The 56,616-nt window shown below is 73.8% G+C and carries 53 protein-coding genes, 1 tRNA gene and 1 rRNA gene; 15 read left to right on the top strand and 40 right to left on the bottom strand.

Features of this window, described 5'->3' with window-relative positions; all coding sequences use genetic code 11:
- Positions 1 to 15 precede the first annotated feature (15 nt).
- From AC07VC_RS03980 to AC07VC_RS03945, 8 genes are all read left to right on the top strand, one after another.
- The gene (locus tag AC07VC_RS03980) at positions 16 to 675 is read left to right on the top strand and encodes a VOC family protein (protein WP_494676083.1); all 660 of its coding nucleotides are present in this window, start codon (positions 16 to 18) and stop codon (positions 673 to 675) included.
- Positions 676 to 892: 217 nt separating this feature from the next.
- Positions 893 to 1,816, top strand: a complete 924-nt coding sequence (locus AC07VC_RS03975; RefSeq protein ID WP_317231115.1) for a dienelactone hydrolase family protein — start codon at positions 893 to 895, stop codon at positions 1,814 to 1,816.
- Positions 1,817 to 2,066: 250 nt separating this feature from the next.
- Positions 2,067 to 3,554 carry a threonine/serine exporter family protein gene (locus tag AC07VC_RS03970; RefSeq protein ID WP_494676084.1) on the top strand — a complete coding sequence of 496 codons (1,488 nt, stop codon included), beginning with the start codon at positions 2,067 to 2,069 and terminating at the stop codon, positions 3,552 to 3,554.
- Between the two features lie 76 nt (positions 3,555 to 3,630).
- Positions 3,631 to 4,308 carry a response regulator transcription factor gene (locus AC07VC_RS03965; RefSeq protein ID WP_317231186.1) on the top strand — a complete coding sequence of 226 codons (678 nt, stop codon included), beginning with the start codon at positions 3,631 to 3,633 and terminating at the stop codon, positions 4,306 to 4,308.
- Positions 4,301 to 5,644: an ATP-binding protein gene (locus tag AC07VC_RS03960; protein WP_494676085.1), complete on the top strand. Its 1,344-nt coding sequence runs from the start codon at positions 4,301 to 4,303 to the stop codon at positions 5,642 to 5,644. Before AC07VC_RS03965 ends, AC07VC_RS03960 begins: the two co-directional genes overlap by 8 nt.
- A 94-nt stretch (positions 5,645 to 5,738) precedes the next feature.
- The gene (locus AC07VC_RS03955) at positions 5,739 to 6,380 is read left to right on the top strand and encodes a PepSY domain-containing protein (RefSeq protein ID WP_494676086.1); all 642 of its coding nucleotides are present in this window, start codon (positions 5,739 to 5,741) and stop codon (positions 6,378 to 6,380) included.
- Positions 6,381 to 6,458: 78 nt separating this feature from the next.
- Entirely contained in the window at positions 6,459 to 7,694 is a 1,236-nt protein-coding gene (locus AC07VC_RS03950) for an amidohydrolase (protein ID WP_494676087.1), read from the top strand.
- 31 nt (positions 7,695 to 7,725) lie between these two features.
- On the top strand, positions 7,726 to 7,965 hold the full coding sequence (locus tag AC07VC_RS03945) for a PLDc N-terminal domain-containing protein (RefSeq protein WP_494676088.1): 240 nt from the start codon (positions 7,726 to 7,728) through the stop codon (positions 7,963 to 7,965).
- A gap of 46 nt (positions 7,966 to 8,011) precedes the next feature.
- Here AC07VC_RS03945 and AC07VC_RS03940 read toward each other — a convergent pair whose 3' ends face one another.
- Entirely contained in the window at positions 8,012 to 8,497 is a 486-nt protein-coding gene (locus tag AC07VC_RS03940) for a DoxX family protein (protein ID WP_494676089.1), read from the bottom strand.
- Between the two features lie 98 nt (positions 8,498 to 8,595).
- Here AC07VC_RS03940 and AC07VC_RS03935 point away from each other — a divergent pair, with 98 nt between their 5' ends.
- Complete coding sequence (locus tag AC07VC_RS03935) at positions 8,596 to 9,123, top strand: DinB family protein (RefSeq protein ID WP_494676090.1); 528 nt, start codon at positions 8,596 to 8,598, stop codon at positions 9,121 to 9,123.
- Positions 9,124 to 9,129: 6 nt separating this feature from the next.
- Here AC07VC_RS03935 and AC07VC_RS03930 read toward each other — a convergent pair whose 3' ends face one another.
- From AC07VC_RS03930 to AC07VC_RS03915, 4 genes are all read right to left on the bottom strand, one after another.
- Entirely contained in the window at positions 9,130 to 10,230 is a 1,101-nt protein-coding gene (locus tag AC07VC_RS03930) for a hypothetical protein (protein ID WP_494676091.1), read from the bottom strand.
- Positions 10,227 to 11,390 carry a hypothetical protein gene (locus tag AC07VC_RS03925; protein WP_494676092.1) on the bottom strand — a complete coding sequence of 388 codons (1,164 nt, stop codon included), beginning with the start codon at positions 11,388 to 11,390 and terminating at the stop codon, positions 10,227 to 10,229. The genes AC07VC_RS03930 and AC07VC_RS03925 overlap by 4 nt, the downstream gene beginning before the upstream one ends.
- 109 nt (positions 11,391 to 11,499) lie before the next feature.
- Entirely contained in the window at positions 11,500 to 12,732 is a 1,233-nt protein-coding gene (locus AC07VC_RS03920) for an acyl-CoA dehydrogenase family protein (RefSeq protein WP_494676093.1), read from the bottom strand.
- On the bottom strand, positions 12,729 to 14,099 hold the full coding sequence (locus AC07VC_RS03915; RefSeq protein WP_494676094.1) for an LLM class flavin-dependent oxidoreductase: 1,371 nt from the start codon (positions 14,097 to 14,099) through the stop codon (positions 12,729 to 12,731). Before AC07VC_RS03915 ends, AC07VC_RS03920 begins: the two co-directional genes overlap by 4 nt.
- 307 nt (positions 14,100 to 14,406) lie before the next feature.
- On the opposite strand from AC07VC_RS03915, the gene AC07VC_RS03910 reads away from it, so the two are divergent.
- The 3 genes from AC07VC_RS03910 (at position 14,407) to AC07VC_RS03900 (ending at position 18,175) form a co-directional block, all read left to right on the top strand.
- On the top strand, positions 14,407 to 15,387 hold the full coding sequence (locus AC07VC_RS03910) for a trypsin-like serine peptidase (RefSeq protein ID WP_494676095.1): 981 nt from the start codon (positions 14,407 to 14,409) through the stop codon (positions 15,385 to 15,387).
- A 145-nt stretch (positions 15,388 to 15,532) separates the two neighbouring features.
- Positions 15,533 to 16,921 carry an MFS transporter gene (locus AC07VC_RS03905; protein WP_494676096.1) on the top strand — a complete coding sequence of 463 codons (1,389 nt, stop codon included), beginning with the start codon at positions 15,533 to 15,535 and terminating at the stop codon, positions 16,919 to 16,921.
- A 240-nt stretch (positions 16,922 to 17,161) separates the two neighbouring features.
- On the top strand, positions 17,162 to 18,175 hold the full coding sequence (locus AC07VC_RS03900; protein WP_494676097.1) for a trypsin-like serine peptidase: 1,014 nt from the start codon (positions 17,162 to 17,164) through the stop codon (positions 18,173 to 18,175).
- 9 nt (positions 18,176 to 18,184) lie between these two features.
- Here the strand turns inward: AC07VC_RS03900 and AC07VC_RS03895 are convergent, their stop codons facing one another.
- From AC07VC_RS03895 to AC07VC_RS03840, 12 genes are all read right to left on the bottom strand, one after another.
- Positions 18,185 to 18,931, bottom strand: coding sequence for a VOC family protein (locus AC07VC_RS03895; protein ID WP_494676098.1), 747 nt, complete (start codon positions 18,929 to 18,931; stop codon positions 18,185 to 18,187).
- A complete protein-coding gene (locus tag AC07VC_RS03890; protein ID WP_494676099.1) occupies positions 18,928 to 19,572 on the bottom strand; it encodes an alkylhydroperoxidase domain protein in 645 nt (214 codons plus the stop codon). The genes AC07VC_RS03895 and AC07VC_RS03890 overlap by 4 nt, the downstream gene beginning before the upstream one ends.
- Entirely contained in the window at positions 19,569 to 20,264 is a 696-nt protein-coding gene (locus tag AC07VC_RS03885) for a CMD domain protein (protein WP_494676100.1), read from the bottom strand. The genes AC07VC_RS03890 and AC07VC_RS03885 overlap by 4 nt, the downstream gene beginning before the upstream one ends.
- Positions 20,261 to 21,388, bottom strand: a complete 1,128-nt coding sequence (locus AC07VC_RS03880; RefSeq protein ID WP_494676101.1) for a putative FMN-dependent luciferase-like monooxygenase — start codon at positions 21,386 to 21,388, stop codon at positions 20,261 to 20,263. Before AC07VC_RS03880 ends, AC07VC_RS03885 begins: the two co-directional genes overlap by 4 nt.
- Positions 21,385 to 23,106 (bottom strand): dipeptide ABC transporter ATP-binding protein, encoded by a 1,722-nt coding sequence (locus tag AC07VC_RS03875; RefSeq protein WP_494676102.1) that lies wholly within the window; start codon positions 23,104 to 23,106, stop codon positions 21,385 to 21,387. Before AC07VC_RS03875 ends, AC07VC_RS03880 begins: the two co-directional genes overlap by 4 nt.
- Positions 23,103 to 23,954 carry an ABC transporter permease gene (locus tag AC07VC_RS03870; RefSeq protein WP_494676103.1) on the bottom strand — a complete coding sequence of 284 codons (852 nt, stop codon included), beginning with the start codon at positions 23,952 to 23,954 and terminating at the stop codon, positions 23,103 to 23,105. The genes AC07VC_RS03875 and AC07VC_RS03870 overlap by 4 nt, the downstream gene beginning before the upstream one ends.
- Positions 23,951 to 24,886 (bottom strand): ABC transporter permease, encoded by a 936-nt coding sequence (locus AC07VC_RS03865; RefSeq protein WP_494676104.1) that lies wholly within the window; start codon positions 24,884 to 24,886, stop codon positions 23,951 to 23,953. Before AC07VC_RS03865 ends, AC07VC_RS03870 begins: the two co-directional genes overlap by 4 nt.
- 55 nt (positions 24,887 to 24,941) lie before the next feature.
- On the bottom strand, positions 24,942 to 26,600 hold the full coding sequence (locus tag AC07VC_RS03860) for a TIGR04028 family ABC transporter substrate-binding protein (protein WP_494676105.1): 1,659 nt from the start codon (positions 26,598 to 26,600) through the stop codon (positions 24,942 to 24,944).
- Positions 26,601 to 26,851: 251 nt separating this feature from the next.
- Positions 26,852 to 27,127: a hypothetical protein gene (locus AC07VC_RS03855; RefSeq protein WP_494676106.1), complete on the bottom strand. Its 276-nt coding sequence runs from the start codon at positions 27,125 to 27,127 to the stop codon at positions 26,852 to 26,854.
- Entirely contained in the window at positions 27,124 to 27,696 is a 573-nt protein-coding gene (locus AC07VC_RS03850; protein ID WP_494676107.1) for a hypothetical protein, read from the bottom strand. The genes AC07VC_RS03855 and AC07VC_RS03850 overlap by 4 nt, the downstream gene beginning before the upstream one ends.
- Before the next feature lie 225 nt (positions 27,697 to 27,921).
- A complete protein-coding gene (locus tag AC07VC_RS03845) occupies positions 27,922 to 29,145 on the bottom strand; it encodes an McrC family protein (RefSeq protein WP_494676108.1) in 1,224 nt (407 codons plus the stop codon).
- A complete protein-coding gene (locus tag AC07VC_RS03840) occupies positions 29,142 to 31,505 on the bottom strand; it encodes an AAA family ATPase (protein ID WP_494676109.1) in 2,364 nt (787 codons plus the stop codon). The genes AC07VC_RS03845 and AC07VC_RS03840 overlap by 4 nt, the downstream gene beginning before the upstream one ends.
- A 77-nt stretch (positions 31,506 to 31,582) precedes the next feature.
- On the opposite strand from AC07VC_RS03840, the gene AC07VC_RS03835 reads away from it, so the two are divergent.
- Positions 31,583 to 32,575, top strand: a complete 993-nt coding sequence (locus AC07VC_RS03835; RefSeq protein ID WP_494676110.1) for a GIY-YIG nuclease family protein — start codon at positions 31,583 to 31,585, stop codon at positions 32,573 to 32,575.
- A gap of 240 nt (positions 32,576 to 32,815) precedes the next feature.
- Here AC07VC_RS03835 and AC07VC_RS03830 read toward each other — a convergent pair whose 3' ends face one another.
- The 6 genes from AC07VC_RS03830 to AC07VC_RS03805 form a co-directional block, all read right to left on the bottom strand.
- Positions 32,816 to 34,150 carry a PASTA domain-containing protein gene (locus AC07VC_RS03830; RefSeq protein ID WP_494676111.1) on the bottom strand — a complete coding sequence of 445 codons (1,335 nt, stop codon included), beginning with the start codon at positions 34,148 to 34,150 and terminating at the stop codon, positions 32,816 to 32,818.
- Between the two features lie 197 nt (positions 34,151 to 34,347).
- A complete protein-coding gene (locus AC07VC_RS03825) occupies positions 34,348 to 34,623 on the bottom strand; it encodes a hypothetical protein (protein WP_494676112.1) in 276 nt (91 codons plus the stop codon).
- Between the two features lie 143 nt (positions 34,624 to 34,766).
- A complete protein-coding gene (locus AC07VC_RS03820; protein WP_494676113.1) occupies positions 34,767 to 35,183 on the bottom strand; it encodes a very short patch repair endonuclease in 417 nt (138 codons plus the stop codon).
- A gap of 86 nt (positions 35,184 to 35,269) precedes the next feature.
- Positions 35,270 to 35,343, bottom strand: a tRNA-Pro gene (locus AC07VC_RS03815).
- Positions 35,344 to 35,426: 83 nt separating this feature from the next.
- Entirely contained in the window at positions 35,427 to 35,963 is a 537-nt protein-coding gene (locus tag AC07VC_RS03810; protein ID WP_494676114.1) for a hypothetical protein, read from the bottom strand.
- Between the two features lie 138 nt (positions 35,964 to 36,101).
- Positions 36,102 to 37,019 (bottom strand): YDG/SRA domain-containing protein, encoded by a 918-nt coding sequence (locus AC07VC_RS03805; protein ID WP_494676115.1) that lies wholly within the window; start codon positions 37,017 to 37,019, stop codon positions 36,102 to 36,104.
- A gap of 383 nt (positions 37,020 to 37,402) precedes the next feature.
- Between AC07VC_RS03805 and AC07VC_RS03800 the strand changes: the two genes are divergently transcribed.
- A complete protein-coding gene (locus AC07VC_RS03800) occupies positions 37,403 to 37,888 on the top strand; it encodes a hypothetical protein (protein WP_494676116.1) in 486 nt (161 codons plus the stop codon).
- Between the two features lie 149 nt (positions 37,889 to 38,037).
- Positions 38,038 to 39,363, top strand: a complete 1,326-nt coding sequence (locus AC07VC_RS03795; RefSeq protein WP_494676117.1) for an acyl-CoA dehydrogenase family protein — start codon at positions 38,038 to 38,040, stop codon at positions 39,361 to 39,363.
- Between the two features lie 91 nt (positions 39,364 to 39,454).
- Here AC07VC_RS03795 and der read toward each other — a convergent pair whose 3' ends face one another.
- The 17 genes from der to rrf form a co-directional block, all read right to left on the bottom strand.
- A complete protein-coding gene (gene der, locus AC07VC_RS03790) occupies positions 39,455 to 40,963 on the bottom strand; it encodes a ribosome biogenesis GTPase Der (RefSeq protein WP_094116150.1) in 1,509 nt (502 codons plus the stop codon).
- Between the two features lie 42 nt (positions 40,964 to 41,005).
- On the bottom strand, positions 41,006 to 41,749 hold the full coding sequence (cmk, locus tag AC07VC_RS03785) for a (d)CMP kinase (protein WP_258070382.1): 744 nt from the start codon (positions 41,747 to 41,749) through the stop codon (positions 41,006 to 41,008).
- Complete coding sequence (locus AC07VC_RS03780; RefSeq protein ID WP_494676118.1) at positions 41,746 to 42,864, bottom strand: prephenate dehydrogenase; 1,119 nt, start codon at positions 42,862 to 42,864, stop codon at positions 41,746 to 41,748. Before AC07VC_RS03780 ends, cmk begins: the two co-directional genes overlap by 4 nt.
- Positions 42,861 to 43,721, bottom strand: coding sequence for a pseudouridine synthase (locus AC07VC_RS03775; RefSeq protein ID WP_494676119.1), 861 nt, complete (start codon positions 43,719 to 43,721; stop codon positions 42,861 to 42,863). Before AC07VC_RS03775 ends, AC07VC_RS03780 begins: the two co-directional genes overlap by 4 nt.
- On the bottom strand, positions 43,705 to 44,325 hold the full coding sequence (scpB, locus tag AC07VC_RS03770; RefSeq protein ID WP_494676120.1) for an SMC-Scp complex subunit ScpB: 621 nt from the start codon (positions 44,323 to 44,325) through the stop codon (positions 43,705 to 43,707). Before scpB ends, AC07VC_RS03775 begins: the two co-directional genes overlap by 17 nt.
- Entirely contained in the window at positions 44,315 to 45,124 is an 810-nt protein-coding gene (locus tag AC07VC_RS03765) for a segregation and condensation protein A (protein WP_494724448.1), read from the bottom strand. Before AC07VC_RS03765 ends, scpB begins: the two co-directional genes overlap by 11 nt.
- Before the next feature lie 31 nt (positions 45,125 to 45,155).
- Positions 45,156 to 46,004 (bottom strand): ParA family protein, encoded by an 849-nt coding sequence (locus AC07VC_RS03760; protein ID WP_396335499.1) that lies wholly within the window; start codon positions 46,002 to 46,004, stop codon positions 45,156 to 45,158.
- Positions 46,005 to 46,109: 105 nt separating this feature from the next.
- Positions 46,110 to 47,036 carry a site-specific tyrosine recombinase XerD gene (gene xerD / locus AC07VC_RS03755; protein ID WP_494676575.1) on the bottom strand — a complete coding sequence of 309 codons (927 nt, stop codon included), beginning with the start codon at positions 47,034 to 47,036 and terminating at the stop codon, positions 46,110 to 46,112.
- A 29-nt stretch (positions 47,037 to 47,065) separates the two neighbouring features.
- Positions 47,066 to 47,737 carry an NUDIX domain-containing protein gene (locus tag AC07VC_RS03750; RefSeq protein ID WP_494676122.1) on the bottom strand — a complete coding sequence of 224 codons (672 nt, stop codon included), beginning with the start codon at positions 47,735 to 47,737 and terminating at the stop codon, positions 47,066 to 47,068.
- The gene (pyrG, locus tag AC07VC_RS03745; protein ID WP_317228887.1) at positions 47,734 to 49,476 is read right to left on the bottom strand and encodes a CTP synthase; all 1,743 of its coding nucleotides are present in this window, start codon (positions 49,474 to 49,476) and stop codon (positions 47,734 to 47,736) included. The genes AC07VC_RS03750 and pyrG overlap by 4 nt, the downstream gene beginning before the upstream one ends.
- A 95-nt stretch (positions 49,477 to 49,571) precedes the next feature.
- Positions 49,572 to 51,287: a DNA repair protein RecN gene (gene recN / locus AC07VC_RS03740; RefSeq protein ID WP_494676123.1), complete on the bottom strand. Its 1,716-nt coding sequence runs from the start codon at positions 51,285 to 51,287 to the stop codon at positions 49,572 to 49,574.
- Positions 51,280 to 52,197, bottom strand: a complete 918-nt coding sequence (locus AC07VC_RS03735; protein WP_396335500.1) for an NAD kinase — start codon at positions 52,195 to 52,197, stop codon at positions 51,280 to 51,282. Before AC07VC_RS03735 ends, recN begins: the two co-directional genes overlap by 8 nt.
- 5 nt (positions 52,198 to 52,202) lie before the next feature.
- Complete coding sequence (locus AC07VC_RS03730) at positions 52,203 to 53,006, bottom strand: TlyA family RNA methyltransferase (RefSeq protein WP_494676576.1); 804 nt, start codon at positions 53,004 to 53,006, stop codon at positions 52,203 to 52,205.
- 46 nt (positions 53,007 to 53,052) lie between these two features.
- A complete protein-coding gene (locus tag AC07VC_RS03725; RefSeq protein WP_494676124.1) occupies positions 53,053 to 53,268 on the bottom strand; it encodes a hypothetical protein in 216 nt (71 codons plus the stop codon).
- Between the two features lie 9 nt (positions 53,269 to 53,277).
- Positions 53,278 to 54,318 carry an HAD-IIA family hydrolase gene (locus AC07VC_RS03720; RefSeq protein WP_494676125.1) on the bottom strand — a complete coding sequence of 347 codons (1,041 nt, stop codon included), beginning with the start codon at positions 54,316 to 54,318 and terminating at the stop codon, positions 53,278 to 53,280.
- On the bottom strand, positions 54,308 to 55,330 hold the full coding sequence (locus tag AC07VC_RS03715; RefSeq protein WP_494676126.1) for a tetratricopeptide repeat protein: 1,023 nt from the start codon (positions 55,328 to 55,330) through the stop codon (positions 54,308 to 54,310). Before AC07VC_RS03715 ends, AC07VC_RS03720 begins: the two co-directional genes overlap by 11 nt.
- 1,073 nt (positions 55,331 to 56,403) lie before the next feature.
- Positions 56,404 to 56,520 (bottom strand): 5S ribosomal RNA (gene rrf / locus AC07VC_RS03710).
- Between the last annotated feature and the right edge of the window lie 96 nt (positions 56,521 to 56,616).

Below are 56,616 nucleotides of genomic sequence, written 5' to 3'. Positions count from 1 at the left end.
TGATGGGATCGCCGCATGCGCATCCACCACGTGACCCTGCCCACCCGCGACGCCGCCGCGGTCGCCGACGCCTACTCGGCGCTCGGCTTCCCGACCCGCACCTCATCCGAGGGGGTGGAGGTCGAGGTCGGCGCGACGCGCCTGGCGTTCACCGACGGTCCGGGCTACCGCGGCGCCCACCACCTCGCCGTCACGATCCCGACGGGCGCGTTCCGGGCGGCGCGCGAGTGGCTCGGCGAGCGTGCGGACGTGATCGCCGTCGACGGACGGGACGAGTTCGCGGGACCCGGCACCTGGGACTCGCGATCCGTGTACTTCCGTGGGCCCGACGAGCAGGTGCTCGAGCTCATCGAACGGCGCGCGCTCCCGGCCGTCGACCGGCCGGACGCGCCGTTCCGCGCCGCCGAGGTCGTGGGCGTCAGCGAGGTCGGCGTCGTGGTCGACGTCGTGGACGCGGCCGTCCGCGCGCTGGGGGACGCGGGCCTGCACCCCTACGGGGGCTTCGCCGCCCCGGGCTTCGCGGCCGTGGGCGACGTGCACGGCCTCGTGATCCTCGTGACGCCCGGCCGCGCCTGGGTGCCCGAGGGCACCCAGTCCGCCGCCGCGACGCCCGTGGTGGTCGACGCCGGCCTCGGACGGGAGGTCGTGCTCGCGCCGGGCGCGCGGATCCGCTGACGGCGTCCCCGGCCGACGGGCAGGCCCTGCATCCATAGGCGGCCCGCGCACGGCGGACCCGGTGCGCGCCGCAGGATCCCCCGGCGCGCGCCCGCCGGGGTCGACCCTGCCGCCTTGAGGGCTGGGGAGGAACGGACGACCGCCGGCGGCACGCCCCCTAGCGTCTCCGTACCGCGGCGCTCGCCGCACCCTCCCCACGTCGAACAGGAGCATCCCCATGCCCGTCCTCACCTCCGCGCCGCGCCTGCGGCCCGCCGCCCTCACCGCGCTGGCGCTCGTCGCGCTGCTGGCCGTGCCCACCGCGGCCCAGGCCGCCCCTGCGCACCATCCCGCCCACGCCCGCACGGCGTCCGCCCCGGCGCAGCACCACGTCACGCACCCGATCACCACCACCACGGTCCCGGCCAGCCCGTCCCTGGGCTTCGGCGGCGGCACGATCTTCGCCCCGTCCGACACCGGCCGCGCCGTCCTCGGCAGCGTCATCGTCACCCCCGGCTTCACCGACACGCAGGCCGGCATGCGCTGGTACGGCACCGACCTCGCGGCGGAGGGCTTCGTCGTCCTCACCATCGACACCCTCGACCCCGACCGCTACGACACCCCCGACGCGCGCGCCACGCAGATGCTCGCCGCCGCCGACTACCTCACCGGCAAGAGCGCGGTGAAGTCGGTGGTCTCGAAGGACCGCGTCGGCCTCCTCGGCTTCTCCATGGGCGGGGGCGGCGTGCTCCAGGCCGCGCAGTCCCGCCCCTCCATCAAGGCGGCGGTCGCGCTCATGCCGTTCGACTTCTCCTCCGACCCCGACGGCGGCGCCCCCGGCTACCCGCGCCTGACGACCCCGGCTCTGGTGGTGTCGGCCCAGAAGGACGACCTCGCCGACCCGACGGCCATGGTGAAGCCCATGTACGACTCCATCCCGAAGGGCACCCCCAAGCAGTACCTGCAGCTGCGGGGCGCCGGTCACCAGGCCGGCCAGAACACGCCGAACGGGACCATCCGCGTCGCGGCGACCGCGTTCCTCAAGCGCTACCTGGACGGGAACGGCGCCTACGGCAAGTTCATCTGCCCGGCCCCCGCGGTGACGCCGACGGGTCCCATCAGCGAGTCGACCAGCACCTGCGACGGCCCGCGCCGGCGCTGACCCGCACGGCAGCAGCCGACCGTCCGCGGCGTCCGACCTCCGGGTCGGGCGCCGCGCGCGCGTGCGGGGTCCGGGACCTAGGGTGGAGGGGATCCACCATCCGCCCCCGCACACCGCGGGCCGGCCACCGAACGGAGCGCTGATCGCGCTGAGCACCACCCCGCCCCCCGCGGACCCGCGTCGCCCCCGCAGGGATCCGGGTGCCGCGCGCCCGCCGCGCCAGCGCCGCCGCCGCGTCAACCCGCAGGAGATGCGCGACGTCCGCGCCCGCCTCCGCGGCACCATCTACGAGGGCACCGAGCCCGCGCACGGCCGCCTCGGCGACCTCTACTCCCCGAGCCAGATCGTCGACTTCTGCCTCGACCTCGGCGAGGTGATGCTCGCCTCCGGCGCCGACGTGCGCGCCGTGGAGATCGCGATCGTGGCGGTCAGCACCAAGTGGAACCTGGCGCCGCTGGAGCTCGACATCACGGGCACGGCCATCACCATCCAGTACGCGCCCCTCGAGGGGCCGCCGCTCGTGAAGCTGCGCGTGGTCACCGCGGAGGGCAGCGACCTGCACCGGCTGTCGCTCGTCTACCAGATCGTCGACGAGCTGCTCCACGACGACCGCGACATGACGAGCGCCGTGGACGGCCTCGTCGACGTGCTGCGGTCGCCGCCGCGGTGGCCGTCGTGGATCACCGACGCGGCCATGGGCCTCTTCGGAGTCTCCGTCTCGCTGCAGGCCGGCGGCACCGTGCCCGGCGCGCTCGGCGCCTTCCTGCTCATGGTCGGCGTGATGGTCCTCGGCCGGCAGCTGTCGCGCCGCGGCATCCCGCCCTTCTTCGTGGTCGCCCTGCAGTCGGCGGGGGTGGCCGCGCTCGGCACCCTCGCGATCTGGTGGGGGCTGCTGCCCGCGGGGAGTGCCGCCGCGATGGTCGCCGCCGTGGTGGTGCTGATCCTCCCCCACGTCACCATCGTCACCTGGGCCCAGGACGCCATCTCGGGCTTCCGGGCCATGGCGGTGTCGCGGGCGATGATCATCGTGCTCATCGTCGCGGGCATCGCCGTCGGCATCCCGGGCGGGCTCGCGGTCACCGCCGGCGTCGCCATCGAGGTCGACCCGACCGACATCACGCTGCGGGCGCTCCCGCTGTGGATGCTGCTCATCACCACGTTCTTCGCCGCGGGCGCGACCGGAATCACGCAGGGCGCCAACGCGCGCGTGATGCCCGTCGCCATCGCCGTCGCGCTCGTCGGCACGGTCTCGCTGTGGACGCTGAAGCTCCTCGGGGTGCCGCTGCTGGCGGGCACGTTCCTGGTCGCGACCCTGCTCGGGGCCCTCGGGACGGTGGTGGCGGCGCGCCTCCGGGTGTCGGCCACGGCGATCGCGGTCCCCGCCTTCTGCGGGTCCCTGCTGCCCTCCCTCGCGGTCGCGTCGGCGCTCCTCAACTCGATGGCGGGCACGTCCGGGGCGACGGGCGCCTTCGTCGGCGCGATGGCGACGACGCTCGCCATCGGCGCGGGCCTCGTGCTCGGGAGCCTGCTGGCCACGCCGCAGGCCCGGCGCCACCTCCGCCGCCGCTCCAAGCGGGTGGTCGTCCGCTCCGTCCGGCTGGACACGACCCCGATCGGCGTCGTCCGCGACCCGGCGCTCGCGCACCCGTCGCTCGGCGACCCGTCCCGCGGCGATGCGGCGCCCGGCCAGCCGGCGCCCGCCGATCCCAGCGCGGGCCGCGCGCCCGACGGGAGCTGACGGCCGGGTCCGCGGACCCGGCCGACCGCCGCCCGACGTGCACCGGGCTCCCCGGCGCGTCTGCCACGGTGGTCCGATGAGGATCCTCGTGGTGGACGACGAGCGGCGCCTCGCGGACGGCATCCGCCGCGGGCTGCAGGCCGAGGGCTTCGCGGTGGACGTCGCGCACGACGGCGTCGACGGCCTGTGGTGGGCGCGCGAGAACGCCTACGACGCGATCCTCCTCGACCTGATGATGCCGGGCCTCAGCGGCTGGGCCGTCTGCCGGACGCTCCGCGAGGAGGGCATCTGGACGCCCGTGCTCATCCTCACCGCGAAGGACGGCGACTGGGACGAGGTGGAGGCGCTGGAGGCCGGCGCCGACGACTTCGTCACGAAGCCGTTCTCCTTCCCCGTGCTGGTCGCCCGGATCCGCGCGCTCGTGCGGCGCGGCGCCCCGGCCCGCCCGGTCGCCCACCGCATCGGCGACCTCGTCGTCGACCCCGGCCCCCGCCGCGCGACGCGCGCCGGCGAGGAGATCGACCTCACCAGCCGCGAGTTCGCGGTCCTCGAGTTCCTCGCCCGCAACGCCGGCCGCGTGGTCTCCAAGCGCGAGGTGGTGCAGAACGTGTGGGACGACGACTTCGAGGGCGACCCGTCCATCGTCGAGGTGTACGTCGCCCACCTCCGCCGGAAGCTCGACCGGCCCTACGGCACCACCACCATCGAGACCGTGCGGGGCGCGGGCTACCGGCTGGGCGGATCCGATGCGTGACCCGCACCGGCCGTCCCGGCACCGGCGCTCCCTCCGCGTCCGCGCCACGACCGCGGTCGCCCTCATCGCGCTCGTCCTCGGGGCGCTCGGGGCCGTCGCCTTCGCGCTGGTGCTCCGCGCGTCGCTCGAGGACGGCGTGCGGCAGGCCACGGAGCGGACCCTCGAGACGATCACCGACACGGTCGCCGCGCGCGGGCCCGACGCGGTGACGGGGCTCGGCGACGACGACCTCGTGCAGGTGCTCGACGCCGACGGGCGCGTGCTCGCCCACGGCGAGGACGCCGGCGGGACCGCGCTCACCGCGGCGGGATCGTCCGGGGTCGTCGTGCGCGACGGCGAGCGGCGGCTCGTGGTGTCCGACGAGGTGGACGACGCGGACGGGGTGACCGTCGCCGTCGCCGCGCCGCTCGAGGACGCCGACGACGCGCTCGCGGCGGTCGTCCGCCTGCTGCTCGTGGCCGTGCCCGTCGTGGTCGCCCTCGTCGCCCTGCTGGCGTGGATCGTCGTCGGGCGGGCGCTCCGCCCGGTGGAGCGGATCCGCCGGGACGCCGAGGCCATCGGCTCCGCCCGGGGCGACGGCCGCATCGACGAGCCCGGGACGGGCGACGAGGTCGACCGGCTCGCGCGCACCCTGAACGGCATGCTCGCCCGCCTCGACGCGTCCCGCCGCGCGCAGCAGCGCTTCGTCTCCGACGCGTCGCACGAGCTGCGGTCCCCGCTCGCGACCGTGCGGCAGCACGCCGAGCTCGCCCGCCTCCACCCCGACCGCACGAGCCTCGGCGAGCTGGCGGACGTGGTGCTCGCGGAGGGCGGACGGCAGCAGGACCTCGTGGACGCGCTCCTCGTGCTCAGCCGCCTCGACGAGCACGCCGCCCTCGACGCCCGCCCGGTGGACCTCGACGACGTCGCGCTCGACGAGGTCGCGCGGCTCCGGGCCCGGGCGGGCGTGCGCGTCGACGCGTCGGGGATCACCGCGTGCCGGGTCGCCGGCGACGCACGGCTCCTGGCGCTCGCCGTCCGCAACCTCGCCGACAACGCGGCGCGGCACGCCGCGTCGACCGTGTCTGTCGCCACCGCGGCCGGACGCGACGGCGCCGTGCTCACGGTCGACGACGACGGGCGCGGGATCCCGGCGGCCGAGCGGGAGCGGGTCCTCGACCGGTTCGTGCGCCTCGACGAGGGCCGCGACCGCGAGAGCGGCGGATCCGGGCTCGGCCTCGCCATCGTCCGCGCGGTCGCGGAGGCGCACGGCGGATCCGTCGCGGTGGAGGAGGCGCCGAGCGGCGGCGCCCGGGTGGTGCTGCGCCTCCCCGCCGCAGGTCCCGGCGCGCCCTGATCCCGCGGACGTCCGCGGACCCCGCCGCCGAGCCTGCGCGTCCCCTGACAGGGGCTTAGGGTCCGCTTAAGGTGCCCCCGGGCATCGTGGTCGCATGACCACGCACACCGCATCCCCCACCCTCCGCCGCGCCGCCCTGGCGCTCGCCCTCCCCCTCCTCGGCGGCCTCGCGCTCGCCGGCTGCTCGGACGCCGGCACCGCACCCGCGTCCGCGCCCGGCGCCGTGCCGTCGTCCGCGTCCGCCGCGCCGACCGCCGGCACGGACGGATCCGCCCAGGTCCCCGCCGACGGCGCCCTCGCGGCCGCGGTCGAGACCGCCATCGCCGCCGTGCCCGGCAGCGCGCTCCTCTCCGTCGACCAGGAGGCCGGCGGCACCTCGTGGGAGGTCGTCGTCGCCGAGCAGGACGGCCGCGAGCACGAGGTGCACACCGGCGCCGACGGATCCGCCGTGACCGCGGGACCCGTCGCCGACTCCGACGACGCCGACGACCTCGCCGAGAACGCCGCCCTCCTGCAGGCCGCCCGCGTCTCCCCCTCCGACGCCGCCTCCGCCATGACGGGCGCCGTCGCCGGCACGATCACCGAGCTCGGCCTCGACGAGGACCGCGGCACCGTCGTCTGGGAGGGCGACGTCGTCGACGCCCAGGGCGTGACCCATAGCGTCCGCGTCGACGCCGGCTCCGGCGACGTCGTCAGCCAGTCCGTCGACGACCGCACCCCCGACACCGACGACTGAGGCCGGGCCGGGGAGCGGGCATAGCCTGGATCCACCAGTCCCCACGAGGGACGCCACCCACCACGAGGAGGATCCCCGATGGACGTGCACCCCGGTGTCACCCTGCTGGACGACGACGTGCGCGACGCGCACGAGCTGTTCCGCTCGCTGCACGCGCACCCCGAGCTGTCGATGCAGGAGCACGCGACGGCCGCCGCGATCGAGGCCTACCTGGAGGCGGTCGGCGCGGAGACGACCCGCTGCGGCGGCACCGGCGTGGTCGGGATCCTCCGCAACGGCGACGGCCCGGTCGTCGCGTTCCGCGCGGACACCGACGGGCTCCCCATCCTCGAGGAGACCGGGCTCGCGTGGGCCAGCCGCGACACCGGGGTGCAGCGCGACGGCACCGAGGTACCCACCATGCACGGCTGCGGCCACGACTTCCACGTGGCGGCGGCGCTCACCACCGCGCAGGCCCTCGCCGCGAACCGGGACGCCTGGGCCGGCACCGTCGTCTTCGTGTTCCAGCCCGGCGAGGAGACCGGCGAGGGCGCCCGCGCCATGCTGGCCGACGGCCTCTGGGACCGGGCGCCGCGCCCCGAGGTGGTCCTCGGGCAGCACGTGTTCCCGCTCCCCGTCGGCATGGTCGCGACCCGCGAGGGCGCGTTCATGAGCATGTCGGACTCCTGGCGCGTCACCGTGCGCGGCCGGGGCGCGCACGGGTCGCAGCCGCAGAACTCCATCGACCCGATCGTCGCGGCCAGCGCGATCGTGCTCCGGCTGCAGACGGTCGTCGCCCGCGAGACCGACCCGCAGGCCGCGGCCGTCGTGACCGTGGGCACGTTCCAGGCGGGCACGAAGGAGAACATCATCCCCGAGCACGCGGTGCTCGGCCTCAGCATCCGCACCTTCGACGTGGCCGTGCGCGAGCGCGTGCTGGCGTCGGTGCGGCGGATCATCCTGGCCGAGGCCGCCGCGAGCGGGGCGCCGGAGCCGGAGATCGAGGAGATCGTGTCCTTCCCGCTGAACCGCAACGACCCGGAGGCGACGCGCGGCGTCGTCGCGGCCCTCACCGCGCAGCTCGGCGCCGACCGGGTGGTGGAGTCGCCGCCCATCATGGGCAGCGAGGACTTCGGCATCCTCGGCGAGGCCATCGGCGTGCCGACCGTCTACTGGGCCTTCGGCGGCGTCGAGCCCGAGGCGCTCGGCGGCGCGACCCCGCCTCCGGGCAACCACACGCCGCAGTTCGCGCCCACCATGGAGGGCACGATCGAGACGGGCGTGCGGGCCGCGACGGCCGCCATCCTCTCCCGCGTCGGCACCGCCCGGCGCTAGTCCCGTCCGACACCCACCCGGAGGAGATCCCATGACCGATGCCGCGATCGGCGGGGCCGTCGTGCTCCCGCTGCTGCTCGCCTACGTCGCCCTCGTCGGCGCGGCCCTGCTGCAGGTCGTCCGCGACCGGCAGCTCAGCGGGCTGGCGCGGGACCTCTGGATCGTCGCGATCGTCCTGCTCCCGGTGCTCGGCACGATCGCCTGGTTCGGCGTCGGCCACCGGACCGCCGAGGCGGCGCGCACGATCGGGCGCCTCCGACCAGGCGCGTAGCCCGCCCCGTCCGCCCCGCCGGACCGCGCCCGCCGCTCGACCCCGGTCAGCGGCGGGCGCGCCGGTTCCGCCAGGCCGACCACGCGCCCGTGGACCACAGCGCCCAGATCACGAGCAGCGGCTGGAACACGAGGCGGATGGCGCGCGCGGCATCGGTCTCCAGGCCGAAGGCCGGTGTGCGCGTGACGAGCTGGGAGATGTTGCCGGGGAAGATCGCGACGAAGAACAGCGCCACCACGGCCCCGACCCCGACGCGCCAGCGGCCGAGCAGCACGAGCGAGAGGCCCAGCGCGATCTCCACGACGCCGGAGGCGAGCACGACGAAGTCCGGGTCCAGGGGCAGCCACGTCGGCACCTGGGCCTGGAACGACTCGCGCGCGACGGTCAGGTGGCCGGTGCCGGCGAGCACCAGCACGAGGCCGAGCAGGATCCGCGCGAGCGTGCGCGGCAGGGAGCGGCGGCCGCCGTCCGGGGCGACCCGCGGATCGGCGGCGGACTCGGCACGCGGACGGGAGGCGGGGCGGGAGGTCATGCGCCCAGTCTGACCGCGGCGGATGCGCGCGCCCTCCACGCGGATCCCCGCGCCCGCAGCCCTTCCCCGGGTGCCGGAACCGGTCCTAGGCTCCCGCCATGACGAGCGACACCGCCGACGCCCTCGGCCCCGACGACCGCCCCCGCCCGCCCCGGGCCGACGAGCGCGCATGCCTCACCGGCTTCCTCGCCCTGAACCGCGCCACCGTGGTCCGCAAGGCCCGCGGCCTGTCCGACGCCGACGGCGCGCGCCGCGTGCTGCCGAGCGCCACCTCGATCTCGGGCGCGCTCCGCCACCTCGCCGACGTCGAGCGCTCGTGGACCGTCGAGACGATGGAGGCCGGCGACTACGACCGGCGCTTCGGCGGGGACGACGACCCGGACGGCGAGTGGGACGTCGGGCCGACGGACTCCCTCGCGGAGATCCTCGCGGACTACGAGGCGGCGTGCGCCGAGAGCGACGCGGTCATCGCGCGGCACGACCTCGACGACATCGCGGTCGCGGGCCCACCCGAGGAGATGCCGTCGCTCCGCTGGATCGTCGTGCACCTCATCGAGGAGACCGCGCGGCACGCCGGGCACGTCGACGTGATCCGGGAGCTCGTCGACGGCACCACCGGGGAGTGACGCGCCTCACCCCGTGACGACGACCGCGATCCACCAGGCGACGACCAGGAGGACCGGCACGCCGACCGCGATGACGCCGCCGATCGTGGGCGTCATCCGCAGGCGGCGTGCAGGCCGCGGACGCGATGCGCGCCCCGGATCGGGCAGGCCCACGGCCGGGAGCACCGCCGGGTCGGCCCGCCAGCGCTGCCACCGGTCGACCTTCGCCGCGAGCGCGGACACGGCCTCGACCACGTCGCGCCAGCGCTCCGGGTCCCGCGTCACGACGTCGTCGAACGAGGTGAGCAGCAGCCGGTCCCCCACCACCTCGACGTCGAGGCCCCGCACGCGGTCGATGAGCACCGCGAGGACGTCGGGCGTGAAGAGGTACAGGGCGTCGCGCTCGCTGCCGGCCTCGCAGTGGAGGGCGTAGTGGCGGTCGAAGTCGCCCTCGAGCGAGAGGCGCTGCTCCCGGTCGGGCCGCGACGCCATGGTGAGCGCCCGGCGGACGAGGCCGCGGCGGGCGATGACGCGGATGTGCGGCATGTCGGCGCCGAGCCGGATCATGGCGTACCCGCCGAAGCGCGGCGCCCCCTCGCGGCGGCCGGCCGTGACGATCTCGTGGTTGCCGAGCTCGATGCCCGGCGCGCCGGTCGGCCGCATCACGCGCGTGATGTCGAAGTAGCGGCGCGCGGACCCGAAGTGCCCGTCCGACATCGGCCCCGGCAGGTACGTCATCCCGTTCGCCTCCCCGAACCGCACGAGCCGCAGGTGCGCGCGGTAGCCGCCCCGGCGCTCGCGCGACCGGATCACCCAGCTGCCGAAGACGACCAGCAGGATGGCGAAGAGCGCGCCGATGAGCCCCTGGAACAGGGCCTGCTCGCCCGCGTCGGGCGCGCCCTCCTGCAGCGTCTCCGCCATGACCGCGCCCATCAGGGCGAGCGCGAGGACGCTGTCCCACATCAGGAAGTGCATGAGGAAGGAGCGCGCCCGGGGCCCGATGCCCTCCGCCTCCGGATGCGCGCGGCGGAACTCCCGGCGGAACGCGCGGAGCTCGCCGCGGCGGATCCGCCCGGTGAGGGCGGCCGTGTCGAGCCGCGTCCGCGGGAGCGTCCGGACGCGCGTCACGGCAGCGTGGTGATCAGGAAGCCGGCGCCGAGGAAGGCCGCGGCGAGCGCGATGAGGAGGAGGAGCCCCACCGTGGGCCGGTTCCGGAGCCGCCGACCGGCCGCCGCGACCCCGCGCGACCGACGCGCGCGGCGGCGGACCCGGCCCGGCGCGGGCACGGCGAGGGACGGGTCGGCGCCCGTGAGCACCGACTCCTCGACGCCCTCGAGCGACGCCAGCCGGTCGTCGCGCCAGCGCTCCCAGCGGTCGACCTTCGCCATGAGCGCGGCGGTCGCGTCGATCACGTCGTGCCAGCGGTCGGGGTCGAGCGTCACCATGTCGGCGGGCGAGCGGAGCAGCAGGCGGTCGCCGCGGATCTCCACGTCGAAGCCGCGCACCCGGTCGACGAGCACCGCCATGACGTCCGGGGTGAAGAGGTACAGCGCGTCGCGCTCGTACCCCTCCGGGCAGTAGAGCGCCGCATGCCGGTCGAAGTCGCCCTCGAGCTCCAGGCGCTGGGAGCGCGCGACGTCCACGGTCGGCGTCATGGCGCGGCGGAGGCGGGTGCCGTGGGAGAGCACCCGGATGTGCGGCAGCTCGCGCCGCAGCCCGACCATCGCGTAGCCGCCGTACTGCGTGATCCCGGCGGCCTGCGACCCGCGGTCGAGCTCGTGGTTGCCGAACTCGACGGGGCGCGCCGTGCGCGGCCGCATGACGCGCGTCACGTACATGCCCCGGGCCGCCGCCGCGCCCATGTGCGCGTCCGCGAGGGGGCCGGGCGCGTAGCTCAGGCCGTTGACCCGGCCGAAGCGCGCGAGGCGGTAGTGGGCGCGGATCGTGCTCCGGCGGCGGCGGGTGCGGATCAGGCGCCACGCGAAGAACACCCCGGCCCCGAACATGGGCAGGGCGAACACGGACATGCCGAGGGCGTCGCCGCGGTCCTCCGGTTGCCGCGCGAGGAGCGCGCCCCCGAGCCCGGCGAGGAGCAGGAGGCCGCCCAGCGGGATCGTCACCGCGGCGAGGACGCCGGACGCGATGCGGCCGAGCGCGAGGAGCGGCGACACGATCGCCGGGAAGCGGGCCGTGAACTCGCGGCGGAACCGGCGGAGGTCGTCGCGGTCGATGCGGCCGGTCAGCGGGGTCGTGTCCAGCTGGGCTCGGCTGGGCGCGTGCGTCGTCATGGATCCCCTCGTCCCGCGGCATCCCGGCCGCTCCTCCACCGTACCGACGCCCCGGCGCGCCCCGGACCGGAGGGCGCCCCCAGGTCGGGCGGCAGGCGGGCGGCGGCCGTCAGCGCGGGAACGCGGTCGGGCCGACCTTCCCGTAGGCCTCCCACGCGGCGACCGAGCCGCGGCCGGAGACGGCGCGCTCGCCGATGACGCGGGCCTTGTAGATCGCGGGGTTGTGGCTCGCGACCACGCGGGCGTTCCGCCAGTGCCGGTCGAGGGCGCGCGCGCCGGAGGTGGCGGACGCTCCCCCGACCTCGAACAGCAGCGTCGCGGCCGCGGGGACCTGCTCGACCGCGTGCACCTGCGCCTGGTAGACGGCGTTCTCCGCCGAGTCGAGCGGCTCGACCTCCAGCGGCTCGCCGGGCGGCGCGGTCGCGACGGCCTCGTCGAGGCGCGCCGCGGCCGCGAGCGTCGCGGCGCGCACGGTGAAGGCGGTCGTGGAGATCCGCCCGACGACCTCGAGCACCTGCGGGTCGTCCTCCGGGCGGGCGGCGGTGGCGTGGACGTAGGTGCGCGTCCGACCCCGCACGTACGCGGCGGCGTCGCGCTCGACCTCGGCGGCGATGCCCGCCAGCACGGCCACGAGGTGGAGCTGGTAGAACGCCTGGATGTGGGAGAGCGGGGCCTCCCGGTAGGCGGTGACGGTCGCCGGGTCCACCTCGACGCCGTCGAAGGTCGTGGTGCCGCTCGCGGTGAGGGTCTGCCCGAAGGCGTCCCAGTCGTCGACGGCGGTGACGCCGGGGGCGTCGGTGGGGATCGCGAGGGTCACGCGCTCGACGCCGTCGGCCGCCGCGCGCCCGGCGGCGAGGTAGATCCAGTCGGAGTAGAGCGTGCCCGTGGAGTAGTACTTGGTGCCGTCGAGGATCCAGCGGCCGTCGCGCTCGGTGAGCGTGGTGGAGATGTCGGCGAGCGTCGTGCCGGTCTGCTCGCTCGTGGCGTTGCCGACGATCGCGCCGTCGGCGATGCGGCGGATCCACGCGTCGCGCGCGGCGCCGGGCGGCCGGCGGAGCACGAGCTCGACGTAGCCGAAGTGGCCGCGGAGCAGGTGCCCGACGTTCGCGTCGGCGGCGGACAGCTCGATCACGAGCTCGACGAGCTGCGCGAGGGACGCGCCGTGCCCGCCGTCCGCGACGGGGAGCCGGAGCGCGCCGAAGCGGGCCTCGCGGAGGAGCGCCACCGCGTCGAACGCGAGCTCCCGGTCGCGTTCGCGGCCGACGGCGCCCGCCCGGATCCGGTCGAACAGGGGCTGGAACGCGGCCCGCAGCTCGGCGGTGGCCGGCCCGCCGGCGGTCACGAGAACGCGCCGCGGTACGCCGCCGCGGGGTGGCTGTCCGGCAGCCGGTCGCGCCCGGTGAGCTTGTGTCGGAGCGTGCCGGGCTCGTACTCGCGCTGCTGCAGCCCGCGCTCCTGGAGCACCGGCGTGATGTGGTCGACGAAGTCCTCGTAGCTGCCCGGCAGGGTCCAGTTGATGACGTTGATGCCGTCGACGCCCGCCTCCTGCCAGCCCGCGAGCACGTCGGCGATCTGCTCCGGCGTGCCCACGACGCGGCCGCGCAGCTTCGCGGAGAGCCGGGCGAGGTCGGCGATGGTCGGCTCCCGGTCGGGCGACGCCTCCCGCAGCCAGTTCAGGTGGCTCTGCCCGGCCTGCGTCTCGACCTGCGAGAGCGGGGTGGCCGGATCCAGCTGCTCGCCCGTCCTCGGGTCGAAGCCGAGGTTGGAGTGCAGGAGGAAGCCGTCGGCGCTCAGGTACTCGTCGATCTCGGCCTCGTTGCGCTTCGCCTCCTCCTCGGTGCTGCCCGTGATGAAGGAGAGGCCGAGCCAGAAGGAGAGGTCGTCCGCCCGGCGGCCGGCGTCCACGGCGAGCGCCCGGGTGTCCTCGATGAGGGCGCGGGTCTTCTCGGGCGTGGACGACAGGATGAACTGCGCCTCCGCGTTCCGGGCCGCGAAGCGCCGGCCGACGGGCGAGGACCCGGCCTGGAAGAGCACGGGCGTGCGCTGCGGCGACGGCGAGGACAGGTGCGGGCCCGCGACCCGGTAGCGCGGCCCCTCGTGGTCGATCCGGTGGATGCGCGACGCGTCCGAGAACACGCCCCGCTCCTTGTCGCGCTGGAGCGCGTCGTCGTCCCACGAGCCCTCCCAGAGCTTGTAGACGACGTCGAGGTACTCGTCGGCCCAGGCGTAGCGGGCGTCGTGGTCCTCGAGGCCGTCGTGCCCGAAGTTGCGGGCGGCGCCGTCGAGCGCGCTCGTCACGACGTTCCAGGCGATGCGCCCGTTCGAGATGTGGTCGAGCGTCGACACCTTGCGGGCGAAGTCGAACGGGTGCGCCTGCAGCACGGAGCTCGTGAACGCGAAGCCGAGGTGCTCGGTGCTCACGGCGAGCGCGGAGATCAGCACGGAGGGGTCGTTGCTCGGGAACTGCAGGCCCTCGCGCGCGTTCACGTCGTAGGCGCCGTCGCCCGGTCCGTAGAGGCCCACCACGTCGGCGAAGAACATGGCGTCGAAGCGGCCGCGCTCGAGCGTCCTCGCGAGGTCGACCCACAGGCGGACGTCGTCGAACTCGTGCTGGCGCGCCTCGGGGTGCCGCCACAGCCCGTGCTGGATGTGGCTGGCGGTGTTCATCACGAAGGCCGCGAAGCGGAGCGGGGGCCGGGCGTCGGGCATGGAGGTCCTCTCGTCGGGTCTCCAGCGTCGCACGGGTGGGGAGTCCCGGGCCGAGCGGGCGTAGCGCTCCGTCATGTGCCGGCCGAGGGCCCGGGGCGCCGGCCCTCCGCTCCGGGAGCGCCGGCCTCCGCGGGTGCCGACGGCGGTCGGGTGTGCGCCGTCCGCCCGGGCATCCGGGTGCGCGGCTACCGTCGGCCCCGTCGCGACCCCGCCGGGCATCTCCCGGGGCCACGGCGCGCATCCACCGGCTCCGGCATCCGTCCGGGCCGGACTCCGCCACGCTCGTGGCCGTCCTCGAAGGAATCCCATGCCCCCTCGCCCCTCACCCGTCCCGCCGCGACGCGCCGCGCTAGTCGCCGTGGTCGCCCTCGGTGCCGCCCTCCTCGGCTCCGCCCCCGCGGTCGTCGACTCGGAGCCCGCCCGGGCCGCCGCGACCGCGACCGCGACCGCCGACTCCGCCACCGCCACGCCGTCGTCGCGTCTCGTGGTCGCCCCGGGTGCCGCCGCCGCGGCGCTCGCCTACTGGACGCCGGAGCGCCTCGCGGCCGCCATCGAGCGCGGGAACCCGGCCGAGGCGTCCGCCCCGGCGGTCGCTCTCCCCGCGTCGGGATCCGTCGCGACGTCCGCCGCGCAGACCGCGGGGCGCGGCCAGCGCGTCGCCCCCGTGCCGCACATCGGCCGGCTCTTCGGTGTCGACGACGTGGGCGGCTTCTCCTGCTCGGCCAACGTCGTGCGCGCGGGCAACCGGTCGACGATCGCCACGGCCGGCCACTGCGTCAGCGAGCACCGCTACTTCGCGACCCAGCTGGTGTTCTTCCCCGGGTACGACTCCGGCGCGTCCGCGCTCGGCTCCTGGCCCGTCGTCGGCGGGAACGTGCCCACGCGGTGGTACGCGCAGGACGACCAGGACGACGACGCGGCCTTCCTCGCCGTGGGACGCGATGCGGCGGGCCGGGACATCCAGTCCGTGACCGGCGCCTCGCCCGTCGCCTTCGACGCCGCGCGCGTCCAGCGGGCGTCTGGCTACGGCTACCCGTCCCTCCCGCCCTACGACGGCTCGTCCCTCACCCGCTGCCAGGGCACCACGACCGCGGAGGGTCCCGGCAAGGTCGGCTTCCTGTGCGACATGACGCCGGGCGTCTCCGGGGGTCCGCTGTTCCTCGGCGACGGCCCCGAGGGCACGCAGTTCACCGACATGGCCGATGGCGACGCCTTCCACTGCGACGGCCCGGCGTGGCAGGCGCCGGAGCGCTCGGCGTACGACCTGACGGCGGCCATCGCCACCTGAGCGCAGGTCCGCACGGTCACGGCGCGCGTTACGCACCGTGACCGTGCCCCTTCCTCCCGTGCGGGAACACGGGCACGGTGGGCGGCACCCGGGCGGATCCCCGCCCGGCCTCCCCCTGCACCGCAGCCGCACCGCTGGAGACCGCATGACCACCGCACCGCCCGCCGCATCCGCCGCGTCGACCGCCCCGACCGCCCCGACCGGAGGTGCCGATCCCGCCGGATCCGGCCCCGAGGCCCCCGCCGACGTCGCCCGTCGCCGCCGCCGCGTCCTGACCGCGGCGTTCGTCGGCACCACCGTCGAGTACTACGACTTCTACCTCTACGCCACGGCGTCCGCGCTCGTGTTCGGCAGCCAGTTCTTCCCGAACCAGACGCCCGCCGTCGCGCTCCTCTCCTCGTTCGCCGCGTACGGCGTCGGGTTCCTCGCGCGCCCCATCGGCGGCATCGTCGCCGGGCACCTCGGCGACCGCATCGGCCGCAAGCGCATGCTCGTCTACTCGCTCGTGCTGATGGGCGTCGCCTCGACCCTCATCGGGGTGCTGCCGACCTACGCCACCATCGGGCTCGCGAGCGTCGTCGGCCTCGTGCTCCTGCGGCTCGTGCAGGGCATCGCGGCGGGCGCCGAGTGGGGCGGGTCCGCCCTGCTGTCCGTCGAGCACGCCCCCGCCCACCGCCGCGGCCTCTTCGGCGCGTTCACGCAGATGGGATCCGCGGGCGGCATGCTCCTCGCGACCGGCGTCTTCGCCGCGACCCGCTTCACGCTCGGCGAGGAGCAGTTCCTCGCCTGGGGCTGGCGGCTGCCGTTCCTCCTCAGCGCCGTGCTCGTGGGCGTCGGCCTCGTGATCCGCCTCCGCGTGGAGGACGCCGCCGAGTTCGCCGAGATCAAGGCGTCGGGGAAGGTGGAGCGCTTCCCGCTCGGCGTGGTGCTCCGGCAGCACCCGCGGGCCGTGCTCATCACGGCGGGCCTCCGCCTCGTGCAGCCGGCGCTCTACTCGATCCTCACCGTCTACACGCTCTCCTACCTGGCCGCGAAGCGCGGCGACTCGGGCGTCGCCCTCACGTCGGTGCTCATCGTCTCGGCGCTCAGCGTGCTGACCACGCCGCTCTGGGGCTGGATCTCCGACCGGGTCGGCCGCCGCCGCCTGACCATCGCGAGCGCCGCCGGCATCGGGATCCTCATCTGGCCGTTCTTCGCGTTCCTCGACTCCGGCCCGCTGCTGCTCCTGCCGCTCGTCTTCGCCCTCGGCATGAACGTGTTCCACGACTCGATCTACGGGCCCCAGGCCGCGTGGTTCGCCGAGCAGTTCCCGACGGGCGTCCGCTACAGCGGCGTCTCGCTCGGCTACCAGGTGGGCAGCATCTTCTCCGTCGGCCTCACGCCGCTGCTCGCGGTGCTGTTCCTGCAGTGGGGCGGCGGATCGCCGTGGATCCTCTGCGCGTACATCGGGCTCTACGCGGTGCTCACCATCGCGGCCGCGCTCGCGGCGAAGGACCCGGCGCGGGAGGCGATCGCGGCGCGACGCGACGGCTGAGCCGCGGAGCGCCGCGTGGGCGCGGGCGGACGGGGAGCGCGCTCCCGTCCGGCCGCGCCCTCCGCGTCGTGGGTGCCCTCCGCGCCGTTCGGGCCCTCCACGTCGTCCGGGCTGTCCTCGCCGTCCGCGCCGTCCGCGCGTCCGCCGGCTGTGCGTCCGCCGAGCACCGCGTGCCGGATCTCCCTACGGTGGCGTCCACGGCGCTCGCCGTGCCTCCCTCCCCGCGCCGAGAGATCGCCCATGCCCCGCAGCGCCCGCTCCGCTCGCCTCCCCCGCGCCGCCGTGGTGCTGACCGGTGCGGTGCTGACCGCCGCGGTCGCCCTCCTCGGGGGCGCTCCCGGGGCCGGGGCCCCGGCGTCCGGCGGGCCAGCCTCGCTCGCCGTGCCCGTCGCGCTCGGCGGACCGGCCGGGACCGGCGGACCCGTCGCGCCCGTCGCGGATCCCGTCTCCGGCGACGCGGACCGACCGCACGTGGTCGCCCTCGCCGCCGACGAGGTCGCAGCGACCGCCTCCTTCTGGACGCCCGCACGGCTCGCGGCAGCGGACCGCGCGACCGCGGAGACCGTGACCGGGCCGGCCTCCTCCCTCGTGGCCGCCCCGGTCCGCCAGGCCGCTCGCGTCGCCCCGGTCCCCCACGTCGGCCGCATGTACATGGTCAACGCGGACGACACCTACCAGACGTGCTCGGCCAACGCCGTGGAGTCGGCGAACGGCGTCACGGTCGCGACGGCGGCGCACTGCATCGACGACTTCGGCGCCTTCCACGCGCACATCGCCTTCGTCCCCGCCTACGAGGACGGGCGTGCGCCGTTCGGCACGTGGCCGCTCGCCGCGTACGCGCTGCCCGCGGGATGGACCGGCGTCCACTCCCCGGCGTCGGACACCGCGTTCTTCACGGTCTCCAGCCCGACCGGGCGCACGCTGGCCGCGACGGTCGGGGCGTCCCCGGTGCGGTTCGGTGCGGGGCGCGACCTCGCGACGACGGTCTACGGGTACCCGGGGCTGCCCCCGTCCGACGGCCGGCATCCCCTGCTCTGCCGCGGCACCGCGTCGTCGGATGACGCTCCGACCGGACAGGGCGTCGCGTGCTCCATGAACGAGGGCGCGTCGGGCGGGCCGTGGTTCGCGGGCGACGACGCGGACGCCCCGCAGTACAGCGTCAGCACCAACCGCTCGCTCGGATCGACCCGGCTCTTCTCCCCCGCCTGGGGTCCGGTGATCCAGGCGGCGTACCGCGCCGTCGAGGCGCGCTGACCGCGGCCCTCAGATGTCGACCATCCCGCCGTCCGCACGGCGGACCCGCAGCACGTAGCCGGCTGCTGCGCCGGCACCGGCGCCGTCCGTGGCGCCCGTGTCGCTCGCACCGCGCGCTGCGCCCGCGCCGCCCGCACCGAGCGCGGCCAGCGATCCCGGGGGCAGGCCCAGGGCGTCGCGTGCCGCCGAGGTCGCCGCGGCGTCCTCGGCCCGCTGCGTGAAGGAGACCAGCTCGACGGCGGGGCCGATCGTGGTGCCCGGGTTCGGCGTGGATCCCCAGTCGATGAGGAAGGGCACGTCCGGCCGGTCGCCCCGCGGATGCGTGAGGCGCCACCGGAGGAGCGTGCCGTCGGGCGTGCGGCGGGACAGGTCGGCGACGGGCCCCGGGTCCTCCCCGCGGGCCCGGGCGTCGGCGGCGACCCGCTCTATCCCGTCCGGGTGGATGGCGTAGGTGACCACCCGCGGCGCGGTCAGCCGGTGGATGCCGAAGCGGGTCGGCTCCACGCCGGCGTCTCGCGCTGGATCCGGGCCGATGAGCTCCAGGTAGCGCGGGCCGCGGGCGCCGTCGACGGTGAACGCGACGAGGGCGTTGGCGGTCCCCGTCGGGTGCACGCCGCCCGGCTCCGCCGCGACGCCGGTGAGGTCGTGGAACCAGGCGACGAGCGCCGCGAGGTCCGGACCCGCGATGACGACGTGGTCGAGGAGCGCCGGGACCGCGGCGGACGCAGCGGGTGCGGCGGCGGACCCCTCGCTCATGCGCCCGCGCCCCGACGCGTCGCGGGCACCTCGGGCTCGCCGAGGGACAGCATCAGCCGGTTCGCCCAGTTGAAGAACGCGGCGCCGTTCACGACGTCGACCACCGCCGCGTCGTCGAGGCCGGCGGAGCGGAGGCGGGCGACGTCCGCGGGGCCGAAGCCGAGCGGCGTGGCGGTGAGCGCGACGGATGCGGCGACGACGGCGTCCCACCGCTCGTCGCCGAGCGCCGCGTCGGTGCCCTCGTCGAGGAGGCGCTGCACGTCGTCCCCGCGGCCCGAGAAGCGGGTCGCGGCGGCCGCGTGGACGGAGGCGCAGAACACGCAGCCGTTGGCGCGCGAGGTGGCGGCGGCCGCGAGCTCGCGCTCGGCCCGGCCGATGCCGCCGTCGGGGTTGTGGAAGATGTCGAGGTCGGTGAGCGTGCGGGCCTCGAGCGCAGCCGGATCCCGCGCGAGCAGCCGGAAGTACGGCATGCGGGCGCGCGCGGGCTCGATGAGGGCGGCGCGCTGCGCGTCGTCGAGGGCGTCCTCGGCGACGGGCTCCAGCCACGGCACCCAGCCGAGGCCCTGCTGGGTGAACGCGTCGGGACGGGCGAGGTCGACGGGGTCGGTGACGGGATCGGTGACGGGTTCGACGGCGGTCATCGGGTGGCTCCTTCCGGGGCGGGTGCGGATGCGGATCCGTCGGCGGACCCGTCGGCGGGCGTCGCGGCGAGCACCGTGAGCCCCCACGCGACGCGCAGCTGGAAGGCGAGGAACGCGACCAGCTGGGAGAGGCTCACGATCTCGTCCGGGGTCCAGCCGGCGGCGCCGAGCGCGCGGAGCGCCGCGGGGCTCGACTCGCGGGGGCGGATCACGAGCAGGTGCGCGTGGGCGAGCGCGGCGGCGAGGCGGACGCCGAGGGCATCGCGCGTGGCGGCGTCGGGCTGCCACGGATCCGCGGGCACGCTCTCGTCGGCGAGGCCCGGCTCCCGGTAGGCGCCGGTCGGGCCGGCGGTCGCGGAGTCGCGGGCGGCCCGGTCGACGACGGGCGCGAGGTCCGGGTCCGCGTCGCCGAGCAGGTCGGCGTAGAACGCGGCGGCCCGCGCGGATCCGTGCAGCCCGGCCACGAAGGCGGCCACGGCGTACCGCTCGGCGTAGCCGAACGCGCCGGGGTCCGCGGGCTCCAGCAGCGCCTCGAAGCTCCGCTGCGCGTTGGCGCGGGCGTCGGGGCGCAGGTCGCGCACGCGGCTCAGCGGATGGTCGGGCGTGATGCCGGCCAGCAGGTCGATCACGTCGGCGCGGGGCACGTCGGCGGCGGGCGCGTCGGCGGCGCGGGCGGTGTCGGATCCGGTCATGAGGCTCCTCCTCGTGCGGGGGTCGGGGTGCGGTCTGTCGGGGTCCGGTCGGCCGGGGTCCGGTCGGCCGGGATGCGCTCGGCGCCGCCGAGGTGCGCGTGCCGGAGGCCGTCGGCGGCGGCGGATCCGGTGGCGAGCCCGAGGCGCGGGGCGACCCCGGTGGCGAGCAGCTCGAGGCTGCGCAGGGTCAGCGCGTGGGTGGCGGGGATGGAGTGCACCTGGAACGAGACGTCGGTCGCCGCGTCGAGGGTGCGGTCGGCGGCGAGGCCGTCGGCGACCTCGTCGACCGTGCCGAGGTGCGTGTCGGTCACGCGGAGCACGGCGTCGAGGTCGAGGGCGTCGGCCGCGTCGCCCACGATCGTGCGGGCGAAGCGGCGCAGGGCGGGCTCCGCGAGGGCGCGGGCGGCGGCGAGGTCGCCCGGATCCACGACGAGCGCCGTCCGTGAGGCGAGCACCCGCTCGGGCGCCCCGGCGGGCAGCGCCTCCCGGTACGCGTCGACGATGGGCAGCTGCAGCTCGTGCAGCGGCGCGTCGGGCGCGGTGCCGGGGCGCGGCTGAGTGCGGGAGAGCATGAGGCCGTCGCCGCGGGATCCGATGCGCGCGCCGCCCGCGACCGAGAACGTGCCCTGCCAGATGCGGGCCGAGAGCGTCGGCGCGGGCGGGTAGATGCAGGAGCCCGTGCCGCGCACGCCGCGGCCGTCGAGCGCGTCGAGCAGCACCTGGAGGTGGTCCTGGAAGAGCGCGTGCCGCTCCCCGGGGTCGCGTCCGAACGCGGGGAACGACGCGGGCGTGCCGCCGCTCGCGAGGCCGAGCTGCACGCGTCCGCCGCTCAGGAGGTCGAGCACGGCGGCGTCCTCGGCGGCCCGCAGCGGATCCTCGATCGGCAGCGTGAGCACCGCCGTGCCGAGGCCGATGCGCGAGGTGCGCGCGGCGGCCGCCGCGAGGAACACGAACGGGGACGGCAGCCCGCCGCCCTCCTCGCCGAAGTGGTGCTGCGCGAGCCAGACGGAGGCGAAGCCGTGGCGCTCGGCGTGCTGGATCTGCTCCAGCGCGGCCTCGTAGCGCTCCGCCGGCGTGCCCGCGTCGAGCACGCGGCCGAAGAAGCCGAGCCGGGCGCCGGTCATGCCCGGGCCCCCTCGTCCTCGCGGGCGACACGGGTGGTGCCGGGGAGGCCCGGGAGAGCCGGCCCCGCGGTGCCGGGCGCGGTCGCACCGCCGCCGGGGATCGCCCGGATCAGCTCCCTCGTGTACTCGTGCTGCGGGTCGTGGAACACGTCGTCCACCCGTCCTCCCTCGACCTGCCGGCCGCGCCGGAGCACGGAGACCGTGTCGGCGATCTGCCGCACGACCGCGAGGTCGTGCGAGATGAACACGTACGTGAGCCCGAGCTCGGACTGCAGGCGCGCGAGCAGTCGCAGCACCTGCGCCTGCACGGTCACGTCGAGCGCCGAGACGGCCTCGTCGAGCACCACCAGCTCGGGCCGGAGGATGAGCGCCCGGGCGATGGCGACGCGCTGGCGCTGGCCGCCGGACAGCTCCCGCGGGTGCCGCTCGGCGGTCTCGGGCGGGAGGTCGACGAGCCGCAGGTGCTCGGCGACGGCCTCCCGGCGCGATGCGGCGTCGCCGCCGTCGCGGAAGTTGAGCAGCGGCTCGCGGACGATCTGCGCGACGGTCTGCCGCGGATCCAGCGACCCGAACGGGTTCTGGTGCACGAGCTGCACGGTGCGCCGGGACTCCCGCAGCGCGCGCCCGCGGAGCGCGGTGACGTCGACGCCGCCGATCCGCACGGTGCCCGCGGTCGGCCGGTCGAAGCCCGCGATGGCGCGCCCGGTGGTGGTCTTGCCGGAGCCCGACTCCCCCACGATGGCGTGCGTCGTGCCGCGCGGCACCGCGAAGGAGACGTCGTCGACGGCCACGAGCGGCGTGGATCCGCGGCGGCGGAACTCCCGCCGGAGCCCCGCGACCTCCACGAGCGGCGGCGCCGACGCGTCGACGACGACGGGCCGCCGCTCCACCACCTGGCGGAACGACGGCGCGTCCGCGAGGAGCGCGCGCGTGTACGGCGAGGCGGGCGCGGCGAGCACGCGGGCGGCGGGTCCCTGCTCCTGAACACGGCCCCGCTGCAGGACGACCACGTCGTCGGCGCGCTCGGCGGCCACCGCGAGGTCGTGCGTGATCATCAGCACGCCCACCCCGGTCTCCGCGCGGAGGCGGTCGAGCAGGTCGAGCACGCGCCGCTGCACGGTCACGTCGAGGGCGCTGGTGGGCTCGTCGGCGATGATCAGCTCGGGCTCCAGCGCGATCGCCGCGGCGATGAGCACGCGCTGGCGCATGCCGCCGGAGAGCTCGTGCGGGTACTGCCGCGCGCGGGTCTCCGGGTCGTCGATGCCGACGCGCTCGAGCAGGTCGAGCACGCGGGCGCGGTTCCGCCGGCGGTCGCGGGAGCCGTGGATGCGCAAGCCCTCGGCGACGCTCTGCCCGATGGTGGCGACGGGGTCGAGCGAGCTGCCCGGATCCTGCGGCACGAGCCCGATGCGGCGCCCGCGGATGCCGCGCAGCCGCGACTCCCCGATGCCCACCAGCTCCGTGCCGCGGAGCGCGACGGAGCCGCCCGCGATCGTCCCGTTCTGCGCGAGCAGCCCGACGACGGCCTGCGCGATGGACGACTTGCCGGATCCGGACTCGCCGACGAGCGCGGTCACGCGGCCCGCGGCAACCTCGAAGGACACGCCGTCGACGGCGGTGCGCCTTCCCGCCGCCGTGCGGTAGTCGACGCGGAGGCCGCGCACGGCGAGGAGCGGCGACGTGGGTGCCGACGTGGGCGGAGGCGTGGGATCGGTCATGCGAGCTGCCCTCCTCGGATGGACTGGCTGATGCGGTTGGTGGCGAGCACGACGGCGACGACCACGGCGCCCGGCAGCACCGTGAGCCACCACGCGGTGGCCACGTAGTCGCGCCCCTCGGCGACGAGGAGGCCCCACTCGGGCGTGGGCGGTGGGGCGCCGTAGCCGAGGAAGCCGAGGGTGGAGATCTGCAGGATCGCGGAGCCGAACTGCAGCGCCGCCAGCGCGATGACGGGCGTGAGGGAGTTGGGCAGCACGTGCCGACGGAGCACCTGCACGAGCGTGCCGCCGGATCCGTATGCCGCCTCCACGTACTCGCTCACCCGCACCCGCACGACCTCCGCGCGGGAGAGCCGCGCGAACACCGCGATGGAGGTGACGCCCACCGCGATCGCGGCGTTCGTGGTGCCGAAGCCCAGCAGGATCACGATGCTGAGGGAGAGCAGCAGCCCGGGGATCGCGAGCAGCACGTCGACGAGCCGCATGAGGACGTCGTCGACGATGCCGCCGACCGCCCCCGCGACGACGCCGAGCAGCGTCCCGACCACGAGGCCGACGAGCACCGCGACGACCGCGCCCACCACGGACTGCGACGCCCCGAACACGACGCGCGTGTAGAGGTCGCGGCCGGTGGAGTCGGTGCCGAACCAGTGCGCGGCGCTCGGCGCCTGCAGGGACGGCGCGACGGACGCGGTCGGGCTGCCGGAGGCGAAGAGGCCGGGGACGAGCGCCCACAGCAGCATCACGAGCACGACGAGCACGGGGACGACGAGCCTCCACGCGAGGCGGGCCCGGCTGGCGGGACGCGCGCGGGGCGCGTCGAGGGTGGCGAGCGTGGTGGCGCTCATCGCGCACCTCCTCTGCGCAGGCGCGCGTCGAGGACCGGATAGAGGAGGTCGACCACGAGGTTGATGACGACGTAGGCGACGGTGGAGAGCACCACGACGGCGAGCAGCACCGGGCTGTCGCGGCTGGCGACGGCCTGCACGGTGAGCTGGCCGACGCCGGCGCGGCCGAACACGGCCTCGGTGACGACGGCCCCGCCGACGAGCTCGCCGAACAGCAGCCCGGCCATGGTCAGCGTGGGGAGGAGCGCGTTCCGGCCGACCCCGTGGAGGAGCAGCCACGGCGTGCCGGCGCCGCGGGAGCGCACGACCTGCACGAACGGCATCGCGGAGACGTCATCGATGCTGCGGATGAGCACCTGCGCGAGCGGCGCCGCGATCGGCACCGCGATCGTGAGCACCGGGAGGATCAGCGCCTCGCCGGGGCTCGCGCCGATCAGCGGCACGAGCCCCAGGCGGAACGACAGCACCTGGATGAGGATGATCCCGACCCAGAACACCGGCAGCGAGACGAGCAGCGGCGGCAGGTCGCGGAAGACGCGGCGGATCCAGCGGGCGCCGCCGTAGGTGGCGAGGAACGCGATCGGCACGGCCAGCACCACGGCCACGACGAGCCCGAGCACGGCGAGCACGAGCGTCGACGGGATCGCGGTGGCGAGCAGCGTGGACACGGCCGCGCCGCTCTGCACCGAGTACCCGAGCTCGCCTTGCAGGAACCCGCCCGCGGACTCGCCGAGCCGCACGATCAGCGGCCGATCGGCCCCGTACGACTCGCGGATCGCGGCGAGCTGGTCCGGCGACAGGCCGAGCTCCGGGCTGCCGTACCGGGCGAGCACGGCGTCGCCGGGGAGCGCCGCCAGCAGCACGTAGGCCACGACGTAGGCGAGCACCAGCACGACGACGGCCTGGCCGGCGCGGCGGAGGACGTAGCTCATCGCGCTCCCCCTCGCCGTGCCGCCCGCCGCGCCGTCGCGCGCGACGGCCGGCGCATCAGCGGTCCAGCCAGACGCCCGCGAAGGTCGGACGGCCGACCGACTCGGTGGCGAAGCCCTGCACGTCGCCGCGGAGCCCGTAGACCTGCGGCTCCTCGAAGAGCGGCAGCACGTAGGCCTGGTCGGCGATGTGCTGCTGCGCCGCGGCGGACGCGGCCTGGCGCCCCTCGGTCGTGGGCTCCGACGCGATCGCCGTGAGCAGCGCGTCGAGCTCCGGGTCGGCGATGCTGCCGTCGGACGGGTCGCGGTTGAGGAGCACGTTCCGGTTGGTCGAGAAGTACTGCGACTTGAGCACGTCGTAGTCGGCGCGGCCGACCATGGAGTGGTACACCTCGAGCGCGTCCGGATCCTGCGAGGCCTTGGTCTGAGCGGCCTGGTCGCCCGAGAACAGGTCCACCTTCACGCCGAGCTCCGCGAGCTGCGACTGGATGAGCGTCACGACCTCCTTGGAGCGCGGCTGCGGCAGCGCCTCGTTGACCACGAGCTCCAGGTCCTGCCCGTCCTTCTGGCGGACGCCGTCGGATCCGAGCGTCCAACCGGCCTCGTCGAGGAGCGCGGCGGCCTTCTCTGCGTCGTGCGCGTAGTACGCGGAGGTGTCGACGTAGCCGAGCGCGCTCGTGGCGAGCACGCCGGTGGCGAGCGGGTAGCTGTCGCTGAAGAGGGTGTCGAGGATCGCCTGCCGGTCGACGCCGGCGATGATCGCCTGCCGCACCCGCACGTCCTCGAGCTGCGGGGTGCGGAAGCGGAGGTTGAGGCCGTTGTCGACGCCGTTGGTGGCTGCGGCGACGAGCTGCAGGTCGCCGGTGCGGAACTGCGCCTCGTCGGGCGCCTCGATCTGCCGGGCGACGTCGGCCTGCCCGGCGACGACCGTGCCGGTGCGCACGCTGTCCTCGGCGGCGACGATGAGGTCGACCCCGTCGACGAGCGCGCGGCCCTGGTGCTCGGCCGCGGGCGGCGCCCAGTCGTAGTCCTCGCGGGCCGTGAGGGAGATCTGCGTGCCGACGGCCTCGTCGCCGACCACGAACGGGCCGCTGCCGATGACCGTCTTGGCCTGCCCCGGCCCGAAGCCGTCGTCCGCCTTGGCGAGCGTGGAGTCGGAGACGAGCCCCGAGTTGATGGTCGAGGTGGCCTGCGCGAAGCCGGGCGCGGGCGCGGTGAAGTGGAACTTGACGGTGTCGGCGTCGACGACCTCGCCGCGGTCGTAGTTGTTGATCGCCTCGCTGACCGTGAGGGCGCGCGCGGTGTCGCCCTTGCCGTAGAGGTCGAAGTTGGCGACGACGTTCTCCGCGGTCAGCGGGGTGCCGTCGGAGTAGGTGACGTCGTCGCGGATGTCGAAGGTGTACTCGGTCGCGTCGGCATTGACCTCGGGAAGAGCGGTCGCGATCCACGGCTGCAGCTCGAGCGTCTCCGGGTCCTGCCAGAGGAGGCGGTCGGTGATGTTGTTCACGACCGCGCCGTTCGGGTAGAAGCCGGCGGCCGGCGGGTACAGCGTCGTCCACGTCTGCGGCTCGAGGTAGGTGAGCGTGCCGCCGGACTTCGGCTCGCCGCTCCCGGCTCCCCCCGCCCCTCCCCCGCCCCCGGCCGAGCAGCCGGCCATCAGACCGGTCGCCGCGACGAGGGCGGTGAGGGCGAGGGCGGTGCGCGGTGGACGAGGCATGGTTCTGCTCCTGCGTGTCAGGTGTGCGGGTGGGATGACACGACTCCAACACGCATGGAGGGGTTTCGCAGGTCCGCGGAACACGCGGCGTAACGGGGTGAAACGGGGCGTCATGAGGGGAATGGATGCGGTGGGGGCGCGGTTCGTGCGGCCAGCGGGTGGTCCCGCCGTTTGCCCGACGCTCACCGCGACGCTCCTCGCGGGACGACGCCCGTGGCATCCAGCCACGGGCGCCGTCCGTCAACCGGCCCTCATTCCCTCCCCCGCGACGACCCGCGGAGGGCATCGGAGATGGATCCGCCGTGCAGCTGCCGATGCGCCTTCACGTCCGCCGCGGAGACGCCCTCCCGCAGGCGGCCGACGCCGCGAGGATCGCCGAGGATCGCGTGGCCCGTGAGGAACGCCCCGGCGAGGGCCGCCAGGAGGAGGAGAGCTCCCATGTTGCGTTGGCCGGTCGCCACCAGCGCCACTCCCACCGCACCGACGGCGAGGATGCCGACCACCCGGACGGTGTTCCCGATCTTCACGTAAAGCACTCCGTCTGGATCGAGGTGATCCCGAGGAGCTCGCCCGCCAAGGCCAGGGCGGCTCCGCCCACGACCTGCAGCTTCTCGCAGGAGAACGACGCGCCCCAGAGGATCTGGACCGCTCTGGCGACGCCGCCCAACTCGTCGATCAGCCTCTTGACCCGGAGGATCTTCGCCGCGGGGATCGCGGTGGAGGCGATGACCATCGCGATGGCCGCAGCGCAGCCCACGAAGCTCGCCTGCATGGTCTCCCACCCGCGCTCGGCATCTTCCGCTGAACTTGCGTGCTCGCGGAACCAGGCAGCCGTGCCCGCGTCTCCTGTCCGGAGGACGTCATCCGGGATGGAGTCGAGGAGCTCCAATCCCGCCTGGAGTTCCTTCGCGTGCTCCGCGTCATCGATGCGCTGGCTGATCGTCCCACTCGGCGTCACCGGCTCTGGCTGCACCGCGTGAGCTGCCGGTGCGGGCGCCAGGGTCGTCGCGAACAGGGACGCCGCCACCGCGACGCTGAGCAGGAGCCTCGTGCGCCTGCCGCTCGTGACGGTCATGTCGATCGTGCCGTGCTTCATGCGTCCCCCTCTGATGACTCTCGGATGTCGACCCGGCTCTGCCGGTGGGGGCCATCCTGCCCAACCCTTTGCGTCCTGTTCCTCGATCGCGCCGGAGGCTGTGGAGAAGAGGCGGTAGCGGCAGCGAGAGCCGGAGCGCAGGAGGAGCGGTCATCGGTCTGAAGGGGGCCGTCCCTCCGATCCACGACCGTGGGCGGCGCCCAGCGACCCGCGGAATCCGGATGCCTATTGCGACCCCGTCCCGCCCACGATGGGTGAACGTCGCACGCCCGCGTCGCCAGCCACCCGGGCAGCATGGAGGCCCGCTTCCAGCTGCCGGAGCTGGCTCAACATCAGCTCCGGTGAGACGGAGACGTCCAGACGTGCGGTCCTGATCCGCACACCCGCTCTCCGCACGGTGGCGCTCGTCGACCGCGCATCGCCACCATCCGCCACGTAGATGAGCGTGCCCTCGGTCAATCCCAGGACGGTGCAGTACGCCAGCATCTGGTACAGGTCCTCGACGCGGGCTGCCCCGGTCTTGTACTTCGCGTCCACCACGACCTGCGGCGCTCCACTTACGGAGTGGACGAAGTCCGGCCGGATCGGCTGCGCCCGCTCCTCGTCGAGGTGGGTCGCGTACTGCGAGGTGCTGACCCCTCGGGATGCATCGGCGAACGACGCGGCGAGCGCCGTGGTGACGAAGCCCTCGAACGCCTCCGCCATGTTCACGACGAAGGAGGCGATCGGCTGCCCAACACCGGTCGTCGAGGGGCTGAGCCGTCGCAGGACCGACTCCGCGAATAGCAGCGCCGAGTGGTATCGGGCGTTGAGCCGGGAGTGCTGCCAGGCCGGGAGCGCGCCGCCGAGCGCGAGGGCGGACACCTCCGTCAGCCGCGACTCGAGGTGCGCCAGCCGACGACGTGCGTCGTCCGGCACGCGAGGCATCGCGAGCAGGAGACGGGCACCCGCGCGAAGGATCTGGTTCTCCGCGATGTCGGTCGTGTACTCGTCCACCGTCAGCTCGATGGGGAGCATCTGCCCACCGCGACGCGCGATCTGGTCGGAGAAGCGGATCCGCCCCCGCACGGTCAGCGCGGTCTCGTCGAGGCGCAGGTAGCCCTGGAGGACGCCGCGGCCGAGTGCTCGTTCCATCAGCCGGGCGTAGGTCTCCGCGATCGCGGGGAAGAGCGCGGTCCCGCCTCCCGCCACCTCATCAGGGCGGAAGCCGGGGTCCCGGGCGTACCCGAGCATGAAGAGGACGGAGGAGAACGGTGCCTTCGGCCGGACGATCAGCTCGTCGATGCCGATGGCGACCGCCCCGACCCTGTTGAGGACGGGTTTCAGCTGCACGACGCCGTGAACGGATCGTGACTCGAACAGCCCCACCGCGCACGCGGCCTCGATCGTGTCCGACTCGAACGGCGCAGGGGCCCAGTCGCCGTTCTCCGGCACTTCGAGTCGGGTCATCCCCCGATCTCATCGTCCGTCGTGAGGACGGACGCCTCCATCTCGTCGGGCATCAGCGCAGCGAGGCCGAACCTGTCACGGATCTCGGTGCGCGAGTACCGCCCGTAGTAGTGCTCGTCGAGCAGCGGGAGGATGTCGTGCTCCCAGATCCGGGCGAGCCCGGCCTCTGTCCGAGCCGAGGGACCCATGAGGTACGACGGACCGATCTGGAAGTCGCGGTCGACATCGCCGATGCGGTCGTTCAGCAGGCGCAGCAGGGCCCCACGGCTGACCTCGTGGTCGTTCGCCACGGACCAGCGATCGATGAGCCCGCGCACGGGTTCTTCCGCCGGGTGCAGCTCGACGAACGAGAAGCGCCGCCGAATGGCCGCGTCGACGAGTGAGATGGAGCGGTCGGCGGTGTTCATGGTCCCGATGACGAAGAGGTTCGCCGGCAGGTGGAAATCCTCCTCCGGGGAGTACTGCAGCGACACCTTCGCGTCGCGGTATTCGAGCAGCAGGTAGAGCTCACCGAACACCTTCGCGATGTTCGCCCTGTTGATCTCGTCGATGATCAGCACGTGCGGCACGGTGGGATTCTCGGCTGCTGCTTCGGCGAGGAGGCGCACGGGGCCGGGCGCGAGGCGGAACGAGGCCGCGCCGGCGTCGTCGACGGTCGGCCGGAACCCCTCGAAGAAGTCCTCGTAGGAATACGACGGGTGGAACTGGACGATCCGCATCGCACCAGCGGGGGCGATGAACGACGCGAGCGCGCGGGCGAGGTACGTCTTGCCGGTCCCGGGCGGCCCGAAGAGGATCAGCTGGCGTCGCTCCTCGAGCAGGTCGATGACGCCGTCGAGCCACCCGGCGTCGAAGTGCAGCCGCTCGGCCAGCTCCGCGGTGCTGCGCGGGAGGCGGACCGGACCCGGCGGCGCCGGCTCGGGGGTGACGGGTTCCGCCGTCACGGGATCCGGCATCAGGTAGTGGGCCTCCGAGAGGGGCACGTCTCCTGCGAGGAGGTCGAGGACCGCATCCGGGAGGGCGGATCGGTCGACGGTCTGGCCCCACTCGACAGCCCGCAGCAGATCCGAGTCGAGCTCTCCCACGACGCCTAGCGCGACGCCATCGTCCCCAGGGGCGAACACCTGGTCACCGGGGCGCATCGTGACGAGGTAGGAGGTGGCGGTCTGGATCTGACCGAGGACGTCGAGGATCGGCGGGGTGCCGCTCCACGCCCGCAGCGCGTCCTCCCGGATCTGCTGTCGATGGCTGCTGCGCTGGACCTCGAAGCTGACCGGCGGCATCGTCAGCGGTCGCCCCGCGGCTGCGGTGGTGACGACCCACCCGCGCCGTTCCGACTTCGGGGCGGAGCCGCGCCATTCCGACCGCCATGGTTCGTCGTACCAACCGATGTCGAGCTCGTCATCGGGATCCAACCGCCTCCGCATCGCGAGGAGGTCCGCATCCACGTCTCCCGAGGGCGCGGAGAGGACCGGCGCGAGTGCGTCGCGGATCGACTTCTTGTCGGCCGCCGAGACGATGCTCTCGAAGGTCTCGGGGAAGGCGAGCGCGAGCAACGAGTTCTGGATGGCGGGGACCGCCGCGCCGGCATCGAGCACGCGGTCCCGAAACCGCCACGGGTCGTCGATGGCCTCTGTCCGCGCCTCAGCATCGAGACCCTCCCAGTGGCGGATGAACTCGCACAGCCACTGGATGTGCTGCGGGATCTGGGTGTTGAACCCCTGTCCCCCGTGGAAGGTCCCCGGCGTGGCGAGGGCCCTCGTCACGGAGTCCGGCACCTGGGGGCGGTCGGGGAGCAGGTCCATGACTTCCTGCACGAGAGCCTGCTTGGTCGAGGCGAGGACGTTCATCAGGGGCAGGCGTTGGATGAAGCACAGCTCGGCCGCCAGGAGCACGACCGCTCGGCTCCGCCCGGTGAGCTGCTCGACGAGCCGCTCGCGAAACGTCGCGCCCGAGCCCGACGACGCGATCGCGTCCCGCAGCTCCGTCGCGGTCTCCGCCGTCCACGTGACGGTCCTGCCGTCCAGGACGGAGGGCTGACGCCGGAGCGCGCCCCGAAGGACGACGCCCGCTGCCTCGGAGATGGCGACGCGGCGCCCTAGCCGAGTCGGCCCCATGTCAGCTCCGGTGCCGCCGAGCAACTGGAAGCCGAGGGACCGGAGGATGCGCTGGGCACGCGTGGAGTCGAAATCCGTGGTCGACAGACCGGTGGCTGCGGCCAAGACCTGCTTCACCGGGAAGCGGCGTCCATCGACCTCGACGGAGTACGTGTGCACCGTCTCCGGTTCGCGCGTCGCGAGTCCGGCCTCCACACCCGCGCGGGTCAGGTCGTACCGGGTTCCGTCGATCGTGAATTCCACTGAGCCTCCTTGGTCGGCATCCGATTCTCCCGCACCCACCCCATTCCACTGGGACAGTCGTTCCGTAGCCTTGGACGATGTCCGTTCCCTTGAGCCCGCTCGCATTCACCCGATACGACATGAGCGACGCCGGATCCGCGGCCGCGTTGTTCGCCGACTCGAAGGAGGTGTGCGGCATCTACGTCCTCGAATTCGAGGACCGGATGCGCTATGTCGGCCAGACACGGCAGATCGTCTCCCGCTATGCATCACACCGACGCACGCACGGGGACATCGTCGCCTTCAGCTTCGCCCCCTGCTCACCGGCCCACCTCGATGAGCACGAGCGCCAGGAGATCCAGCGACAGGAGACGGCGAAGCACAGCCTCCGGAATCTGAATCTCACCGGGTGGCCCGCCGGAACAGGCGACCTGGACGTGACCGTGGCCGACGGCGAGAGCGTGCTCTTGCCCTGGGATCGCGACCGACGCCTGCGACTGCGAGACGAAGGAGTCGCCACCCTCCAACGGAGGTTCTGGTCGCTCTCGATGCGCGCTGACTACGGGGAGATGGCGGACGCCGTCGCGAAGTACGTCGACGAGTGCCTCCCGGATCCCTTCGGGACGCAACGCATCCTGTGGAACATCGCTGCTCTCCCGAAGACCAGCCAGACCAAGAAGCGCCGGCGCTTGTTCACCCTGAATTGCGGCGGGATGGAGACGCTGTTCGCGCTCGAATACCGGGAGGGTGACGAGACGGAGATCCAGATCCACGTCAACTTCGATGCCGAACGGACCTTGGAGGGGCTCGAGTCACTGGGCATGGGCTCTCAGATGCCGGAGGACTTCTACGACGTACAGGAGACGGCGTACGCCGATGCGTCCGTGATGCAGACCACGTTCGACTCGTGGCAGGACTTCGAGCGAGCCCTGGGCTTCCCGCCGTTCGTCGAGGGCGCCTACAAGCTCAACACCTCGCAGATGCGCAGGCGCTCTTCCCCATACCGCCGTCACCACAATCAGTCGTTCGCCGACGACCTCCTGCGACGCGCAGCCATGCGATCGGGCGAGGTGCATCCAGGGGCAGTCTGAAGCTGCTCGTCCAAGGCTCCGCCATCGGTCAACGCGCCGCCCTCTGTCGCCTCCTCGACGACCGCCGTGAGCAATGCTCCCCCTATCTCTGGGCAACCGACGACGATCCACGAGCGGAGTCCTTCTACCGCAGCAACACCTCCACCCGAGACGGCGCCGTGAGGCGGCAGATGTTCCAGGGCGAGGTCATGGTGCGGATGGTGCGGTGAGGGCGGCCACACTGGGTGACCCCGCAGCCGGTCACATCGGGTACCAGCGGTTGCGCTGTCCGTCGGCGTCAGGGGCGCATCGGTAGCTCGCTCCGGAGGACGATCTCTCGACGCTCCCCACCTCGGTCTTCTTGCAGAACGCGCCCGGCGTGATGACGCGACCAGGTGCTGGTGCGGGAGCAGGTGCCGGCGCCGGCGGCGCGGGTGCCGGCGCGGGGGCGACCGGGGCCGGCGCGGGCGCAGCCGGCTTCGGCGCGGGCGCAGCCGGAGCAGCGGGTGCCGGCGCGGGAGCAGGCGCCACAGTCGGCTCCACGGTCGGCGCGGGGGCGGGCGCGAGCAGCGTGAGCGTCACGGTGGATCCGGCGTCGACGCGCGATCCCGGCGTCGGGCTCTGCGACGTGACGGTCATGCCGTCGGTCGGGCTGGTCCTCTCCCCCGACACGAGCACGAACTGGACGAGGTAGCCCGCCTCACGGAGCAACGTGCGCGCATCTGCGGCGGACTTGGTGCTGACGTCCTCCACGACGTGCACCGCGGGTGTCGGCGTCGCGGACGGCGTCAGCATGGGGCTGGGCGTCGGTGACGTATTCGCGCTGATCGCGGCCACCGGGCGCGGGCCGGGTGCCGAGGCAGCGACCGGGACGGCGGCGCCGATGATCAGGAGCAGGATCGCTCCGGCCGCGGTCGCGCTGTTGCGGAGCCGGGAGGCGAGCGCTGGTACCCAGCTGCGCCGTCCGGTGAAGAGCGGGTACAGCGCGGTCACGAGGGCGACCAGCCCGACGGAGACGAACATGCCCCCGAAGCCGCCGATCGCCGTGGTGATCAGCACCGCCAGCGCGACCGCCGCCCCGATCACCCACGACGTGGCCGGGTGCCGGCTCGGACGTGTGTCGGTGAGGACCGCCATGGGAGTCGCGGGGGCGGTGGCCGCTGCCGGCACGACGGGAGCCTGGTTCCTGCGCGGGGCCGGAGGAGCGGGCACCGCGACCGCCGTGGCAGCCGCGCGCGACGCCTTCAGTCGCGCCGCCTCGACGCGCTCCGCGGCCTTGACCTGCCTGGCCGCCTCCCGCTGAGCGGCCTTCTCGACCCTCTGCTGCTCGGCCGCCGCGGAGCGAGCGGCCTGCGCACGCGACGCCTCGGCGGCGTGCTCGGCCTGTGCCCGCGCGGTGTCGGCGGCACGAGCGGCGCCAGCCTGTGCGGCCTCCGCGGCGGCCAGTGCCGCGACGTCCGCAGCGGGCGCCTGCGGGGCGGCGGGCTGCACCATCGGCGCGACGTGCTGCGTCCACGCGGCGCCGTCCCAGTACCGGAGCTGGCCGGATCCGTCGGGGAACCAGCCGGCGGGTGGGGAGGACGGGACGGCGGGCATGGTGCTCCTCGGGTGCGTGCCGCGACGAAGGGGGTAAGCGGCGGTGGATCCGTCGAATGTCGACGCCTGAGGCTATGAGCGCGCTCTCCTGGCGGGAAGCCCTCACACGGGGGTGAAAGGGAGCCGCGGCCGAGGGAACCGCGCTCCCGGCTGACGCGACGCTCGCGAGAGCGGCCCGCGGGCGTCGCCGCGTTCCTTCAGCCCTCCCGCTGCCGCACAGCGCGAAGGGCGTCGGAGATGGATCCGCCGTGCCGCTTCCGGTGCTCCTTCACGACCGCGGCGGTGACACGGTCCGGCAACCGACCGGCACCGGCGGGATCACCGAGGATGGCCGGCCCCGCCAGGAACGCCCCGCCGAGGGCCGCGAGGAGGAGGAGCATGCCGGGCCCCGCCTGCCCCGAGGCCCAGAAGGCGATGCCCGCCACCGCCGCAGCGACGACCCCGATGCTGCGGAGCACGCTCGACGCGGTCATGAGGAGCGCTCATCCTCGTTCGGGGTGCTCGAGACGGTGCCCGTGCTCATGGGTGTCTGCATGCGCGCCTCCATCTGCTGATCGTGAGCTGAGGGGCCGGGCTACCCGGCCCGTCCCAGGATGCCGAGGAAGGGGTTCGGCGCTCAACCCCCACGATGGAGTTCCACGGCCGCGATGATCTCCATCGCCGCGTCCTCCGCGGGCACGTGCTCCCAGAAGCGGAGGACCGTCCAACCGAGGCTGCGGAGCAGGACGGTGACCTCCGCGTCGCGCTCGACGTTCCGCGCGAGCTTCGCCACCCAGTAGTCCGCGTTCGCCTTCGGGAGGTGCAGGTGATCCGGACAGCTGTGCCAGAAGCACCCGTCGATGAACACGGCGACGCGCTGACGGGTGAAGGCGATGTCGGCACGGGTCCTCGACTCCTGCACCACGCGGAGGTCGACCCGGTATCTCAGGCCTCGAGCGTGCAGGCGGCGCCGGACGAGGAGCTCCGGCAGCGTGTCCCGACGCTTGTTCGCCCGCATGATGCTGCGCGCGGCGTCGGAGGAGGCCCAGGACATGCGGCGAGGGGACCATGGACGACCGACATCACCCGGAGACGACGAATGCCCCGGCCGAACCTATGGGTCCTTCCGAGGCATGTCCGTCGGGCTGACAGGATTTGAACCTGCGACCCCTTGACCCCCAGTCAAGTGCGCTACCAAGCTGCGCCACAGCCCGCTACCCATCGCTGGGCAACTCGTAGAGCCTACCGCATCAGCGGGACTGCTCCGGCACGCGCGAGCCAGGACGGCAGCACCGGATCAGGCAGCCGCGCCACCCGAGGGCCGGGCCGGCGACGACCCGGACGCCGCGCGCCCCGCCCGCCCCGGCTTCGGGAACGCCTCCCGCATGTGGTCGCCCCGCAGGATGTCTCCCACCCCGATGAGCAGCAGCGAGAACACGATCTGCTCCACGACCATCCAGAGCGGGTAGAGGCCCGGGATCGCGGCGATCACGAGGGTGACGACCGGGAAGACCTGGCTGAAGAGCCGCAGGCGCGAGTACGCCCACCAGTAGCCGGCCGAGGCGCGCCAGGCGAAGTAGTAGAGCGTGACGGTCATCGCGAGCACTACGAAGGAACGGAACCAGACTGCCGGCGCGACATCCACGCCGTCCGCCGCGAGGGTCAGCGCGATCGCCACGGCCGCCGCACCCACGAAGGTCTCGGCGACGAGGATCCACCGGATCCAGCGGAACGCCCGAGCCGTCCACGGGTGGTCGCGCATGTCCTCGGCGATCACGTGGCCCGCCTGGCGACCCGCGGCGATGCGGTCGAGACGGCTGAGCAGCTGGTCCACCGGTGCGATCCTCCACGGTCTCGTGCGCAGGCGTCGGGTGCGCCCGGATCAGGGTACGACGCCTTCCCTCGGTCACACCGAGCGTCGTTCTCGTCAGGGCAGAGCGGCCAAGCCGATTCGACCGCGAAGCGGCCCGAGTCAGACTCCCTGTCCCGCACTCCCCGAGAACCAGCCAGGCTCGGTCGCCAGCTCCGCGAAGGTCAGCGACCGACGGAAGTCCACGTCCTCGGCCTGTATTCCGTGCAGGGGATGGACGGTGAGCGCGCCGAGGTCCTCCCCCGTCAGCGTCCGCCGTGCGCGGAGGTCAGCGGTGATCACGAGGTCGCCGAGATCCAGCTGCTTGTGGTGGTTGGGACACAGGCAGAGCATGTTGCGGACGTGGTCGTCTCCCTGGTGCGGGAGCCCGAGCGGCCGTATGTGGGCGCCTTCGGCATACGGCTTGCCTGTGACCGTGACTATCTGGAGGTCGCAGATCTGGCAGCGGTGCGCGTACATGGCCATCACCTGCTCGCGGACCTGACGTTCGCGGACGCGCCGCAAGGCGGAGACCGTTGCGTACCTCGCCTCGGCGGCGACACGTGACCCGATCTCTTCGATGAGCTGCGCGGCGCCCTGGTAGGGCAGCAGTTCGAGCGTGAAGAACACCATCTTGAAACCGGCACGACCCACGCCCATCCACGAGTCCGTGACGCGATAGTCGCCGGAATACGTGTATCCCGAGGCCGGCGCGTATTCCGACCTGCGATCGGGACCGCGCAGCACGCGCACCGGGAGCTCCTCGAGCATGCTCGTCCGCAATGCCGCATTGCCGCCGTCCAGCGGGCTCTGATCCCGTACCTGCTTGCGACCCTGCTGTCCACCATGGCCGGTGTACCGGATCACGTCGCCGTGATCCTCGTCGTCCTCGTACCCGCCGGAGACCACGATCGAATCCGCTCCCGACGCTGCCGTACCGGATATGCCGTGCATGGGCGGGCGATGGACGCCGGCCCTGCTCGCATCCATCCGCGACGCGAACCACGCGCCCCATTCGATTCCCTCGGGCTTGCCGAACACGCGCTCCACTGAATACCTAACGCTCGATTGGTTTTCAATGAGCCTACGTGTGACAGTGCTCGACAGGAGCGGTGGCCGAGGGAGATCGCTACGTCCCGCCACCTCGTGGATCGCCGGACGGGCGCTCGGAACATGCGATGTCGGGAAACCGACTCAAGGCGCATGAATCCGTCGGGATCTCAGTGACCGGGCACTCGTCGACGGGTCTTCGTCAGGAATTCCGACGCACGTCGTCACCGCCGATGGGCCCCCATCAGCACCCTCCCGCCCCACGCACGAAACATGATTCATGTTTCCCGCGACGCCCCGATCGGCACGGGATGAGATGGTTCTCGCCACGACATCCGACGGAACGACGACAGCGAGGAACCCGAATGCGCCTGATGGGACCAGCCACGACCGGCGAGGCGCTCGGCGCCCTGCAGCGCGCGGCCGACGGTACGCAGATCACCTGCGGATGGAGCACCCGAGAGCTCGAGGCGGTGAAGGACCGCGTGCGGGCGCGCGGGTTCGTCACGGCCGCGGACCGCATGGAGGCGCTGGCCATCCGCGACGCCGACAACGCCGCGGGCGCCGCCTCCTACGCGACCCTCCCCACGGACGTCTTCCCATGGGCGCACGTCGAGCACGATAACGACGTGCCCGCGGCCGGCGCGCGCGTCGCCATCACCACCGAGCAGCGGGAGGGGTGGATCGTGCGGCCGAGCGCCACCGCGAGCCCATGGATCCGCCTCAGCGCCCGCGACACGGACCGGTCCGAGCGCGCCTGGCACGTGCTCCTCGACACGGGTGAGATCCGGCTGTACCTCGAGTCCGTGCTCGTGATCGACGACGTCTCCGACGACGCGCAGGACGAGGACGACGACTAGCTCCCCCCTCCATGACCCCCCGTGACGCCCCGCGTCGTCACGCGGGGACACCCGCCGTCACACCCCTCGCGACCCCGCACGGCCCGCCCCTACCGTGGCCCCACCGCGAGGCGCGGCACCGGTCGCGCCCCTTCACGAGAGGACAGGACATGACCCTGATCGACCGCGAGCCACGACCCGCATCCGGCTCCCCCACGCCCGCCCCCGGCACCGCCGACGCGCGGACGGACCGCCCCCGCCCCGCACCCCTCGGCGACGCTCCCGTCGACCGCTGGAAGGGTACCCCGCGCCCCACCACCCCGGCCGGGTGGATCGCCCGCGCCCGCGAGGTGGCCGACATCCTCGCCGTCGACCAGGTCGAGCGCGACCGCGCCGGCGCGAGCCCGCACCAGGAGGTCGCGCTCCTCAAGCACGCCGGTCTCGTCACGCTGCTCGGCCCCGCGGAGCACGGCGGCGGCGGGCAGACGTGGGACACCGCCTACCGGGTGATCCGCGCGGTCGCCCGCGGCGACGGATCCATCGGCCAGCTCCTCGGCTACCACTACCTCTGGGCGTGGGCGGCGCGGCTCGTCGCCACGGATGCGCAGATCGAGGCCGTCGAGAAGCTGGCGACCACCGGGAACCTCCTCTTCGGCGGCGCCGTGAACCCGCGCGACTCCGACCTCGTCATCCGCGAGGACGGCGACGAGCTCGTCTACGCCGGCCGGAAGTCGTTCTCCACGGGCGGCGTCGTCTCCGACCTCACCGTGCTCGAAGGCGTCATCGAGGGCACGGACACCCACGTGTTCGCGATCGTGCCGACGGACCAGCCGGGCATCGTCTTCGGACACGACTGGGACAGCCTCGGGCAGCGGCTCACGGAATCCGGCTCGGTGGAGATCCGCGACGTGCGCGTGCCGTGGTCCGACGCCGCCGGCTTCGTCGACCGGGTGTTCCAGCCGCTCACCTACGGCACGCTCAACGTGCCCACGATCCAGCTCGTGTTCGCGAACTTCTACCAGGGGATCGCCGAGGGCGCGCTCGAGACGGCCGCCGCCTACACGCGGAGCACCACCCGCGCCTGGCCGTTCGGCGGCGACGACAAGGAGCGCGCGACCGACGAGTGGTACGTCCTCGAGGGCTACGGGCAGCTGCAGTCGAAGCTGTGGGCGTCCGAGGCGCTGCTGGATGCGGTGGGCGCCGAGATCAGCGCGGTGCTGCACGCGCCGCGGGAGAGGCTCACGGAGCGCAAGCGCGGCGAGATCGCCGTGCGGATCGCCGCGGCCAAGGCGCGCATCGTCGAGGACGGGCTCGAGGTCGGCACGCGCGTCTTCGAGCTGACGGGTGCGCGCGCGTCGGCGTCGAGCGTCGGGCTCGACGTCTTCTGGCGGAACCTCCGCACCCACAGCCTCCACGACCCCATCGCCTACAAGCGGCGCGAGGTCGGCCGGCACGTGCTCCTCGGCGAGATCCCGGAGCCCACCTGGTACACGTGATCCGCACCGACCCCACGACGACGGACGGCGCCGACCCCCTGAGGGATCGACGCCGTCCGTCATGCTGCGAGCCGGAGCCCTCGGAGACGCGCTAGCGCTTCCGCTTCTCCCGCACGCGCATGTTGACGATGATCGGGCTGCCCTCGAAGCCGTAGATCTCGCGCAGGCGGCGCTGGATGTAACGACGGTACTGCGGGTCGAGGTATCCGGTCGTGAAGAGCACGAATGTCGGCGGGCGGCTCGAGGCCTGGGTGCCGAACAGGATGCGCGGCTGCTTGCCGCCGCGCACGGGGTGCGGATGCGCCGCGGTGAGCTCGGCGAGGAACGCGTTGAACTTGCCCGTCGCGATGCGGGTGTCCCACGACTCCAGCGCCGTCTCGAGCGCCGGCACGAGCTTCTCCATGTGGCGGCCGGTGCGCGCCGAGATGTTGACGCGCGGCGCCCATGACACGTGCGCGAGGTCGGTCTCGATCTCGCGCTCGAGGTAGCGGCGGCGCTCGTCGTCGAGGAGGTCCCACTTGTTGAACGCCAGCACGAGCGCGCGGCCCGACTCGAGCACCAGCTCGATGATGCGGATGTCCTGCTCGCTGATGACCTCGGAGACGTCGATCATGACGACCGCGACCTCCGCCTTCTCCAGCGCCGCGCTCGTGCGGAGCGACGCGTAGAAGTCCGCGCCCTGGGCGAGGTGCATGCGGCGGCGGATGCCGGCGGTGTCGACGAAGCGCCACACCTTGCCGGCGATCTCGACCTGCTCGTCGACCGGGTCGCGCGTGGTGCCGGCGAGCTCGTTGACGACCACGCGCTCCTCGCCCGCGGCCTTGTTGAGCAGGCTCGACTTGCCGACGTTCGGGCGGCCGAGGATGGCGACGCGGCGGGGGCCGCCGACCTCCTCCTTGGCGACCTTGGAGACGAGCGGCAGGGTCTTCAGCACCAGGTCGAGGAGGTCCGCGACGCCGCGCCCGTGGAGCGCGGAGACGGGGTGCGGCTCGCCGAGCCCGAGCGACCACAGCGAGGCGGCGTTCGGCTCCTGGCGCGCGTCGTCGACCTTGTTGGCCGCGAGGATCACCGTCTTCTTGGTCTTGCGGAGCAGGCGGACGACGTGCTCGTCCGTGCTGGTGGCGCCCACGTTGGCGTCGACGACGAAGAGCACGGCGTCGGCGAGGTCCATCGCGATCTCGGCCTGCATGGCCACGGACGCGTTGATGCCCTTCGCGTCGGGCTCCCAGCCGCCGGTGTCCACCAGGGTGAACCAGCGGCCGGCGTACTCGGCCTTGTAGGAGACGCGGTCGCGCGTAACGCCGGGGGTGTCCTCGACGACGGCCTCGCGGCGGCCGAGGATGCGGTTGATGAGCGCCGACTTGCCCACGTTCGGGCGGCCGACGACCGCGAGCACGGGCAGCGCCGGCAGGTACGTGACCTGGTCGGGGTCGTCCGTCGCGGTCTCGAGGACCTCGAGGTCCTCGTCGTCGAGCTCGTAGTCGGCGAGCCCGGCCCGGAGCGCCTGCGCGCGCTGGGCGGCCAGCTCCTCGTCGATGCTCGACAGCCGCTCGGAGAGCCCGCTGTCGAGCTCGGGGAAGTCGTCGTCGTGATCAGCCATGCGTGTGTCCTCTGGCGTGTCGGCCCGTCACCGGGCCGCGCCTCAATCTGTTCGTGCGTGAACGAGATCGACCACCGCCTGGACGGTCTGGTCGAAGTCGATGTCCGTGGAGTCGATGGTGGTCACACCATCTGCGGCGTTCATGAAATCGACGACCTGCGAGTCGGCCCGATCCCGGGAGGCGAGTGATTCGCCGACCGCGGCGGCCGACTGATTCGTCGTCTCCGCGGAACGCCTCCTCATCCTAGCTTCCGGGGAGGCCGTGAGGAGAATGCGCACCTGGGCGTCCGGCGCGACGACCGTGGTGATGTCGCGGCCCTCCACCACGATGCCGGGCTTGTCGCTGGAGGCCATGAGCGAGCGGAACAGCTCCACCATGTAGTGCCGCACCTCCGGCACGCGGGCCACGCGGCTCACCACGGCGGACACGCGCGGCTCGCGGATCGCCTCGGTGACGTCCGTCCCGCGGACGCTCACGCGCGTCTCGGACGGGTCGATGCCGATGTCGTAGTCGAAGCCCTCGATGAGGCTCGTGACGGTGGCGGGGTCCTCCGTGTCGACGCCGCTCTCCAGCGCGAACCAGCTGAGCGCGCGGTACGCGGCGCCCGTGTCCTGGTAGTCGAAGCCGAGGGCGCGTGCGGCGGCGCGGCTCACGCTCGACTTGCCGCTGCCCGCGGGCCCGTCGACGGCGACGACCGTGCGGTTGAGCGTGGCGTCCACGAGCAGCGTCTCCGCCAGCGGGTCGGCCTCGAGCGGGTCGGGTGCGGTCGATGCGTCTCCGGTCATCCGGCGATCCTCCAGTTCCGTTCTTCCAGCCGCGCGACCAGGCGGTCGCGGGCCTCGGGCAGCACGGCGATCTCGACGAGACCCACCTGCGCGCCCTGCGAGTGCTCGAGGCGCAGGTCCTCGATGCTGACGTCGGCGGCGCCGACGTCGGAGATCAGCGCGGCCAGCTGGCCGGGGCGGTCGTCGATCATCACGGTGAGCGCGGCGAAGCGGCGGTCCTGGCCGTGCTTGCCCGGGATGCGAGCGACGCCGGCGTTGCCCGCGTGGATCCGCTCGGCCACCCGGAGCCTCGCCCCCTGGGCGTCCACGTCGTCGAGCGCCGCGATGACCTCGTCGAGGTCGGTGCGGAGCGCCTTCAGGATGGGCACGACGCGGCCCGCGTTGGCACCGAGGATCTGCACCCACAGCGACGCGTCGCTCGACGCGATGCGCGTGGTGTCGCGGAGCCCCTGGCCGGAGAGCCCGAGGGCGGTGGCGGATCCGTCGCCGAGCCGCGACGCCAGGAGGCTCGCGACCACCTGGGGCACGTGGGAGACGAGCGCCACCGAGGAGTCGTGCTCCTCCGCGGTCATCTCGAGGGGCACGGCGCCGAGGTCGAGGATCAGCTGCTCGACGGGTGCGCCCGCGGTGTAGGTGATGCCGCCGTGCCCGGCGATGACCCAGGGGCGCCCGAGGAACAGGTCGCCCGTGGCCGACACCGGGCCGCCGCGCTCGCGCCCGGCGAGCGGGTGGGAGCCGAGGTACCGCGACAGGTCGGCGCCCATGGCGCGCAGCTCCTCGAGCGGCGCGACCTTCACGCTGGCGACGTCGGTGACGAGGGCGTCCGGGTGCGCGTCGAGCTCCGCCGCGACCACGCGCGCGGTCACGTCGGGCGGGACGCAGACCACGACGAGCGACGGCCGGTCGGGCGCTGCCTGGATGTCGGCGATGCGCCCTGCGCCCATGTCGGCCGCGAGCCGCAGCGTCGTGGGCGATGCGTCGGCGAGCACCACGTCCACCCCGCGGGCGGAGAGGCCGAGCCCGATGCTGGTGCCGAGGAGGCCGGTGCCGACGATGCGGACGGTCCCCTGCACGCGGGTGTCCGCCGCGGCGACGACGTCCGCGGCCTCGGTCACTCGCCGTCCTCGCGGTCGACGTCCCCCTGCGCCTCGGCGGCGGCGCCGGGCCCCTGCGGGTTCGCGGGACCGGCCTGGGCGCGGGCCTCGCGCGAGATGGTGAGGAGCTGGCCGAGCTCGTCGGAGGTGAGGTCGCGCACCCGGCCGACGCCGAGCGAGCCGAGGTGCAGCGGGCCGAACTGGCGGCGCACGAGCTCCTCCACCGGGTGGCCGACCTCGTCGAGCATGCGGCGCACGATGCGGTTGCGGCCCGAGTGCAGCGTGATCTCCACGAGCGTCTGGTCGCCGCCGCCCGACAGGATGCGGGCCCGGTCGGCCTGGATGGGCCCGTCCTCGAGGTCCACGCCCTGCGTGAGGCGCTGGATCGTCTGCGGCGTGACCCGGCCCGTGACCTTCGCGATGTACGTCTTCAGCACGCCGAACGACGGGTGCGCGAGCACGTGCGCGAGGTCGCCGTCGTTGGTGAGGATCAGCAGGCCGCTCGTCTCCGCGTCGAGGCGCCCGACGTTGAACAGGCGCTCCTCGAACTCCTCCGTGAACTCGCGGAGGTCGGGACGGCCGCGCTCGTCGCGGAGCGAGGAGTAGATGCCGACCGGCTTGTTGAGCATCAGGTAGCGCTTCGAGGTGTCGAGCTGCACGGCTTGGTCGTCGACCGCGACCTCGTCGACTTCCGGGTCGATGCGGCGGCCGGGCTCGGTGACGACCTCGCCGTTCACGGTGACGCGGCCGGCGGCGATCATGTCCTCGCAGACGCGGCGGCTGGCGACGCCCGCGGCGGCCATCACCTTCTGCAGGCGGACGCCCTGCACCGGCTCGTCGGGGTTCCAGGCGCGGTCGTTCTCAGTGGAGGGGGTCATGGAAGCCTTCCGCCCCGTCGGGGAGCAACGGGGAGATCGGGGGGAGCTCGTCGAGCGAGTTGATGCCGAGCTGCGTGAGCAGGTGGTCTGTCGTACCGTAATGGATCGCCCCGGTCTCGCCGTCCGTGAAGGCCTCGGTCACGAGGCCCCGGGCGAGCAGGGTGCGCACCACGGAGTCGACGTTCACGGCGCGGATGGCGGCCACCTGGCTGCGGCTGATGGGCTGCTTGTAGGCGATCACCGCGAGCGTCTCGAGCGCGGCCTGCGACAGCCGCGTGGGGTTCTGGGTGAGCACGTGGTCGCGCACCACGGCGTCGTACTCGGGCCGGACGTAGACGCGCCATCCGCCGCCGACCTCGCGCAGCTCGAAGCCGCGCCGCACTCCCCCGGTGCGCCCGTCGAAGTCGTCGACGAGCCGCTGGATCGCCCGGCGCACCTCCTTCACGGGCGTGGACGTCGCCGTCGCGAGCGTCGTCGCGCTCTGCGGCTCGTCGGCCACCATGAGCAGCGCCTCGATCGCGCGGTCGAGCTCGAGCGGCGCATCGGCGGCGGCGTCCGCGTCGGCGGCGTCCACGGCGGCGGCGTCCGCCGGCTCAGCCGTCATAGCCGGCCCCCAGGCTCGCGAGGGCGTCGTCGGTCCAGCTCTCGGCGGTCCAGGTGAGCGTGAGCTCGCCGAGCGCCTCCGGCTGGTCGAACTCGATCGCCGCGACGCGGTACAGCTCGAGCACCGCGAGGAACCGCGCGATGACGACGCCCGTGACCCCGGCGTCCGCGACGAGCTCCCGGAACGTGATCGGCAGGCCGGCGCGGAGCCGGGCGACCACGACCGCCGCCTGCTCGCGGATGCTCACGAGCGGCGCGTGCAGGTGGTCGAGGCCGACGGTCGGGATCTCCCGCGGGGCGAAGGCGAGCAGCGCGATGGCCGCGAGGTCGTCGGCCGATGTCGTCCAGACGAGCTCCGGCACCTGCGCCCGGAACCGCTCCTCGAGCGGCACGTCCCGGAACGCGCGCCCGGACTCGGCCGCGAGCCGCTCCTGGAACCACGACGCCGCCTGCTTGAACGCCCGGTACTGCAGCAGCCGCGCGAACAGCAGGTCCCTGGCCTCGAGCAGCGCCACGTCCTCGGCGTCCACGAGCTCGCCCTGCGGCAGGAGCCCGACGAGCTTCAGGTCGAGCAGGGTCGCCGCGACGACGAGGAAGGAGCTGGCCTCGTCGAGGTCGTCCGGCCCGTCGAGCCCGCGGATGTGCGCGATGAACTCGTTCGTGACGAGGCTGAGGCTCACCTCGGTGATGTCCATCTCGTGGCTGCCGATGAGCGACAGCAGCAGGTCGAAGGGCCCCTCGAAGTTGCCGATGCTGACGCGGAACGCCCGCTCGGGATCCGTGCGGGGCGCGTCCTCCACCGCGAGGCCGGGCGCGGCCGGGGACGAGCCCCTACGCGACGGCGCCACGCGCGATGAGCTCCCGCGCCACCTTGCGGTACGCGAGCGCGGCCGGGTGCTCGGGTGCGAACTGGATGATGGGCTTGCCCGCCACCGACGCGTCCGGGAACTTGACCGTGCGCCCGATCACGGTCTCGAGCACGCTGTCGTCGAACGCCTCGACCACCCGCTGCAGCACCTCGCGGGAGTGCAGCGTGCGGGAGTCGTACATGGTCGCGAGGATCCCGTCGAGCGCGAGCCCCGGGTTCAGCCGGTCCTTGACCTTCTCGATCGTCTCCACGAGGAGCGCCACGCCGCGGAGCGCGAAGTACTCGCATTCCAACGGGATGAGCACGCCGTGGCTCGCCGTGAGGGCGTTCACCGTGAGGAGGCCGAGCGACGGCTGGCAGTCGATGAGGATGACGTCGTAGTCGCCGCTCACCTTCCGCAGCACGCTCGCGAGGATCTGCTCGCGCGCCACCTCGTTGACGAGGTGCACCTCGGCGGCCGAGAGGTCGATGTTCGCGGGGATGACGTCGAGGCCCTCGAAGCCCGTGCTCCTGATGGCCTCGCGCGGGTCCTTCACGGTGCCGAGAAGGAGGTCGTAGATGGTGACGGCGTCGTGCGTCTGCACGCCGAGGCCGGCCGACAGCGCGCCCTGCGGGTCGAAGTCGACGGCGAGTACCCGGCGGCCGTAGCTCGCGAGCGAGGCCCCGAGGTTGATGGCGGTGGTCGTCTTGCCGACGCCGCCCTTCTGGTTGCAGAGGGAGATGATCTTGGCGGGCCCGTGGCCATCGAGCGGCTCGGGCTCGGCGAACTCGCGCAGCTCCCGACCGGTGGGTCCGAGCACGGGGACGTCCATTCCCGGGAGCTCGGTCACATCTGGCTTGCGCGTCACGTGGATCTCTCTCTGCCGCTCCTCCGACGCGGTCCCGCCGGATCCTGGAAGTCTACCGGGGAGGGCCCATCACGCCCGGCGGGCACGCGGGTGCGCGGTCGTGTAGACGTCGCGCAGGGTGTCGACGGTCACCCGCGTGTAGATCTGCGTGGTCGCCACCGACGAGTGGCCGAGCAGCTCCTGCACGACGCGCACGTCGGCGCCGCCCGCGATGAGGTGCGTCGCGAACGAGTGCCGGAACGTGTGCGGCGAGATCTCCTCCGTGACGCCGGCGCGCTCGGCGGCCGCCTTGATCACGAGCCACGCGTTCTGGCGGCTGAGCGCGTGGCCGCGGAGCCCGAGGAACAGGGCCGGCGTGGCCGTGCCGCGCGCGGCGAGGACCGGACGGACGCGCACGAGGTAGGCGTCGACGGCGCGGCGGGCGAACGAGCCGACCGGCACGATCCGCTGCTTGCCGCCCTTGCCGAGCACGCGCACCAGCTCGGCGGCCGCGCCGTCGGGCCCGAGCACGTCGTCCACGGTGAGGGCGGTGATCTCGCTCACGCGAGCGCCCGTGGCGTACAGGAGCTCGAGCAGCGCCTTGTCGCGCACGCGGAGCGGGTCGTCGCCGTCGGTCGCGTCGAGGATCCGCGTCATCGTCTCGACGGAGACCGCCTTCGGCAGGCGGCTCGGCAGCTTGGGCGGCCGCGCGTCGGAGGACACGTCGACCTCGACGATGCCCTCCTCCAGCAGGAAGCGGTGGAAGCCGCGGACGCTCGACAGCATGCGCGCGAGCGAGGACGCCGTGAGGCCGCCGTGCTCGGGCGAGCGGACGCGCTGCGCGAACCCGGCGACGTGCGCGGGGGTGGCGTCGGCCGGATCCTGGACGCCCTCCTCCACGAGGTGCTCCGTGTACCGCGCCAGGTCGCGCCGGTACGCCTGCACGGTGTTCCGGGAGAGCCCCCGCTCGACCTCGACGTGCCGCAGCCACCGGTCGACGGCGCGGCGGAGCGCCACGGGCACCTCGGGAGCCGCGTCGTCGGCGGTCACGAGGCGCGCGCGGTCCCGTCCTGGCGGAGCTTCGGGTGGCGGGGCCACGGCGCGTCGGCCGGGCCGAGGTCCGCCCAGCCGCGGGAGCGGGCGACGTGCGCCTGCAGCACCGCGATCACGGTCGACGGGTTCTGGATCCGCCGCTCGAGCACCGCGGTCACGACCTCGTCGAGGTCGACCCAGCGCTTCTCGATGTCGGCCTCCTCGTCGGTGCGCGCGAACGCCTCCGCCGTGGGGGTGAGTCCGCGGGCGAGGTAGACGCGGATGGCCTCGTCGCTGCCGCCGGGCGTCGTGAGGTACTCGGCGAGCACGCTCCACTCCGCGGCCTCGAGGTCGGCCTCCTCGGCGAGCTCGCGCTGCACGGCCGCGAGCGGCGGCTCGTCCGTCACGTCGAGGAGCCCCGCCGGGATCTCCCACTCGCGCATCCGCACCGGGTGCCGGTACTGCTTGATGAGGAGCACGCGGTCCTCGTCGTCGATCGCGAGCACCGCGACGGCGCCCGTGTGGTCGACGAACTCCCGGGTGATCTCGCCGTCGCCGTACCGGAACGTCTCCCGGCGGATGTCCCAGATCCTCCCCGCGAACACCCGCTCGCTCGACGTGATCTCGACGGAGACCGGGTCGTCGTGGAGGCCGTCGGCCGGGGATCCCGTGGCGGCGTCCGTCACGCGACGGCCTCGGCGTCGTCCTCGGCGAACAGGGTGCTCGCCTCCTGGCGGTCGAGGGCCGCGCGGATCAGGCCGGCGAAGAGCGGGTGCGCGCGGTTCGGGCGCGACCGGAGCTCCGGGTGCGCCTGCGTGCCGATGTAGAACGGGTGCACGTCGCGCGGCAGCTCCACGTACTCCACGAGCGTGCCGTCGGGCGAGGTCCCGGAGAACACGAGGCCGGCGTCCTGGATGCGCTCGCGGTACTGGTTGTTGACCTCGTAGCGGTGGCGGTGGCGCTCGTGCGAGACGGGCGCGCCGTAGAGCTCCGCGGCGAGGGACCCCTCGGCGAGGGCGGCCTCGTACACGCCGAGGCGCATGGTGCCGCCCAGGTCGCCGCCCGCGATGATGTCGACCTGCTCGGCCATCGTCGCGATGACCGGGTACTCGCTGTCCGGGTCGAACTCGGTGGAGGACGCGCCCGCGAGTCCCGCCTCGTTGCGCGCGTACTCGATGACCATGCACTGCAGGCCGAGGCACAGGCCGAGCACGGGGATCCCGTTGTCGCGGGCGAACTTGAGCGCGCCGAGCTTGCCCTCGATCCCGCGGATGCCGAAGCCGCCGGGCACGCACAGCGCGTCCAGGTCGCCGAGCCTCTTGGCGGCGCCCTCGGGCGTCTCGCACTCGTCCGACGCGACCCAGCGGAGCTTCACGCGCGTCGAGTGGGCGAACCCGCCGGCCCGCAGCGCCTCCGTGACCGACAGGTAGGCGTCGGGCAGGTCGATGTACTTGCCGACGAGGCCCACCGTGACCTCGTGCTTCGGGTCGTGCACGGCGTCGAGCAGGTCGCTCCAGCCGGACCAGTCCACGGCGTCCGTCGCCGGCAGGCCGAGGTGGTCGATGATGTAGCTGTCGAGGCCCTGCCCGTGGAGCATCTCGGGGATGTCGTAGATGCTCGCCACGTCCACCGCGTTCACGACGGCGCGCTCGTCGACGTCGCACATGAGCGCGATCTTCCGCTTGTTGGAGTCGGAGACGGGCCGGTCGCTGCGGAGCACCAGCGCGTCCGGCTGGATGCCGATGGAGCGCAGGGCCGCGACCGAGTGCTGCGTGGGCTTGGTCTTCTGCTCGCCGGAGGCTCCCATGTACGGCACGAGGGAGACGTGCACGAAGAAGACGTTGTTCCGGCCCAGCTCGTGCCGCACCTGGCGTGCCGCCTCGATGAAGGGCTGGCTCTCGATGTCGCCGACCGTGCCGCCGACCTCGGTGATGATGACGTCCGGCTGCGGGTCGTCCGAGGCCTGCAGGCGCATGCGCCGCTTGATCTCGTCCGTGATGTGCGGGATGACCTGCACCGTGTCGCCCAGGTACTCGCCGCGACGCTCCTTGGCGATGACCTCCGAGTAGATCTGACCGGTGGTCACGTTGGCCGCCTGGTCGAGCTCGATGTCGAGGAACCGCTCGTAGTGCCCGATGTCGAGGTCGGTCTCCGCGCCGTCGTCGGTCACGAAGACCTCGCCGTGCTGGAACGGGTTCATGGTGCCCGGATCCACGTTGAGGTAGGGATCGAGCTTCTGCATCACCACGCGCACGCCGCGCGAGGTGAGGAGGTTGCCGAGGCTGGCCGCCGTGAGGCCCTTGCCGAGGGAGGAGACCACGCCGCCGGTCACGAAGATGTGCCGGGTGGTCTTCCCGCCTGCCGTGCTGGTCGTGCTGGTCGTCGTGTTCGAGTCCGTGTCCGCTGCTGAGTGAATGTCCGCCACGGGCTTCCATCCTACGTGTGTTCCGGCGCCCCGCGACAGCCACGACGCGCGCGGGCCCTCGGCGGACCCGGCCCGCGACCCGCGGAGGCCGGCCCTCAGCGCAGGGAGGCGGCGGTCTCGACCAGCTCGCGGGCGTGGGCGAGCCCGCTCTCGCTGTCGGGGAGTCCCGAGAGCAGCCGCGCCATCTCCTGGATGCGGTCATCCCCCTCGAGCTGCGTGACGCTCGACGCGGTGACCTGCCCGTCACCGCCCTTGACGACGCGCAGGTGGTTCGTCGAGAAGGCGGCGACCTGCGCGAGGTGGGTGACCACGATGACCTGCGCCCGCTCGGCGAGACGGGCCAGCCGCCGGCCGATCTCGATGGCCGCGGCCCCGCCGACCCCCGCGTCGACCTCGTCGAACACGAACGTGGGCACGGGGTCGTCGCCGGCGACGACGACTTCGATGGCCAGCATCACGCGCGACAGCTCGCCGCCGGACGCACCGCGGCCGAGGGGCCGCGCCTCCGCGCCCGCATGCGGCCGGAGCAGGATCTCGACGCGGTCGGCGCCGGACAGGGCCGGCTCCTCGCGGGGGCTCACGCGGACCTCGAGCGACGCGTCCGCCATGGCCAGGGCGCCGAGCTCCGTGGTGACGGCTGCGGCGAGACGCGCTCCGGCCTCCTCGCGGACGGCCGTGACGCGCGCGCCGAGCTCCCCCACGAGCTCCTCGTCGCGCTCCACCTCGACGCGCAGGAGGTCGATCCGGTCGGTGTCGCCGTCGAGCTCCAGCAGGCGCGCGCTGCCCGTGTCGAGGAACGCGATGGCGTCCTCCACCGTCGGCCCGTGCAGGCGGGTCAGCGCGACGAGCTCGGCCCGGCGGTCCTGCAGGGTCTCGAGCTCGCGGGCGCCGTCCGCGTCGAGGCCCGCGAGGTACCCCGACAGCTGCACCGCGATCTCCGACACCAGGATGCGCGCGCTGTCGAGCGATTCGATGACCTCCGCCAGGGCGGGGTCGTGGGCGGCGACCCGGTCGAGGCGGCGGTGCGCGGTGTCGAGCACGGAGGCGGCGTCCGCCATCTCGCCGGAGGCGTCCTCCGCCGACATGAGCTCGTGGGCGGCGGACGCCGCGGCGCGCAGGTCCTCCAGGTTGGTGAGACGGTCGATGCGCTCGCGCAGCTCCTCGTCCTCGCCGGGCTGCGGTGCGACCGCCTCGATGGCGTCGATGGCGGCGCGCAGGTCCTCCGCCTCGCGCGTGCGGGCGTCCTGCTCGGCGACGAGGCGGTCGAGCTCCGCGCGCGCGGCCTGCCAGCGGCGGAACACGTCCTGGTACTCGCCGAGCACGGGCGCGAGCGCGGATCCGGCGAACCGGTCGAGCGCCTGGCGCTGCGCGGTGGAGGACCGCAGGCGCATCTGGTCGGACTGGCCGTGGACGACCACGAGCTGCTCGCCGATCTCGGTCAGCAGCGCCGCGGGGGCGCCGCGGCCGCCCACCGACGCGCGGCTGCGGCCCTCGGAGGAGAGCTGGCGCGTGACGATGAGCTCGCCCCGCGTGCCGTCGCCGAACGGGTCGACGTCGCCGCCGGCGTCGCGCACGCGCTCCGGCACCGGGCCGTCGGCCGCGATGATCCAGCGGCCCTCGACGACGGCGCGCTCGCTCCCCTGGCGCACCGCTCCGGAGTCGGCGCGCGCTCCGAGCAGCAGCCCGAGGGCCGTGACGACCATGGTCTTGCCCGCGCCGGTCTCGCCGGTGACGGCCGTGAAGCCCGGGCCGAGCGGCAGGGTCGCCTGGCCGATCACCCCGAGGTCGCGGATGGTGATCTCCTCAATCACGGTCGACGGGACCTCTCCAGCCGGTGACCGGCAGCTCGAACTTGTTCACGAGGCGGTCGGTGAAGGGCGACTGCTTGAGGCGCGCGAGGCGCACGGGGATGGTGGAGCGGCGGGCCTCCACGCGGGCGCCGGGCGGCATGTCGCGCGTGCGGCGTCCGTCGCACCAGAGGACGCCGGAGCCGGACGTGCGGCGGAGCACCTCCACGGCGACCGTGGACTCGGGACCGACGACGAGCGAGCGCGCGAAGAGCGTGTGCGGGCTGAGCGGCACGACGAGCATCGCCTCCAGGCTCGGCCACACGATGGGGCCGCCGGCGGAGAACGCGTACGCGGTGGAGCCGGTGGGCGTGGACACGACCATGCCGTCGCACCCGTACGACGCTAGCGGGCGCCCGTCGATCTCGACCACCACCTCCAGCATGCGCTCGCGGCTGGCCTTCTCGACCGTGGCCTCGTTGAGCGCCCACGTGCGGTAGACGACGTCGGCGCCGACCTTGAGCGTGACGTCGAGGGTCATCCGCTCCTCGACCGTGTAGTCGCGGTCGAGCACGCGTCGGACGGTGGCCGTGAGGTCCTCCCGCTCGCTCTCCGCCAGGAATCCGACGTGCCCGAGGTTCACCCCGAGCAGCGGGACGGAGGTGCCCCGCACCAGCTCGGCCGAGCGGAGGATGGTGCCGTCTCCGCCGAGCACGATGACGATCTCCAGGTCGGCCGTCTGCACGTCCTCGCCGAGCACGGCGACGCCGTCCATCTCGGGGGCGAACGGCAGGATGTCGGCCTTCTCCTCCGCAGTGAGGACGATGCGCACGTCGGCCTCGGCGAGCTGACCGCACACGCTGAGCGCGGCGTCGATCGAGTCGCGGCGTCCCGTGTGCGAGACGACCAGGATGTGCCTCGCGGGTCCAGCCACTTCGCTCACGCTCCTGTGATCTCGTTCGACGTCGATCTCCATTGTGTCGGATTGCTCCCCGCACGACCGCTGAACCAGGCGAGGTACTCCTGGTTGCCCGCTCCGCCGACGATCGGGGAGGGGACGAGGCCGGCCGTCCCGAGCCCGAGGTCCCAGGCCGCCCACAGCACCCGCATCACGGCGTCGTCGCGCAGCCCCGGGTCGTGCACGATGCCCTCGCGGATCCCCGTGCGCCCGACCTCGAACTGCGGCTTCACGAGCAGCACGATGTCCGCGTCGGGCGTCGCGGTGCGCGCGATGGCGGGCAGCACCAGCCCCAGGGAGATGAAGGAGAGGTCGCCCACGACGAGCGCGGGCGCCTCGCCGGCGGCATCCGGCGACGTGACCGCGCCGAGCGACTCCGGGGTGAGGTCGCGGACGTTGAAGCCCTCGACGACGTCCACCCGCGGGTCCGCGCGGATGAGGGGATCCAGCTGGCCGTGCCCGACGTCGAGCGCGACGACGCGTCGCGCGCCCCGCTCGAGGAGCACCTGGGTGAAGCCCCCGGTGGAGGCGCCCACGTCGAGGGCGAGCCGTCCCGCGACCTGCACGCCGTCGAAGGCGTCGAGCGCGCCGATGAGCTTGTGGGCCCCGCGGCTCACGTAGGAGTCGGTCCCCGCGACGGCGACGGCGGATCCGGGGAGCACCTTGACCGACGCCTTCACGACGCCGCGGCCGTCGACCGTGACGAGCCCGTCGGCGATCAGACGCGCGGCGTGGGTCCGGGAGCGGGCCAGGCCGAGCGCGGGCAGCGCGGCGTCGAGCCGCATCCCGCCGCCCGGGTCCGCGGCGGACTCCCCGGCGGGCCCCGTCGGGTCAGCCACGCGCCGCGACCCCGTCGCCGCCCTCGAGCCGCGCGCGCAGCTCGTCGTGCAGGAGCGCGAACGCCGCCGCCCGCTCCCCCAGCGGCTGCTCCTCGATCAGCTGCAGCCGCGAGACGAGCTCCTCGGCGACGTCGCCGTCCGCCGCGGCGTCGTGCCCGGGGGCCGCCGTCCCGAGCCCGTCGTGGGGGTGCGCGTGGTCGTCGCTCACGGCGTCACGCTAGGCCCGACCCGCGGCGCCGGCGCCGGCGGCGACGTAGAGGGATTCGGGCACGTCGAGCCCGTAGATGGGGCGGCCCGAGTTCCAGATCACGGCGCATGCGGCGCGGAGCGTGTCGATGGTCGACCCGCCGTCCTTCACGACCTCCACCCGGTCGCCCGCGATGCGGACGGACGCCTTGCCGACCGTCGCCACCCGGCCCTCCTGCGAGAACCGCGTCTCCGGGTACGGCTCGTGCAGCTGCCCGAGGTGCTCGAGGATGAACGTCGGCCGCTGGTCCTCCTCCGCCGCGAGGAGCTGCTTGGCCCGGTCGATGCCGGTCAGCACGTGGACGGACGCCATGCCGGCGCGCGTCGCCCCGAGGATGTCGGTGTCGAGCCGGTCGCCGAGGAACACGGGCCGCTGCGCGCCGAAGCGCTCGCGTGCCACGTCGAAGATCGGCGTCTCGGGCTTGCCGGCGACGACGGGCAGGCGCCCGACCGCCGTGTGCACGGCCGAGACGAGCGTGCCGTTGCCCGGAGCGATGCCCCGCGCGACGGGGATGGTCCAGTCCGTGTTGGTCGCCACCCACACCACGTCCGCGTCGGCCAGCGCGAACGCCGCCTCGGCGAGCTGCGTCCATCCGACCTCGGGGGCGAAGCCCTGCACCACCGCCACCGGAGCGTCCTCGACGGAGCGCGTCACGACGTACCCGGCCTTCTCGAGCTCGTGCACGAGCCCGTCACCGCCGACGACCAGCACGGTGGAGCCCGCGGGGACCCGGTCCGCCAGCAGCCGCAGCGCGGCCTGCGGCGACGTCACGACGTCCTCCGGCGCGACGGTCAGGCCGAGCGAGCTGAGGTGCTCGGCGACCGAGGCGTCCGTGCGGGAGGCGTTGTTCGTGATGTACCCCAGCCGGATGCCCCCGTCGGCCGCCAGGTTCAGCGCCTCCACGGCGTGGGGGATGCTGGCGGGGCCCGCGTAGACGACGCCGTCGAGGTCCGCGAGGATCACGTCGACGCCGTCGAGGGGTGTCTGCCCCTTGCCCGCCCTAGCGAACATCGCGGTCGCCCTCGTCGGTCTGGGCACCCGCGAAAGCATCGGCATCGGCATCGGCATCGGCATCGGCATCGGCATCGGCATCCTCGTCGACGCCAGCGCCAGCCGGCCCCTCCACGGGGACGCCCAGCTCGTCGTCGACGTCCACCGAGATGTCGTCGTCGTCCCCGTCCTCGACGGGCGCCGTCACGGCGTCGTCGGCCGCACCCGCTCCCGCCGCTGCGTCCTCGTCGCCGTCGGCATCCTGAGCGGACACCTGCCCGTCGACGTCCACGCGGGACTCCTCACCGGGGGCATCGGCCTCGGCATCCGCCTCGTCGACGTCGTGGTCGGAGCCGTCGACATCAGCATCGTCGTCGACCTCCAGCTCCTCCTCGACGACCTCGACCATGTCGTCCCACCCCTCGTCCGGATCGGCGAACGCCGCCTCGGCCGCATCGGCACGCTGCCTCCAGGCCTCCGCCTCCTCCGACCGGCCGAGCTCCTCGAGCACCTCGGCGTAGGCGTGGAAGAGGTCGGCGCTGTACGAGTAGGCGACGTCGCGGTTCAGCTGAGCGATCGACAGCTCGTCGAGGGCCGCCTCGGTCTGACCGAGGTCGAGGCGCGCACCGGACATCGCGATCGCCAGGGCCACCTGCTCCGCCGCGGGCAGCGTCTCCTTGGGGACGGAGCGTCCGAGCTCCAGCGCCTTGTCGGGCCGGCCCTGTCCCCGCTCGCTGTCGACCATGAGGGCGAGCTGGTCGTTCTTCCCGGAGATCCGCCGGTACGTCCGGAGCTCTCGGAGAGCCAGCGCGTAGTCGCCGACGGCGTACGCCGTGATCGCCAGGGACTCCCGGACCACCGCGATGCGGCCGGCACGTCGGGCCGCCGACGTCGCGTGGCGGTGCGCCAGCTCAGGGTCCTCCTCGATGAGACGGGCCGCCATCACGAGGTGCTGCGCCACGCCCTCTGCGTTGTCCTTGCTCAACGTCTTCAACTCGTTGCGGGCGATCCGGTCGAGGTCGCCGGGCTTCACATCCTCCGGGATCTCGGGATCGTCATGCCGCGGCCGGACGGACCGCAGCTCGCGGGCCCGCAGCTGCTCCTCCGTCAGGGCCTCCTCGTAGCGAGGGGCGTCGCGGTCGTTGCGGGCCGGACGTCCGTCACGGGTCCACAGCTTGTCGCCATCGCGGGGCGGACGCGATCCACCACGACCGGCGTCTCGACCGCCGTCCTTGGACCACGGCTTGCGGTCCCCATCTCGGGCGGGACGTGCAGAGCTGCCGCCGTCCTTCGACCACGGCTTGCGGTCCCCATCTCGGGCGGGACGTGCAGAGCTGCCGCCGTCCTTCGACCACGGCTTGCGCTCCCCATCACGGGCGGGACGCGCAGAGCTCCCGCCGTCCTTCGACCACGGCTTGCGGTCCCCATCACGGGCGGGACGCGCAGAGCTCCCGCCGTCCTTCGTCCACGGCTTGCGCTCCCCGTCACGGGCCGGCCGGCCGCTGCCGGAACCTGCGTCACGTGACCACGGCTTGCGTTCGCCATCCCGCTGCGAACGGTCGCCGCCAGAGCCTCGAGGCGCGGAAGAGCGACCGCCGTCTCGAGGGCCGCGCGGCGCCCCCGAGGATCCGCGCTCGTAGGGGCGACCACCCGCATCGCGACCACGAGGGGAGTGCGACGATCCGCGGTCCTGGCCCTCGGGCCGGCTGTCTCGGTCGGATGAGTCGCTCACTGTGCTCCTGTCGGCCCGTGGGCCAGATGATGACTGTGGTGTTGTGGGTCGTGCGGAAGTCAGGTCCCAGGCTAACCGCTGAGATGCCTCGTGCCACTCGCGTCCGCGGGGACGCATGACGGCTCCCGCGGTCGCGCGGGCACGCTGTGCCCCTCTCTGCCTTCCTGAGTGGAGATGGGAGCCCCGGCGAGGACGCTGCTGAGCGCCACCCCCTGCTCACGATCGGCCCACCGGCTGAGAGCCCGCCACGGTGCCGACGTGACCGGCATTCGGACGTCGGCTGGCGGGCACGCGTCCCGACCAGCACCGTGGCTGTTAACGCAGGAAGGCCCGTCGCACCAAGTGCGACGGGCCTTCCCGTTCGATCAAATCAAGTCCGGCGGTGTCCTACTCTCCCACAGGGTCCCCCCTGCAGTACCATCGGCGCTGAGAGTCTTAGCTTCCGGGTTCGGAATGTGACCGGGCGTTTCCCTCTCGCTATGGCCGCCGAAACACCTCATACACACCCCAACGGGGCATGAAAACTGTGATGAATCGACCAGTCAAGCTGGTTGTTCAATTAGTACCCGACCGTATATCGGGAACCA

Source organism: Clavibacter sp. GW821-FHT01D01 (assembly GCF_059422605.1).
Note: the sequence above shows the minus strand (reverse complement) of the source record. Positions and strands in the feature narration are given on the sequence as shown.

Coding starts and splice junctions, on each gene's coding strand:
- AC07VC_RS03775 (WP_494676119.1), bottom strand. CDS start 43,721: ATGACCCCCTCCACTGAGAACGACCGCGCCTGGAACCCCGACGAGCCG.
- AC07VC_RS03720 (WP_494676125.1), bottom strand. CDS start 54,318: ATGTTCGCTAGGGCGGGCAAGGGGCAGACACCCCTCGACGGCGTCGAC.
- AC07VC_RS03970 (WP_494676084.1), top strand. CDS start 2,067: ATGCGCGACGTCCGCGCCCGCCTCCGCGGCACCATCTACGAGGGCACC.
- AC07VC_RS03900 (WP_494676097.1), top strand. CDS start 17,162: ATGCCCCGCAGCGCCCGCTCCGCTCGCCTCCCCCGCGCCGCCGTGGTG.
- AC07VC_RS03795 (WP_494676117.1), top strand. CDS start 38,038: ATGACCCTGATCGACCGCGAGCCACGACCCGCATCCGGCTCCCCCACG.
- AC07VC_RS03905 (WP_494676096.1), top strand. CDS start 15,533: ATGACCACCGCACCGCCCGCCGCATCCGCCGCGTCGACCGCCCCGACC.
- AC07VC_RS03850 (WP_494676107.1), bottom strand. CDS start 27,696: ATGAAGCACGGCACGATCGACATGACCGTCACGAGCGGCAGGCGCACG.
- AC07VC_RS03950 (WP_494676087.1), top strand. CDS start 6,459: ATGGACGTGCACCCCGGTGTCACCCTGCTGGACGACGACGTGCGCGAC.
- cmk (WP_258070382.1), bottom strand. CDS start 41,749: ATGACCGGAGACGCATCGACCGCACCCGACCCGCTCGAGGCCGACCCG.
- AC07VC_RS03820 (WP_494676113.1), bottom strand. CDS start 35,183: ATGTCCTGGGCCTCCTCCGACGCCGCGCGCAGCATCATGCGGGCGAAC.
- AC07VC_RS03960 (WP_494676085.1), top strand. CDS start 4,301: ATGCGTGACCCGCACCGGCCGTCCCGGCACCGGCGCTCCCTCCGCGTC.
- AC07VC_RS03965 (WP_317231186.1), top strand. CDS start 3,631: ATGAGGATCCTCGTGGTGGACGACGAGCGGCGCCTCGCGGACGGCATC.
- AC07VC_RS03875 (WP_494676102.1), bottom strand. CDS start 23,106: ATGACCGATCCCACGCCTCCGCCCACGTCGGCACCCACGTCGCCGCTC.
- AC07VC_RS03975 (WP_317231115.1), top strand. CDS start 893: ATGCCCGTCCTCACCTCCGCGCCGCGCCTGCGGCCCGCCGCCCTCACC.
- AC07VC_RS03890 (WP_494676099.1), bottom strand. CDS start 19,572: ATGACCGCCGTCGAACCCGTCACCGATCCCGTCACCGACCCCGTCGAC.
- AC07VC_RS03880 (WP_494676101.1), bottom strand. CDS start 21,388: ATGACCGGCGCCCGGCTCGGCTTCTTCGGCCGCGTGCTCGACGCGGGC.
- AC07VC_RS03800 (WP_494676116.1), top strand. CDS start 37,403: ATGGGACCAGCCACGACCGGCGAGGCGCTCGGCGCCCTGCAGCGCGCG.
- AC07VC_RS03945 (WP_494676088.1), top strand. CDS start 7,726: ATGACCGATGCCGCGATCGGCGGGGCCGTCGTGCTCCCGCTGCTGCTC.
- AC07VC_RS03860 (WP_494676105.1), bottom strand. CDS start 26,600: ATGCCTCGTCCACCGCGCACCGCCCTCGCCCTCACCGCCCTCGTCGCG.
- AC07VC_RS03910 (WP_494676095.1), top strand. CDS start 14,407: ATGCCCCCTCGCCCCTCACCCGTCCCGCCGCGACGCGCCGCGCTAGTC.
- AC07VC_RS03925 (WP_494676092.1), bottom strand. CDS start 11,390: ATGACGACGCACGCGCCCAGCCGAGCCCAGCTGGACACGACCCCGCTG.
- AC07VC_RS03865 (WP_494676104.1), bottom strand. CDS start 24,886: ATGAGCTACGTCCTCCGCCGCGCCGGCCAGGCCGTCGTCGTGCTGGTG.
- scpB (WP_494676120.1), bottom strand. CDS start 44,325: ATGACGGCTGAGCCGGCGGACGCCGCCGCCGTGGACGCCGCCGACGCG.
- AC07VC_RS03825 (WP_494676112.1), bottom strand. CDS start 34,623: ATGACCGCGTCGAGCGTGCTCCGCAGCATCGGGGTCGTCGCTGCGGCG.
- AC07VC_RS03730 (WP_494676576.1), bottom strand. CDS start 53,006: ATGCGGCTCGACGCCGCGCTGCCCGCGCTCGGCCTGGCCCGCTCCCGG.
- AC07VC_RS03935 (WP_494676090.1), top strand. CDS start 8,596: ATGACGAGCGACACCGCCGACGCCCTCGGCCCCGACGACCGCCCCCGC.
- AC07VC_RS03980 (WP_494676083.1), top strand. CDS start 16: ATGCGCATCCACCACGTGACCCTGCCCACCCGCGACGCCGCCGCGGTC.
- der (WP_094116150.1), bottom strand. CDS start 40,963: ATGGCTGATCACGACGACGACTTCCCCGAGCTCGACAGCGGGCTCTCC.
- AC07VC_RS03915 (WP_494676094.1), bottom strand. CDS start 14,099: ATGCCCGACGCCCGGCCCCCGCTCCGCTTCGCGGCCTTCGTGATGAAC.
- AC07VC_RS03885 (WP_494676100.1), bottom strand. CDS start 20,264: ATGACCGGATCCGACACCGCCCGCGCCGCCGACGCGCCCGCCGCCGAC.
- AC07VC_RS03835 (WP_494676110.1), top strand. CDS start 31,583: ATGTCCGTTCCCTTGAGCCCGCTCGCATTCACCCGATACGACATGAGC.
- AC07VC_RS03845 (WP_494676108.1), bottom strand. CDS start 29,145: ATGACCCGACTCGAAGTGCCGGAGAACGGCGACTGGGCCCCTGCGCCG.
- AC07VC_RS03870 (WP_494676103.1), bottom strand. CDS start 23,954: ATGAGCGCCACCACGCTCGCCACCCTCGACGCGCCCCGCGCGCGTCCC.
- AC07VC_RS03895 (WP_494676098.1), bottom strand. CDS start 18,931: ATGAGCGAGGGGTCCGCCGCCGCACCCGCTGCGTCCGCCGCGGTCCCG.
- AC07VC_RS03760 (WP_396335499.1), bottom strand. CDS start 46,004: ATGGACGTCCCCGTGCTCGGACCCACCGGTCGGGAGCTGCGCGAGTTC.
- AC07VC_RS03940 (WP_494676089.1), bottom strand. CDS start 8,497: ATGACCTCCCGCCCCGCCTCCCGTCCGCGTGCCGAGTCCGCCGCCGAT.
- AC07VC_RS03830 (WP_494676111.1), bottom strand. CDS start 34,150: ATGCCCGCCGTCCCGTCCTCCCCACCCGCCGGCTGGTTCCCCGACGGA.
- AC07VC_RS03955 (WP_494676086.1), top strand. CDS start 5,739: ATGACCACGCACACCGCATCCCCCACCCTCCGCCGCGCCGCCCTGGCG.